Source organism: Ekhidna sp. (assembly GCF_965212185.1).
In the GTDB taxonomy this organism is placed as follows: domain Bacteria; phylum Bacteroidota; class Bacteroidia; order Cytophagales; family Cyclobacteriaceae; genus Ekhidna.
This window is the reverse complement of sequence record NZ_OZ243102.1, coordinates 519,044-576,714: the sequence shown is the minus strand read 5'-3', so window position 1 is coordinate 576,714 and position 57,671 is coordinate 519,044. Positions and strand designations below refer to the sequence as shown.

The 57,671-nt window shown below is 38.0% G+C and carries 49 protein-coding genes and 1 riboswitch (1 of these 50 cut by a window edge); of the genes, 30 read left to right on the top strand and 19 right to left on the bottom strand.

Going from position 1 to position 57,671, the window contains the following annotated elements; translation table 11 throughout:
- The first annotated feature begins 67 nt into the window (after positions 1–67).
- Positions 68–2,065, top strand: a complete 1,998-nt coding sequence (locus ACOMC3_RS02555; RefSeq protein WP_420317960.1) for an OmpA family protein — start codon at positions 68–70, stop codon at positions 2,063–2,065.
- Here the strand turns inward: ACOMC3_RS02555 and rseP are convergent.
- A complete protein-coding gene (gene rseP, locus ACOMC3_RS02550; RefSeq protein ID WP_420317959.1) occupies positions 2,062–3,375 on the bottom strand; it encodes an RIP metalloprotease RseP in 1,314 nt (437 codons plus the stop codon). The two genes, ACOMC3_RS02555 and rseP, sit on opposite strands and share 4 nt — an antisense overlap.
- Positions 3,375–4,529 (bottom strand): 1-deoxy-D-xylulose-5-phosphate reductoisomerase, encoded by a 1,155-nt coding sequence (locus ACOMC3_RS02545; protein WP_420317958.1) that lies wholly within the window; start codon positions 4,527–4,529, stop codon positions 3,375–3,377. The genes rseP and ACOMC3_RS02545 overlap by 1 nt, the downstream gene beginning before the upstream one ends.
- A gap of 125 nt (positions 4,530–4,654) precedes the next feature.
- On the opposite strand from ACOMC3_RS02545, the gene ACOMC3_RS02540 reads away from it, so the two are divergent.
- A complete protein-coding gene (locus ACOMC3_RS02540) occupies positions 4,655–6,103 on the top strand; it encodes a trypsin-like peptidase domain-containing protein (protein WP_420317957.1) in 1,449 nt (482 codons plus the stop codon).
- Here ACOMC3_RS02540 and dnaA read toward each other — a convergent pair.
- The gene (dnaA, locus tag ACOMC3_RS02535) at positions 6,100–7,488 is read right to left on the bottom strand and encodes a chromosomal replication initiator protein DnaA (RefSeq protein ID WP_420317956.1); all 1,389 of its coding nucleotides are present in this window, start codon (positions 7,486–7,488) and stop codon (positions 6,100–6,102) included. The two genes, ACOMC3_RS02540 and dnaA, sit on opposite strands and share 4 nt — an antisense overlap.
- Before the next feature lie 244 nt (positions 7,489–7,732).
- Between dnaA and ACOMC3_RS02530 the strand changes: the two genes are divergently transcribed.
- The 3 genes from ACOMC3_RS02530 to ACOMC3_RS02520 are packed head-to-tail and all read left to right on the top strand — an operon-like array spanning position 7,733 to position 14,860.
- The gene (locus tag ACOMC3_RS02530) at positions 7,733–8,608 is read left to right on the top strand and encodes a methylmalonyl-CoA mutase family protein (RefSeq protein WP_420317955.1); all 876 of its coding nucleotides are present in this window, start codon (positions 7,733–7,735) and stop codon (positions 8,606–8,608) included.
- Complete coding sequence (gene scpA / locus ACOMC3_RS02525; RefSeq protein WP_420317954.1) at positions 8,608–10,611, top strand: methylmalonyl-CoA mutase; 2,004 nt, start codon at positions 8,608–8,610, stop codon at positions 10,609–10,611. Before ACOMC3_RS02530 ends, scpA begins: the two co-directional genes overlap by 1 nt.
- A 46-nt stretch (positions 10,612–10,657) precedes the next feature.
- The gene (locus ACOMC3_RS02520; protein ID WP_420317953.1) at positions 10,658–14,860 is read left to right on the top strand and encodes a CHAT domain-containing protein; all 4,203 of its coding nucleotides are present in this window, start codon (positions 10,658–10,660) and stop codon (positions 14,858–14,860) included.
- Between the two features lie 56 nt (positions 14,861–14,916).
- Here ACOMC3_RS02520 and ACOMC3_RS02515 read toward each other — a convergent pair whose 3' ends face one another.
- From ACOMC3_RS02515 to ACOMC3_RS02505, 3 genes are all read right to left on the bottom strand, one after another.
- Positions 14,917–15,663, bottom strand: a complete 747-nt coding sequence (locus ACOMC3_RS02515; protein WP_420317952.1) for an SOS response-associated peptidase — start codon at positions 15,661–15,663, stop codon at positions 14,917–14,919.
- Between the two features lie 112 nt (positions 15,664–15,775).
- Positions 15,776–16,711 (bottom strand): hypothetical protein, encoded by a 936-nt coding sequence (locus ACOMC3_RS02510; protein ID WP_420317951.1) that lies wholly within the window; start codon positions 16,709–16,711, stop codon positions 15,776–15,778.
- A gap of 37 nt (positions 16,712–16,748) precedes the next feature.
- Positions 16,749–17,996, bottom strand: a complete 1,248-nt coding sequence (locus ACOMC3_RS02505) for a CHASE2 domain-containing protein (protein ID WP_420317950.1) — start codon at positions 17,994–17,996, stop codon at positions 16,749–16,751.
- A 137-nt stretch (positions 17,997–18,133) separates the two neighbouring features.
- Here ACOMC3_RS02505 and meaB point away from each other — a divergent pair, with 137 nt between their 5' ends.
- Entirely contained in the window at positions 18,134–19,123 is a 990-nt protein-coding gene (gene meaB, locus ACOMC3_RS02500) for a methylmalonyl Co-A mutase-associated GTPase MeaB (protein WP_420317949.1), read from the top strand.
- On the opposite strand, the gene ACOMC3_RS02495 is transcribed toward meaB, so the two are convergent.
- Complete coding sequence (locus tag ACOMC3_RS02495; RefSeq protein WP_420317948.1) at positions 19,116–20,957, bottom strand: TonB-dependent receptor plug domain-containing protein; 1,842 nt, start codon at positions 20,955–20,957, stop codon at positions 19,116–19,118. The genes meaB and ACOMC3_RS02495 overlap by 8 nt on opposite strands.
- A 71-nt stretch (positions 20,958–21,028) precedes the next feature.
- Positions 21,029–21,251, bottom strand: a riboswitch (cobalamin riboswitch).
- A 36-nt stretch (positions 21,252–21,287) separates the two neighbouring features.
- Between ACOMC3_RS02495 and ACOMC3_RS02490 the strand changes: the two genes are divergently transcribed.
- The 9 genes from ACOMC3_RS02490 (at position 21,288) to ACOMC3_RS02450 (ending at position 31,039) form a co-directional block, all read left to right on the top strand.
- The gene (locus ACOMC3_RS02490) at positions 21,288–22,361 is read left to right on the top strand and encodes an ABC transporter substrate-binding protein (protein ID WP_420317947.1); all 1,074 of its coding nucleotides are present in this window, start codon (positions 21,288–21,290) and stop codon (positions 22,359–22,361) included.
- Positions 22,358–23,413, top strand: coding sequence for an iron chelate uptake ABC transporter family permease subunit (locus ACOMC3_RS02485; RefSeq protein ID WP_420317946.1), 1,056 nt, complete (start codon positions 22,358–22,360; stop codon positions 23,411–23,413). Before ACOMC3_RS02490 ends, ACOMC3_RS02485 begins: the two co-directional genes overlap by 4 nt.
- The gene (locus tag ACOMC3_RS02480; RefSeq protein ID WP_420317945.1) at positions 23,413–24,150 is read left to right on the top strand and encodes an ABC transporter ATP-binding protein; all 738 of its coding nucleotides are present in this window, start codon (positions 23,413–23,415) and stop codon (positions 24,148–24,150) included. Before ACOMC3_RS02485 ends, ACOMC3_RS02480 begins: the two co-directional genes overlap by 1 nt.
- A gap of 259 nt (positions 24,151–24,409) precedes the next feature.
- On the top strand, positions 24,410–25,741 hold the full coding sequence (locus ACOMC3_RS02475; RefSeq protein ID WP_420317944.1) for an NAD(P)/FAD-dependent oxidoreductase: 1,332 nt from the start codon (positions 24,410–24,412) through the stop codon (positions 25,739–25,741).
- A gap of 46 nt (positions 25,742–25,787) precedes the next feature.
- Entirely contained in the window at positions 25,788–27,539 is a 1,752-nt protein-coding gene (locus ACOMC3_RS02470) for a 4Fe-4S binding protein (protein ID WP_420317943.1), read from the top strand.
- 1 nt (position 27,540) lies between these two features.
- Positions 27,541–28,209, top strand: coding sequence for a DM13 domain-containing protein (locus ACOMC3_RS02465; protein ID WP_420317942.1), 669 nt, complete (start codon positions 27,541–27,543; stop codon positions 28,207–28,209).
- On the top strand, positions 28,193–29,074 hold the full coding sequence (locus tag ACOMC3_RS02460) for a hypothetical protein (protein ID WP_420317941.1): 882 nt from the start codon (positions 28,193–28,195) through the stop codon (positions 29,072–29,074). Before ACOMC3_RS02465 ends, ACOMC3_RS02460 begins: the two co-directional genes overlap by 17 nt.
- 41 nt (positions 29,075–29,115) lie before the next feature.
- A complete protein-coding gene (locus ACOMC3_RS02455) occupies positions 29,116–29,433 on the top strand; it encodes a TfoX/Sxy family protein (RefSeq protein ID WP_420317940.1) in 318 nt (105 codons plus the stop codon).
- Positions 29,434–29,509: 76 nt separating this feature from the next.
- Positions 29,510–31,039: an alkaline phosphatase D family protein gene (locus ACOMC3_RS02450; RefSeq protein ID WP_420317939.1), complete on the top strand. Its 1,530-nt coding sequence runs from the start codon at positions 29,510–29,512 to the stop codon at positions 31,037–31,039.
- Here ACOMC3_RS02450 and ACOMC3_RS02445 read toward each other — a convergent pair whose 3' ends face one another.
- Positions 31,040–31,822, bottom strand: coding sequence for a J domain-containing protein (locus ACOMC3_RS02445; protein WP_420317938.1), 783 nt, complete (start codon positions 31,820–31,822; stop codon positions 31,040–31,042).
- Between the two features lie 102 nt (positions 31,823–31,924).
- Here ACOMC3_RS02445 and ACOMC3_RS02440 point away from each other — a divergent pair, with 102 nt between their 5' ends.
- The 7 genes from ACOMC3_RS02440 to ACOMC3_RS02410 all read left to right on the top strand — a co-directional run bounded on the left by ACOMC3_RS02440 (position 31,925) and on the right by ACOMC3_RS02410 (position 37,287).
- Positions 31,925–32,617: a glycosyltransferase family 2 protein gene (locus tag ACOMC3_RS02440; RefSeq protein ID WP_420317937.1), complete on the top strand. Its 693-nt coding sequence runs from the start codon at positions 31,925–31,927 to the stop codon at positions 32,615–32,617.
- A 3-nt stretch (positions 32,618–32,620) separates the two neighbouring features.
- A complete protein-coding gene (locus ACOMC3_RS02435; RefSeq protein ID WP_420317936.1) occupies positions 32,621–34,078 on the top strand; it encodes a cellulose synthase family protein in 1,458 nt (485 codons plus the stop codon).
- A gap of 84 nt (positions 34,079–34,162) precedes the next feature.
- Entirely contained in the window at positions 34,163–35,458 is a 1,296-nt protein-coding gene (locus ACOMC3_RS02430) for a hypothetical protein (protein ID WP_420317935.1), read from the top strand.
- Positions 35,455–35,685 carry a hypothetical protein gene (locus ACOMC3_RS02425; RefSeq protein ID WP_420317934.1) on the top strand — a complete coding sequence of 77 codons (231 nt, stop codon included), beginning with the start codon at positions 35,455–35,457 and terminating at the stop codon, positions 35,683–35,685. Before ACOMC3_RS02430 ends, ACOMC3_RS02425 begins: the two co-directional genes overlap by 4 nt.
- Positions 35,670–35,981: a type II toxin-antitoxin system RelE/ParE family toxin gene (locus ACOMC3_RS02420; RefSeq protein ID WP_420317933.1), complete on the top strand. Its 312-nt coding sequence runs from the start codon at positions 35,670–35,672 to the stop codon at positions 35,979–35,981. Before ACOMC3_RS02425 ends, ACOMC3_RS02420 begins: the two co-directional genes overlap by 16 nt.
- Positions 35,978–36,469: a rhodanese-like domain-containing protein gene (locus ACOMC3_RS02415; protein ID WP_420317932.1), complete on the top strand. Its 492-nt coding sequence runs from the start codon at positions 35,978–35,980 to the stop codon at positions 36,467–36,469. Before ACOMC3_RS02420 ends, ACOMC3_RS02415 begins: the two co-directional genes overlap by 4 nt.
- A gap of 170 nt (positions 36,470–36,639) precedes the next feature.
- Positions 36,640–37,287 (top strand): TIGR04282 family arsenosugar biosynthesis glycosyltransferase, encoded by a 648-nt coding sequence (locus tag ACOMC3_RS02410; protein ID WP_420317931.1) that lies wholly within the window; start codon positions 36,640–36,642, stop codon positions 37,285–37,287.
- Here ACOMC3_RS02410 and ACOMC3_RS02405 read toward each other — a convergent pair.
- The 3 genes from ACOMC3_RS02405 to ACOMC3_RS02395 all read right to left on the bottom strand — a co-directional run bounded on the left by ACOMC3_RS02405 (position 37,284) and on the right by ACOMC3_RS02395 (position 40,122).
- Positions 37,284–38,528, bottom strand: coding sequence for a POTRA domain-containing protein (locus tag ACOMC3_RS02405; RefSeq protein ID WP_420317930.1), 1,245 nt, complete (start codon positions 38,526–38,528; stop codon positions 37,284–37,286). The two genes, ACOMC3_RS02410 and ACOMC3_RS02405, sit on opposite strands and share 4 nt — an antisense overlap.
- Positions 38,525–39,376, bottom strand: a complete 852-nt coding sequence (locus ACOMC3_RS02400; protein WP_420317929.1) for a hypothetical protein — start codon at positions 39,374–39,376, stop codon at positions 38,525–38,527. Before ACOMC3_RS02400 ends, ACOMC3_RS02405 begins: the two co-directional genes overlap by 4 nt.
- A gap of 65 nt (positions 39,377–39,441) precedes the next feature.
- A complete protein-coding gene (locus ACOMC3_RS02395) occupies positions 39,442–40,122 on the bottom strand; it encodes a Crp/Fnr family transcriptional regulator (protein ID WP_420317928.1) in 681 nt (226 codons plus the stop codon).
- 79 nt (positions 40,123–40,201) lie between these two features.
- On the opposite strand from ACOMC3_RS02395, the gene ACOMC3_RS02390 reads away from it, so the two are divergent.
- From ACOMC3_RS02390 to ACOMC3_RS02380, 3 genes are read left to right on the top strand one after another with little or no spacing between them, the layout of a single operon-like run.
- Complete coding sequence (locus ACOMC3_RS02390; protein ID WP_420317927.1) at positions 40,202–40,735, top strand: CopD family protein; 534 nt, start codon at positions 40,202–40,204, stop codon at positions 40,733–40,735.
- Positions 40,735–41,364, top strand: coding sequence for an SCO family protein (locus tag ACOMC3_RS02385; RefSeq protein ID WP_420317926.1), 630 nt, complete (start codon positions 40,735–40,737; stop codon positions 41,362–41,364). The genes ACOMC3_RS02390 and ACOMC3_RS02385 overlap by 1 nt, the downstream gene beginning before the upstream one ends.
- 1 nt (position 41,365) lies before the next feature.
- Entirely contained in the window at positions 41,366–41,821 is a 456-nt protein-coding gene (locus tag ACOMC3_RS02380) for a c-type cytochrome (protein ID WP_420317925.1), read from the top strand.
- Here the strand turns inward: ACOMC3_RS02380 and ACOMC3_RS02375 are convergent.
- Genes ACOMC3_RS02375 through ACOMC3_RS02355 form a run of 5 tightly spaced genes read right to left on the bottom strand, consistent with a single transcriptional unit; the run spans position 41,818 to position 45,106 of the window.
- A complete protein-coding gene (locus ACOMC3_RS02375; protein WP_420317924.1) occupies positions 41,818–42,222 on the bottom strand; it encodes a hypothetical protein in 405 nt (134 codons plus the stop codon). The two genes, ACOMC3_RS02380 and ACOMC3_RS02375, sit on opposite strands and share 4 nt — an antisense overlap.
- Positions 42,223–42,274: 52 nt before the next feature.
- Complete coding sequence (locus ACOMC3_RS02370; RefSeq protein ID WP_420317923.1) at positions 42,275–42,712, bottom strand: hypothetical protein; 438 nt, start codon at positions 42,710–42,712, stop codon at positions 42,275–42,277.
- Between the two features lie 2 nt (positions 42,713–42,714).
- Entirely contained in the window at positions 42,715–43,959 is a 1,245-nt protein-coding gene (locus tag ACOMC3_RS02365) for an ABC transporter permease (protein ID WP_420317922.1), read from the bottom strand.
- Positions 43,956–44,582, bottom strand: coding sequence for an ABC transporter ATP-binding protein (locus ACOMC3_RS02360; protein WP_420317921.1), 627 nt, complete (start codon positions 44,580–44,582; stop codon positions 43,956–43,958). The genes ACOMC3_RS02365 and ACOMC3_RS02360 overlap by 4 nt, the downstream gene beginning before the upstream one ends.
- On the bottom strand, positions 44,582–45,106 hold the full coding sequence (locus tag ACOMC3_RS02355; RefSeq protein ID WP_420317920.1) for a DinB family protein: 525 nt from the start codon (positions 45,104–45,106) through the stop codon (positions 44,582–44,584). Before ACOMC3_RS02355 ends, ACOMC3_RS02360 begins: the two co-directional genes overlap by 1 nt.
- Positions 45,107–45,374: 268 nt before the next feature.
- Here ACOMC3_RS02355 and ACOMC3_RS02350 point away from each other — a divergent pair, with 268 nt between their 5' ends.
- The 3 genes from ACOMC3_RS02350 to ACOMC3_RS02340 are packed head-to-tail and all read left to right on the top strand — an operon-like array spanning position 45,375 to position 48,027.
- A complete protein-coding gene (locus tag ACOMC3_RS02350) occupies positions 45,375–46,631 on the top strand; it encodes a cation:proton antiporter (protein WP_420317919.1) in 1,257 nt (418 codons plus the stop codon).
- A 31-nt stretch (positions 46,632–46,662) separates the two neighbouring features.
- Positions 46,663–47,727, top strand: a complete 1,065-nt coding sequence (locus ACOMC3_RS02345; protein WP_420317918.1) for a glutaminyl-peptide cyclotransferase — start codon at positions 46,663–46,665, stop codon at positions 47,725–47,727.
- Between the two features lie 3 nt (positions 47,728–47,730).
- Complete coding sequence (locus ACOMC3_RS02340; RefSeq protein ID WP_348282633.1) at positions 47,731–48,027, top strand: SCP2 sterol-binding domain-containing protein; 297 nt, start codon at positions 47,731–47,733, stop codon at positions 48,025–48,027.
- Positions 48,028–48,051: 24 nt separating this feature from the next.
- Here ACOMC3_RS02340 and ACOMC3_RS02335 read toward each other — a convergent pair whose 3' ends face one another.
- From ACOMC3_RS02335 to ACOMC3_RS02325, 3 genes are read right to left on the bottom strand one after another with little or no spacing between them, the layout of a single operon-like run.
- Positions 48,052–48,735 carry a phosphatase PAP2 family protein gene (locus tag ACOMC3_RS02335; RefSeq protein ID WP_420317917.1) on the bottom strand — a complete coding sequence of 228 codons (684 nt, stop codon included), beginning with the start codon at positions 48,733–48,735 and terminating at the stop codon, positions 48,052–48,054.
- Between the two features lie 5 nt (positions 48,736–48,740).
- On the bottom strand, positions 48,741–53,711 hold the full coding sequence (locus ACOMC3_RS02330) for a C25 family cysteine peptidase (RefSeq protein ID WP_420317916.1): 4,971 nt from the start codon (positions 53,709–53,711) through the stop codon (positions 48,741–48,743).
- On the bottom strand, positions 53,698–54,792 hold the full coding sequence (locus tag ACOMC3_RS02325; protein ID WP_420317915.1) for a PorV/PorQ family protein: 1,095 nt from the start codon (positions 54,790–54,792) through the stop codon (positions 53,698–53,700). The genes ACOMC3_RS02330 and ACOMC3_RS02325 overlap by 14 nt, the downstream gene beginning before the upstream one ends.
- Before the next feature lie 324 nt (positions 54,793–55,116).
- On the opposite strand from ACOMC3_RS02325, the gene ACOMC3_RS02320 reads away from it, so the two are divergent.
- Positions 55,117–55,464 carry a PadR family transcriptional regulator gene (locus tag ACOMC3_RS02320; RefSeq protein WP_420317914.1) on the top strand — a complete coding sequence of 116 codons (348 nt, stop codon included), beginning with the start codon at positions 55,117–55,119 and terminating at the stop codon, positions 55,462–55,464.
- A gap of 49 nt (positions 55,465–55,513) precedes the next feature.
- Positions 55,514–57,671: the 5' portion of a PspC domain-containing protein gene (locus ACOMC3_RS02315; RefSeq protein ID WP_420317913.1), read on the top strand. Its footprint extends 275 nt past the window's final position; only the first 2,158 of its 2,433 coding nucleotides appear in the window; it begins with the start codon at positions 55,514–55,516; its stop codon lies off the right edge, out of view.

Below are 57,671 nucleotides of genomic sequence, written 5' to 3'. Positions count from 1 at the left end.
AGTAGTAGCTGAGGGCAAATAGTGCTAACTTTAATTTAATTTTAGTTTTTACTGACGAATCGACAGCATGCGCCGTATTTTTCATCGCCATATTGGACTTTTTTTAGTTCTTGTTTGCTTTTCTGCGAGTGCCCAGAAGGGTCGTAAGGAAGTCCAGCTACTTACTGATTCAGTTCCTCAAGATGTGGTTTTCAATGTTTACAACTTCAAAGGCATTAATAAATATCCTGAGTACTTTAATAAGCAAAAACTTCAAAGGATCATTCAATTAGATAAAGAGGAGAAATGGGAAGAACTATATGACGCATTAAAAGACTATGTAAGTCGATTTGGAATTCGAAATTTTTATAGAGATACAAAGCTTATTTGGAAACTTGCAAAACTGACAGAATTATTTGGTGATCCAGATGAAGCCATGACCCTTTATCGGATGGTACTGAGACACCATTATCAAGGCATTAATATTGAAGAAATTGAATTGTATTATGATTCATTAAACAGGAAAGCTGCCGAGCAATTTGTCCCCATTGATTATTACTACGAGCTAGTTGAACATAGAAAATTAATTGACACGCTTCGACCACCAAGAGGAGTTCTTTTGAATATGGGCATGCTAGTGAATAGTGCAAGTGCTGATTATGGACCATCTTTAAATATCCATAATGACATATTAGTCTTTACCTCCAAAAGAAAAAAGATTGATGAGACCATAAGATTCAGGGAAGATGAAGATCTATTTTACAGCAGAAAGGATCTATACGGAACATGGTCCAAGGCAAAACCAATTCCTAAATTAAACTCCCATTACAATGAAGGATCTCCATGTCTTAGTGGCGATGGAAAAACTTTGGTATTCTCTAGATGTGATTCACCGGATTCCTTTGGTGACTGTGACTTATTCATTGCTAAACTTCAGGAAGACAGTACATGGACCAGGCCTCAAAATTTAGGAGTAACTATTAATTCTCTTGCGTGGGATTCTCATCCAGCGTTATCTCACTCTGGAGATACCTTATTTTTTGCATCTGATAGACTAGGGGGATTTGGTTTAGCGGATATTTATTACACCGTGAAAGATGATAAAGGACGATGGTCACCTGCGATGAATATGGGTCCGGTTATCAATACCAGACAAAATGATGTCAGTCCATTTTATCATCCGGTTTATGATGTTCTTTATTTCAGCTCAAATGGCCAGCTCTACAACTTTGGTGAGTTTGATATTTATAAAGCCTACCATATTGATGGATATTGGACTGAGCCACAAAATATTGGCCCGCTTGTAAATGGTAGAGGTAGTGAATTTTATTTCACAATAGATTCTGATTCAGAACTACTATTTTATGCACGATCATCTACCAGAGACCTGAATAAACAGGATATTTATTCATTCCCATTACCTATGGGAGCCCAACCGGAAGCAACTACTACAGTAACCGGAACTCTTACCGATTCGCTTACAGGGGCTGCTTTTCAAGGAATAGTCTCGATTATAGACTTAGACAATGGAAGAGAAGTGGCTCCACGATTCTTAAAACCTGACGGATCCTTTGAGTTTGAACTCATTAACCAAACGAATTATTTGCTGGTTTTACAAGGTGACGACTTTTTTAGGATTGAAGAAGTTTTTTATCTGGATGGGCCAATGGAATTAAATACCGTTACAGAGCCACTCGCTTCAAAAATGAAGTTTGAATCCATCGAATTTGATGTTGGAAAGTCTGAGCTAAAAACAGAGATGTACGCTGACCTTAATAAAGTGGTCAACTTTCTTTACGATAATCCAGAGTTTAAACTTAGAATAGCCGGACATACAGATTCAGTTGGTGATCCCGAAAGAAATTTACAGCTATCGAAAGAAAGGGCACAGAATATCCGAGACTACATTGTGATTTTCGCAGGAATTATCCGAGAGCGAGTAGAAGCAGAAGGCTATGGAGACACCCAACCGATAGTTGAAAATGAAGTCACCGAGGATGACAGAAAACTCAACCGAAGAGTAGAATTTGAAATATATAGAGAAGCTCCTCCAACATCAGATGGAGGAACTTCGAATGATTTTTAAAATAAGCTTATTGTATCATTGATGATGACAAATGCCATCAATGACAATAAAATTACCATTCCAACTTTCTGGGCATTTTCCAAAAATCTGTCCGAAGGTTTTCTACCTGTTACGATTTCCCATGTAAGGAACATTACGTGTCCTCCATCTAAAGCGGGTATGGGTAAAAAGTTCATGAAGGCAAGAACCATAGAAAGAAGGCCAACAATCCTCCAGAAATTGTTCCAATCCCATGTTCCCCCAAAAAAGGTGGCAATCTTAATTGGTCCCGATAAAGATTTTCTAACGTCAACATCTCCTGCGATCATCTTCTGGAAACCTTTGATGTTTAACCATACAACTGCAAATGCATTGTATGTACCCTCTTGCAAGGATTCACCAAATGTGAAGTCACGAATCACATAATCCAATTCATCTTTTATTAAAAAACCTATAGTACCATCTGATTCGACTAATGCTCTTGTTTCGATAGTTTCGCCATTTCGGGCAATTTGAAGAGCTACTCTTTGATCTTTTAATGAATCTAGAATGTCAACTAATTGGTCAAAATATATGGTTTCAAAACCATTGACGCTAAGAATCCTATCACCAGTTTGAAGGCCAGCATCATCAGCATTTGAGCCTGGTACGACTTCCTCGACAGAATAAACACGACGAGGTGCAATTACTCTGACTTGATTTCTTTTATCTGCAAACTTATCTATGAAATCATTGGGCATATCAACCCTGATTTCTTGACCTTCTCTAAGAACTGTATAATAATTATCTGAGCCCAGTAATAGATCTGGACTTAGTATATCTCCAAATCTTTCATAATCCTGACCATTAATCGATAGGATTTTGTCACCTGTTTTGAACCCTAATTGCTCACCAAGGTCGTAAGCTACTATGCCATGCTCTGCTACCTCCTCTTTGGGAATATATGATTCACCATTAACCATGGCGAGACCAATGAAAATGATGATCCCTGTAACAACATTGACGATAATTCCTCCCATCATCACAATGAGTCTTTGCCAGGCTGGTTTTGCTCTGAATTCGTACGGTTCAGGCTCTGCATTTAATGTCTTGGTATCCAAGGATTCATCGATCATTCCCGTAATCTTTACAAATCCGCCTAAGGGAATAGCACCGATTGAATATTCAGTCTCTCCTATTTGCTTACCCCAAATCTTAGGAGGAAATCCAATTGAAAATTTTTCAACTCGCATTCCAAAAGATTTGGCCGCAACCATATGTCCCCACTCATGCACCCCCACTAAAATTGACAGCCCAAGAAGTAGCTGTCCAACCATTATTAAAGTCTCCATTATTTGATCAATTCGAGCGCTTTGGCTCTTGTTTCTTTATCTGTTTGTATAAAATCTTCTAATTCAGGGTTGCGAATATAACTCACCTTTTGTAGGCAATTTTCAATCACATCCGAAATTTCAAGAAAGCCTACTTTATCTTCCAGGAATCCCTGAACAGCAATTTCATTCGCTGCGTTCAAAATGCATGGTTGATTACCTCCTTCTTTAGCCACATCAAATGCTAACCTTAGATTACGAAAAGTTTCTACATCCGGTTTTTCAAATGTCAACTGCGGGTAGTCCAGAAAATCAAATCTGGGATAATCAGCTTTTAATCTAGCCGGATATGTCATGGCAAACTGAATAGGCACCCTCATGTCAGGAAGCCCCATTTGTGCCTTCATTGAGCCATCCTCAAATTGCACAATTGAATGAATAATTGATTGGGGATGAACCACAACTTCAATCTGATCCAAATCAACTCCAAACAACCATTTGGCCTCAATTACTTCTAATCCCTTATTCATCATCGTTGCAGAATCAATGGTAATCTTAGCACCCATGTCCCAATTTGGGTGTTTCAATGCCTGCTCTTTGGTTACGGATGATAATAATTCTCGATTCTTTCCCCTGAATGGACCTCCGGATGCTGTCAAGATTAACTTTTCTATAGGATTGTGAAATTCTCCAACAATGCATTGAAATATTGCAGAATGTTCAGAGTCAACCGGCAGAATATTCACACCTTTTTCTTTAGCCAATTTTGTAATAAGCTCTCCAGCTACAACCAATGTTTCCTTGTTTGCAAGTGCTATTGTCTTTCCAGCATTAATGGCCCTCATCGTTGGCAAAAGGCCAGCATAACCAACCAAAGCAGTTAAAACCATATCAATTGATTCCATTTCAACAACCGATGAAAGCGCATTCTCGCCAGCATAAACTTTGATATCAAGTGAATCCAAAGCATCAAAAACCTTTTTATAATGATTCTCATTGACGATAACTACAGCATTGGGCTTAAATTCAATTGCTTGTTTAATCAGCAAGTCCGCACTGCTTTGAGCGGTAAGCACCTCTATTTCAAAGCTTTCCGGGTGTCTTTTGATGACATCTAATGCTTGTGTTCCTATGGAACCTGTTGAGCCTAGAATGGCTATATTTCGTTTCTTCATGTAATTCGAGACCTGCCTTTAGGAAAGAACAGTTGGCAAAGGTAAGAGTTTGCAATTTTTAACAATCTAATGGAATAATTTTTGATTCAAAGTGGTTTATTTCAAAGCATCGAAAGAAAAAATATATGAAAACGATAAAGACAATTGCGGTTGGTTTGATTGCTGGTATGGCAGGATCTTTAATAATCACCAGCCAGTACAGTAATGAAAGATCACAAAATCCAGAAGTATCTGTCATTGAAAAAAAGGGGGAAACCCAAAGCCATGAACCTACAACTCAAATCAGCAGGGTTTCCTACGGCAATATGATTCCCAATGAGAACTTTATCGAAGCTTCAGAAAAAAGTACAGGGAGTGTTGTTTTTATTCAAACTTTGAGTGAAGTCGAGTATCGGACCGGTGGATGGATGGATTGGTTCTTCGAGCCAAGATCATCACAACGCATTGGGAGTGGATCCGGAGTAGTTTTTTCTGATGATGGCCACATTGTCACCAATAATCATGTAATTATGGATGCGGATGAGATTACCGTCATCGCTGGAAAAAGAAGTTATTCTGCAGAACTAGTTGGAAGAGATCCAAGCACTGATCTTGCTGTTGTAAAAATAAAAGCAAACGAGCTCCCAACAATAGAGAAAGGTGATTCTGAAAACGTAAAGGTTGGAGAATGGGTGCTCGCAGTTGGTAATCCTTTCAATCTCACCTCAACAGTCACCGCGGGTATCGTAAGTGCAAAAGGTAGAAACATTAATATTCTAAAAGATAAATTTCCAATTGAGAGTTTTATTCAAACTGACGCTGCAATTAATCCGGGGAATAGCGGAGGGGCATTGGTCAATTCTCAAGGTCAATTAATTGGTATTAATACTGCCATTCTATCCAGAACTGGGTCCTATGCTGGTTATGGTTTTGCAATTCCAGTGAATATTGTAAAAAAAGTATTTAATGATTTGGTACAGTATGGAGAGGTTCAAAAAGCATTTACAGGCGCAGAATTCATTGATATTGATAGTGAATTAGCTACTCGAATTGGGATTGAAGATTTAGATGGTGTCATTATTACAGATGTGAAGGATGGAAGTGCTGCTGATAAAGCTGGATTGAAAAAAAGAGATGTCATTCGGAAGATCAATGGTGAACAGCTCACCAATAAAGCAAAACTTGAAGAATTAATTGCAAAGAGCTACCCTGGCGACAAACTCAATATCATAGCAGAAAGGGACAATGAAATGATTTCAAAGCAGCTAGTTCTTACCAACAGGGAAGGAACGACAAGTATTATAACCAGAGATATTTATTACGCAGAGGATTTAGATGCAAGCTTTGAAAGTGTTTCTAAAGTTGAGAGAGACCTTCTTGGAATTAAAAGTGGTGTCAAAGTAATTGACTTTAAAAGCAATGGATTCTTCTCCAGCTTAGGAATTCCTAAGGGTTTTATCATTACTCAGATAAATAACCGAGCAATTGATACTCCAGAAGAACTATCGAAGATTCTTGAAAATATCAGAGGAAGGTTTGACATAATAGGGATAAATGAAAGAGGAAGAAAGGTGTACTACCCGTTTAGACGTTAGGCAGTACGCATTTTCAATTTCTTCTTGAGTTCATCTACTGAGTATCTGAACTTCGCATCAGTATCCATCATGTCATTAACAGACTGAAGGGCGTGAATGACAGTGCTATGATCTCTTCCTCCAAAATGGTATCCAATAGACTTTAAGGAATGATTGGTATAATCTTTTGAAAAGTACATGGCTACCTGACGAGCTATCACAATTTCCTTTTTGCGAGTTTTAGCTTTGAGATCATCCTGACCAACATGGAAGTATTCAGATACAGTTTTTTGGATATAATCAATACCTACTTCTGAATCTATTTCTTTCACTATGTTCTTTAAAACCTTCTTTGCTAGCTCAAGATCAACCTCAACTCTCATCAAAGATGCATGGGCAATAAGTGATACAACCACCCCTTCCAATTCTCGAATATTTGTATCAACTGTATAAGCTATGTATTCAATAACATCCTCTGGTATATGAATACCGTCCTCTTGAATTTTTCTTTGGATGATTGCCATCCGGGTTTCAAAGGCAGGTTGTTGAAGATCAGCAGTAAGTCCCCATTTAAATCTGGAAACCAATCTTTCCTGCAAACCTTTAAGGTCTTTAGGAGCACAATCACTGGTCATTACGATTTGCTTACCTGACTGATGTAGGTGATTGAAAATATGAAAGAAAATTTCTTGCGTCTTTTCCTTATCTCTTAAGAACTGAACATCATCTAGAATCAAAATATCAACCTCCCGATAATACGAGATGAAGCTCTGAACATTGTTATTCTTCAAGGAATCAATGAATTGATTGGTGAATTTCTCAGAGGCTACATAAATGATCTTCTTCGTAGCGTCTTCATTCTTTATATGATTCCCAATGGCCTGCACGAGGTGAGTCTTACCAAGACCTACTCCACCATATATCATCAACGGGTTAAAAGATGTAACTCCCGGTTTTTTTGCTACCGCATATCCTGCCGAACGTCCAAGTCTGTTACAATCACCTTCTATAAAATTGTCAAATACATACGTAGGATTTAAATTGTTTTCACTCTTTAAATCATCGATAAATGCAGTATTGATTCCCTTAGCATTACTTCCATTACGATCAGCTAGGTTGTTGATTTTCAGGGATGTGGAAGAATTTTTAGGGCTTTTTTCATTTTCAACGACAACAGAATATTCCAATCTTGCGCCATCTCCCATTTCCTTAGCAATTGCCTCTTTAAGAATATGCACATAATGCTCTTCAAGCCATTCATAAAAAAACTGACTCGGAACTTGAATAGTTAGAACGTTACCCTCTGTTTTTAAGGGGTTTATAGGCTCAAACCATGTACTATAGCTCTGGTTTGGAATACGCTCTTTAATATACTCAAGGCAGTTTTTCCATATATTTTCGTGCATTTTAGATTAACGTTATAAGTGGTTTATCTTGGCTTAGGTGATCCCTTATTTTTTCGAAAGGGCATCAAATATGTCTTAAATATTTTTCTAAAAAAAATGAATTTTTCACTTGATTTTTTCAAATAGTTTCCTATGTTCTCATAAACGCATTTTCAATTGAAAATTCTTTAAAAAATACAATTTTTCTTAACATCCCTATTCTGGTCTAATTTCGTGAAATATTCAACATATACACTTAAAAATTTTGAAAGATTTAAATCTGAATATTTTCCCGCCAACCACTAAAGATCAGTGGGTTAAACTAGCTGAAAAGCAGTTGAAAGGTGCTAATCCAGATGATCAACTTCGCTGGAAAAACGGTTCCAATATTGAGCTCCAGGGATATTATGATGATTCAGATTTGGAATCATTATCGTATCTCGATGACTTTTTTTCTAATATCCCCCATCATAAATGGAAACTTTATGAAGAGGTGACTGTAGAGAACGCTGAATTAGCCAATAACCAGGTTCTGAAAGCCTTAATGGGGGGTTGCGACGGTGTAATATTGAGGTTGAATGATCACGAGAAATTGGACGTTGTATTAAAAGACGTAGACCGATCCATCTGCGATATATCAATTAGATCTTCCAGTAAAATTGAATCGTCGACACTTTCTGGAATGATGATGATGAAAGATGGAAATTGTATTGTTGAGGAGTCAACTTTAAACCCGATTGAACAGATTACTCAAATCTTACTTCAAAAGCACAAACCTTTTATTTATCGCCTATCAAACCCAGACTTCTTTTTAGAAATTGCCACAGTTCGGGCTCTCAGATATCATCTGGATCAAGTGGGGCGAAAAAATGTACACATTCATTCTCATGTCCCGCTACATCAATCTCCCGAGCATCAATGGTTCTTAAATACGACTTCTGGACTAGCGAGTGTATTGGGCGGAAGTCATTCGATTGATTTTACAACCGCAACTGGGGATCCCAGAATAAGTAGAAATACTGGCAATCTAATAAGAGAGGAAAGTGGACTTGAAGAATATACGGATCAATGCAGAGGCTCATTCTACATTGAAGTATTGACAGACAAAATTATAAATGCAGTTAAGCAGGGAATGAAATAATGGGAAAGAACAAGTTTTTACACGAAGGGTTTTCAGCTGGCACACCTCCTTTTCTAAGAGGTCCCTATGCTACAATGTATGCATCTAGACCATGGACGATCCGCCAATATGCTGGATTTAGTACTGCTGAAGAATCAAATGCATTTTATAGAAGAAACCTGGAAGCTGGTCAAAAAGGGTTATCTGTGGCTTTTGATTTAGCAACCCATAGAGGGTATGATAGTGATAACCCGCGTGTCAAAGGTGATGTAGGTAAAGCTGGGGTAGCAATTGACTCAGTGGAAGATATGAAGATTCTCTTTGATCAAATTCCATTGGATAAAATGTCGGTTTCTATGACCATGAATGGAGCTGTAATCCCAATTATGGCTTTTTTCATCGTTGCTGCTGAGGAACAGGGCGTAACCCCCGAGAAACTTACAGGAACTATTCAAAATGACATTCTTAAGGAATTCATGGTTCGAAACACATATATCTATCCCCCTGCCCAGTCTATGAGGATCATTGCAGATATATTCAAGTTTACCTCTCAAAATATGCCGAAATTCAATTCCATCAGCATCAGTGGATATCATATGCATGAGGCTGGAGCCACTGCAGAATTAGAAATGGCATTTACTCTTGCCGATGGTTTGGAGTACGTAAGAACAGGAATTGAAGCCGGAATTAATATTGATTCGTTTGCTCCCAGACTTTCCTTTTTCTGGGGGATAGGAATGAATTTCTTTACTGAAATTGCTAAAATGAGAGCTGCAAGAGTGCTTTGGTCAAGAATTATTAAAGAGTTTGATCCTAAGAATGAAAAATCAATGGCATTAAGAACCCATAGCCAGACATCTGGATATAGTCTTACAGCTCAGGATCCATATAATAACGTCGCACGGACCACCATAGAAGCATTAGCTGCTGTTCTTGGTCACACTCAATCACTTCATACAAATGCTCTTGATGAAGCAATTGCACTTCCTACCGACTACTCAGCTAAAATTGCGAGGAATACTCAGATTTACCTTCAAGAAGAAACCAATGTCACTAAGGTAGTAGATCCGATGGGAGGCTCTCACTATGTTGAGCAATTGACCAATGATTTAATTCAGAAAGGCTGGGAGATCATTCAGGAAGTAGAGGAAATGGGTGGGATGTCTAAAGCCATAGAGGCAGGATATCCTAAAATGAAAATTGAGGAAGCTGCGGCTCAGAAGCAGGCACGGATAGACTCAGGTACTGAATCAATCATTGGGGTAAATAAGTTTATTACGGAAGACAAAACTGAGATTGAACTTCTAGAGGTAGACAATAATGAAGTAAGGCGCAAGCAAATAGAGCAGATCAATCAAATCAAAACTTCTCGAAACGAGGAAAAGGTGCAGGAGTGCTTGAAAAATATTCTGGAAGGTTCAGAAAAAGATGGAAACCTACTTGAACTAGCAATTGATGCTGCGAGAGAAAGAGCTACCTTAGGAGAGATATCTCTAGCAATGGAAAAAGTTTTTGGTAGATTTCAGGCAACAAATAGAACCATTTCAGGCGTGTACTCATCGGCAATTAAAGACAATGAAGATTTTAGAAAAGCACTTGAGCTTTCAGATAAATTTGAAGAATTAGATGGAAGGCGTCCGCGAATTATGATTGCTAAAATGGGCCAAGACGGGCATGATAGAGGCGCTAAAGTGATTGCCACATCATTTGCCGATTTAGGATTTGATGTGGATATAGGTCCTCTTTTTCAAACGCCGGAAGAAGTAGCGAAGCAAGCCATAGAAAACGATGTTCATATTGTTGGAGCCTCTTCTCTTGCTGGTGGTCATAAAACTTTAATCCCAGAACTTATCTCAGCACTTAAGAATTTAGGAAGACCAGATATTTTAGTTGTGGCCGGTGGAATCATTCCTGAAAATGATCACGAAGAGCTTATTGACAAGGGAGTCACAGACATTTTTGGACCAGGAACTATCATTTCTGAAGCTGCACAAAGAATTCTTAATAAGCTAATGACTGAATAGTTGAGGCAATTTCGATAACTTTATTCTTGAGAAAATTCTATTCAAAATGAAATACTTCCAATCAGTTCTATTGGCGGTGTTAATGTTGTGTTTCACCACCATTAATGCTCAATATCAAAAATACATTGACAAGGCCGATGAAAAATATGAATCTGGAGACTATTCCTCAGCCAGAAAACAAATTGAAAAGCTAAAGAAAAAAGCGACCAAAAGCTTGGGCTACAGCAATCCCTACAACGCAATAGCATTGGTTAAATCTTCTAAGATAAATGTAGGATTAGGAGAGCTAGTAAGTGTGATGGAGCCATTGCAGGAGGCAGTTGCAATGAGTGCGGAAGTGAATGGCACCCAAAGCGCTGAACATGCCTATATTTTAATGGAGTCCGCTGATGTTCTAATCTCGTATGGAAATTTCCTAATGGCTAGTGAATTCATCGAAACAGCTTCCTCAGCCTTTGAATCATCTGGATCAATGATTGAAGATATCAAAGCGAAACTTGATGTTCAAAGAGCTCAAGTGCTTTCGGGAAAAGGATTCTATAGTCAGGCAATAAATCTGGTAAACAATCAGGAAGATTATTACTTACAGCGTGCGCTTTCTGGTGAAGGAGATAAAAGACAACAAGAGGATAGAAAAGAAGAATTTGCAGAAATGATGATCGTAAAAGCAAATTCACTACGGCACATGGGCAACTATCAATCTGCCGATTCTGCATTCATCTCAAACCTACAATGGGTCGATGACAATTTGAAAAAGAGTCACTTGCTATGGTCTAAAAATGCATTTTTAAATGCCAAGCTTCTTGAAGAGAATGGACTTGCTATAGAAGCACAAGCAAAACTTTATGAAGACGCTTATATCTGGGCGGTAAGAAAATACGAATTATCACACAACACAGTGATGACTATGCAAGCGAACCTCATGCGTGCGTATTATCAAAATGGACAAAAGTCCAGGCTTAAAATCACACAAACTGACTTTAAGAAGTCTCTTCGAGAATTTGACAAATCAAGCATTTTCAACCTTGCTGATGATAAAATGGATTTAGCATTTGATCTGGCCGATCAGGATATAAAAAGGATGGAGACCAACATTAATAAAATGCTTACCAGTCCAACGATACCAGAATTTCATCAGGAGCGAATAGAACTACTTGAATTAGCTAAAAAAGTAGCCTTATATGCAGGAAATCATAAAAATACTGAATCGTACGACAATGAAATTTTAAGAATTAAGGAATTTTTATTAGGAACAGAAGCGCCGGAATACCATTTAACAAGAGTGAAACTCGCAAATTATTATGTTGATTTCACTGATAAATTCACTGAAGCAAAAGAAATCTACGACCAGAGCTTCCATGCAATTGTGGAGCCAGAAATTACAAAAGGGCATGTGGATTATCTGGAGATCATGAATCACCTTGCGAAGTTCTATGAGGAAACGGATAATTATGAAAAAGCATCTGAAATATTAGATGAGGCATTGCTTACCGCTCGCGTCAAGTATGATAATGAAGACATAGAATATGGTCGAGAACTTGAGAAAATAGCTAACCTTCAAATTAATATTGGTGAGTATGAGAAAGCAAGTGAAAACTTAGAAAATGCGATTCGCATTATAGGCAACACCAAGACTGATGAAGCTAAAAGTTATCTCGCCTCTGCATACATCACCAAAGCAAAACTTCTGACTATTGAAGGAGAATATGATGAAGCTGAAGATCATATTTATGACTCTGAAGATTTGCGAGCGGCTGGTGCTTTAACAACCGATGTTACAGGCCTAAGTTTTCAGGACGACTTAGGAGCGCTTTACACAAGCATTGGACGATACTCTGATGCCTCTGTATTACTCTCAGAATCACTCAAAGAAAAAAACAGTCAATTTGGCCCTTCAAGTCGCCACTTGAACAGAACCCTCGTGCTTAACGCTCGACTTAATCTTATTAAGGGAGATTATACAGAGGCTGAACAACAAGCAAGAAGAGCAAACACCATTGCAACCACCACATTTGGTGAAAACTCGTCCAAAGTTGTTCCTTCAATGCTCCAACTAGCTGATGTATATACTACAATTGGAGACTATGATAAAGCCGAAGCTTTACTTAAAAATTCAATTCGTATTCAAAAAGAGAAGTTTGGATCTGAGCACGTAGATGTGGGTAACTCAACATCTAAACTCGCACTGGTCTATTTTTATCAAGACAAACCGCTCCCTCAAATTCAATCACTTTTCCAAGAGGCAGAAAGAATCATTGGTAAAAAACTAGGGTCCAATAACCCAACATATGCCGAAATTCTTAAAAACATGGCCATTGCCAATATTGCAGCTTCAAATTATACACTTGCATTCACCTACCTGAATCAGGCAGAAAGTATTTGGAAAGCCAAAATTGGCAAAAGAAATAACATCAATGCGGCAATTTCTTTGGTGCTAAAGGGGGATATTTTCTATAAGCAAAAGAATTATACCGAAGCAGAAAAGTACTATGAGGATGCTCGGAAGCAATATCAAAGAGTATTTAATGATACACACCCAGAGTACGTGAAAGTGCAATCCAAGCTTAGTAAAACTTATTTCATGCAAGCACGCTTTAAGGATTCGCAGGATGAAATGGAAGAAGTGCTAGCAAACTATAAAAACTTTATCCAGGATTATTTTCCAGCTCTTAGTGAAAGGGAAAAAGCCAAATTTTGGAATACTATCAAAGGTGATTATGAATTCTACAACACACTAATAATTAGTAGAAACAGAAGTACAAGATATATTGGTGAGCTTTATAACAACGCGCTTTTAACAAAGGCTTTACTCTTAAACTCATCCATCAAAGTTCGTCAGCGAATCATGAATAGTAATGATGAGGAGCTGATTAGTATGTATTCCAAATGGATTGAAGATAAAGAACTTTTAACCGCCGCACTGTCCATGAGTGTGCAGGATTTATCAGATAATGGAATAGACCCTGCAAAATTGGCGAATGATGTAGAGCTTCTTGAAAAGAATATAAGCTTGAAATCAGAATTATTTTCTCAGAGCGCGGATAGCCGCACAATCATATGGGAAGATGTAAAGAGTGCACTGGGTGAGAATGAAGTTGCTATTGAAATGGTTCGATTCCGTGTATTTGATCATGTATTTACAGATTCAGTTATGTACGCACTCTTATATGTTAAAGGAGATAAACGATCTGAGCCCAAAATGATACTATTGGAGAATGGTGAAGAATTGGAAAATAAATACCTTAAGACTTATAGAAATAGTATCAAGTTTAAAATTCAGGATAACTATTCCTATGAGCAGTATTGGCAACCTATTGAGCAAGAAGTAGGTGCGGTTTCCACCTTGTATTTATCACCTGATGGGGTGTATAATCAAATCAATTTGGAAGCAATACCAACACCTGATGGAAAATATGTCCTTGACAATTCAAATATATTGCTCATTAGCAATACCAAAGATCTGTTTTTGAATAAGATAAGGACGAAAGTTGTTGCTGAAAAAGAGTACGCAATGATGTTTGGTAATCCTGAGTTTTATATTCAAACCCAACCTGGCAGACCCCTTGCAAGCTCTGGTTTGACACGATCTACTGCAGAAGTTGTTAGTCCGCTTCCTGGAACAAAAGCAGAAATTGAAGAACTAAATGATTTGCTAGACCGAAAAGGATGGAGTACGGATAAATATACAGAGAGTGAGGCATCAGAAGCGACAATCAAACTAGTAACCAATCCGAAGGTATTTCATGTAGCAACTCATGGATTCTTTAAGGCTGATCCTCCAAAAGTGTCAGCTTTAGATCAAGAATATAATGAAACCGCAGCGTATGAAAATCCACTTCTAAAAACAGGTCTTTTACTTGCTGGCGCAGGGGATATTCTAAATCAGACTCAATATAACTACAACGTTGACAATGGGATTTTGACAGCCTATGAAGCAATGAATCTTAACCTAGACCAAACTGATTTGGTAGTTCTATCAGCATGTGAAACAGGTCTTGGTGAATTACAAGCGGGTGAAGGTGTATATGGTTTACAACGAGCATTTCTTGTGGCTGGTGCTAGAACGATTGTGATGTCACTCTTTAAAGTAAGTGATGAGGCTACTCAGCAATTAATGATCAAGTTTTACCGTAAATGGATCGAGACAGGAAACAAGCGTCAGGCATTCATAGATGCAAAGAAAGAAATCAGAAATGAATACAGAGATCCTATTTATTGGGGACCATTCGTGATGATCGGATTGGATTGATAATTATTAAACAAAGACATTAAAAGGGGTACCAAAATTGGTACTGCTTTTTTAATTCAAAATAAACCTCCCTGAATTTCTTCTAATTCAGGATAGTATTTTTTTTTCTTGATTTCAGGAACATTCCCCAGGTAGACTCTATTAAGTTTTTTGTTAGGTTTAATTGGATTACATGGATAATAATCCAAAGCTCCGTCGGATAATGGTTTGATAATAGCTTTTGCCTGCTCTACAGATCCATTGAGCCATGTATCATCATCCCTAGGATCAACAATATAAATCATTCGAGATTCTGCAGAATATGCCGGTTCATTATGAATCCATGCCATTTCTTTATTTGCTCGGCCTGTAACCAACGTTACTGTATTAATAGGTATACCATCCGTCCTATCTTGAAAGGTCTGCCATAAACCTGCTACTAAAAACGGTTCGTCAGATTTTTGATGAACATAATATGGATATGCCACTCCATTTTTCTTGTGATGATCAAAGAATCCATCCAACATCACCAAGCATCTTTTTGATTCGGCAGCATCTTTATAAATGCTTCTATCAGAAAATATCTTGTCATCTCTAGCATTCAGTGTATTCATCGGCCTGCCACTTATTTGAGGAGCATATACAAAAGGTACAAATGCCCAATGATGAAAATTTACAATATCTGGTTGCTCATTGGTTATGACAGGCAAGTCAGGTTCATCAAAACCATTTAAATGGTGCATAGCAGGAAACTTAATCATTACTTGTTCCCACATTTTAGCATCACCATATCTCTTAGCGTAATGCTGAGCTTTCTTTGTCATGGTAGATACATCGTAACACATACCTTAAAGATAAGATTGATTAGATAACAAAAAACCCTGACTGCAACTTAGCAGTCAGGGTTTAGAGATTTGTTTCTATGTAAGAGGAGTATTATTCCTCGTTGTAGACTTTAATTCCATTTCTCTCGATGATATCCTTTTTAAGGATTTTAAAATCATCAACATCAGGATTCATTTTAATAGCTTCTTCTATCGCAGTTAAGGCATCTACAATCAATCCATTCTCTTCATAGAATGAAGCATAGATGACTTTATTAAGCGGGCTGCTTTCGTCAACCTCAGCTTTTAGACTATTCAACCCTTCAGCATATTGGCTTGGGTTTTCAGGTCTTTTGATTGCGATATCTCCAGAAGAAACATCTTGGTTTTCTTTTGCTTTTACGTTGATGATCCAAAGACCTTCTTCGGTTTGCATTTGCTCCTGAGTAAAATCAAGCTCGATCGTGTTTCCAGCTACTTCTTCTTTCATGATTTCTTCATCAAAGATATTTTTCACTGTAACGATGAATGTATTTTCTTCCATTCCTTCCGGAGTATCCCAGTTTAGGATAGCATTGTCTCCAAGAACGCTAGCGTCCTCAGCTGGAATCAATACCTGGATTTGCTCATCACCAGCTAAAGCTCTTGAAACTGCACCAGTTGCATTCAGTCTAGCTCTGTAGTTTGGCTTTTCTTTCTCATTCATCTTATTTGCTAAGAAATTGGCATATCTACTTGAAACACTAGATGCTTTAGTATTAACCATTTTAGCAAGATCAGAAACTTTCTTCGTACCAGGAGTTCTAACCTCTAGGGTTTTACCAGACTTGTGCATCAATCCGATATAAGCCCCTTGCGATGCGATTAACTCATCACCGTCGCTAAGTGTAGCTCCTGTTTTTAGTGCAACAGCAGTGGATGCACCTTCTTTTTTAACTTGATTCTGACCCTTATTGGCCAAAACTCTAAATGTATATCCTTGCCCGTTAGCTACTCCAACGGCGAAAACAAGCATAGTGGTAATTGCGATAGAAACAAACTTTCTCATAATAATTCCAATAATAATTTGGCGTTTTCTAAATAATTTATAATCGTGATACTTTAAATAATTCTTTTCTTCCTTCTTTGGATAGTGAATTTTTCACCACCCCGTAAAATACTTCCAATCCGTCACCCGATAGGGCAACAGCAAATAATAATAATGTAAGATCCAATTTGAAACTAAATATATCCATGAAGTAAATCATGATATAAATAATTCCTACAAACTCTACCAGCTGGATGACTTTAGTTATACCATCATACCATTTTGGCAGTTTTTTGTATATCCAGGAGAAGGCCATGATATTCAAGAATAGCATAATAAATGCCACAGCAATCTTCTGCCATTCTTCCAAATAAAATATATAATTCTCATTGAGAATCATGGATACAATATTTGCATGAATAACTCCTCCATACATGTCTGGAAATGCTCGGCCAATATATTTCTCATTCAGTGGTGTAAAAAACTTGTCTTCAAAATTTTCTCTGTCTCCCAGATATTCACCCAGAAAACAGAAAATAACCACTTTTCCTTCAATGATGTCTGGTGTATAATTTGCACCAAAAACATCCCCTACATCCAAAGCATAGTATTTGTTACCGAACTTTGTCGCTCCATAATCCAGCACATTACCCCTGTAGTTAATGACTTCTTCCTCATTACCCCTATCTATAAAAGTTTGCGCATTTTCAGGAGCTAAATAGGAAGCCAATTTTACTGCAAATGCTGTATGCGTTACCGAATCAATCGATGTAAGTGTAGGATTAAATGTTCTACACATTTTTAAATCCTCCTGTACTTCAGCATCAGTTATCAAATTAGCAAATGCGGGTTCAGCGTTGAAGGTAAACCATGGCCAAGAGGTATGTACAGAGTCAATTGCATCAATTTCAGGATTATAAAGAACTTTAGTAACCATAATCAAGTTCTCAACCCTGCTAAGTGCATCCATTAGCATCATATCACCCAGTGTATCTTCCTTCGGATAATCAAAAAATGAATCTACTCCGATCACGGCCGGGTTATGCTGACTGATTGAATCAATCATCATGGCAATACCGGCTCGGGATTCCAACCCCATGTTTACAAGCACCACATTTTCATCTGCTATTGGATCATCCAATAATTGTGAAAAGTAGATGTCGGTAAACTCCATGTCTCCAAAAGCATCTCCAATTGGATCAAATATGTCAAAGACCTTAAATGCGGATACCGATCTAAACATCAGCATCAGCGATATAATAAAAAGTGTTCCCAGGATTACATCCCGCCAGAATCTTCTAAACATTGTCTATTCGTTGGTGAGTTAGTTAGTTAAGATTATATATGCAATTAAAACATTTATCATCAACGTTCATAATCACCTTATTAGAAGAATTCAATTTTATCTTCAAATTACGCAATAAAAACATTAATAATCGGCCTATGGATTCAACTTTTCGGCGAACACCTAATATTCATCTACAAGACTTAATAGATGGCCTGACGAGCGGAAATAGGGTTTTTCTAAGTAAATCAATCACTTTAGTTGAAAGTAAAAGAGAAGATGACAAAAAACTCGGCGCTGAGTTAATAGATCAGATCATCGGAAACACTGGAAAAAGTCTTCGAATCGGTATTACTGGAGTGCCTGGTGTTGGGAAAAGTACCTTTATTGAAGCTTTTGGAAAAAAATTGACTGCAGCTGGCAAGGAAGTGGCCGTTTTATCAGTCGATCCAAGTAGTAATCGTACCCGAGGTAGCATATTAGGTGATAAAACAAGGATGGATGAATTATCTAAGGATCCGAATGCATTCATCAGGCCGTCTGCCGCAGGATCAAGTCTTGGTGGAGTAGCATCAAACACCCGGGAAGCTATTTTACTATGTGAGGCAGCAGGTTTTGATATTATAATAGTTGAAACCGTAGGAGTAGGACAAAGCGAAACAGTAGTAAAAGATATGGTTGATTATTTCTTACTGCTTATGCTGGCAGGCGGAGGAGATGAACTTCAAGGAATTAAACGAGGAATCATGGAAATGGCCGACCACATTGTCATAAACAAGGCAGATGGATCTAATATAAAGGCAGCCAAAAAAGCCAGAGAAGATTATAAAAATGCTGTTCATCTATTTCCCCCAAATGAATCCGATTGGATTATTCCTGTAGGAGTTTGCTCAGCAATTGAAAAAACGGGGATAGATGAGGTTTGGATTGAAATTGAAAAATACGAAAGTCATATTCATGGGAATGGATGGTTTGAGGAAAATAGAAAACGACAATCCATTCGATGGTTTCATGAACGAATTCAAGCAAAGCTTGAGGAAACATTTTATGCTAAACCCAACATTAAAAAAGAAATAAAAAAAAGGGAGGAGCTAATCTCCTCCCAAAAGCTTTCTGTTCGTAAAGCCGTTGATGAACTGTTTAGTTGAATGAATATTTTACCCCAATTCTATAGTTTCGACCTACGCTGTTAAATCCTGCAATTGCCTGATAATCAGCGTCAAAAATATTCCTAACCGAACCGGTTAAAGTAAAATTATTCCAATCGTAGGTTGCTGTAAAATCAAACAGATCAAACGACTTACCATTTACCTCCTGAGTAACGAACGAGGAGTTATCAAAATACCGTAGCGGCCTCTCTCCCGTGTGTAAATAACTAATCGAAGTAGTCAAATTAGCTGAAGCTTTAAATGACAAATTAGCACCATATTTATGAGCTGGTATTCGATATAATACCTCATCGTTTAGCCTTCTGGTAAAAGTATAATTTCCACTTATTGAAAACTTACTTGACACATCAAATGATGAAACGATTTCAAGTCCATCCGTTTCAATTTCCTCTCCTGAATTTTCATACTGTGCAGTATAGATGATCATATTTTCATCGTTACGATAAAAATAAACAGCATCAAATTGAATTCTATTGAGGTATGCAGTTGCACCAAACTCGGCTGATTGGGACTCTTCTGGCTTCAATTCAGGATTAGGTCCGAATGGTCCGAATAATTGAAATAAACTAGGTGAAATAAATGCTGTGGCATAGGATCCAAAGACTTTTACTTCAAAATCATTTAATTCGAAGAGATAAGAAGGGTTTAGATTGTATACAAAGTTGGATCCATAATCACTATGAACATTCAATCGGCCACCAATCTGCATATTGAAGTTATTTTGATCGTAGATGAATGTGACGTAAGGATCAATCATATTAAAACTTTCTTGTTCTGTGCCAGGCTGTGAGTATGAAAGTTTTTGATAGTTAAGACCACCAATAAGCTTAACCTGATCACCTAAATTTTGATTGATCAGAAGGTCTATCTGATAATTTTCTGCATCATATTCTGACAGTGTTCCAAATGATTCGAATATTCTATCAAGATTGTTCATAAAGAGATTTCCCTTGATACCACCACTGTTCCATTTATACGATGGTCTTATGCCCAATCGAACTTGCTTATACTCTGAAAAGTTAGTTTCTGAGTCAGTAAATGCTCCCACATCAAATTCATTTTCGAATTGATCATATCCTCCTGTAAAACCAACAGAAAAAGCATTATTAAATTGGTAGTCTGCCTTTCCTAGAAAATTAAAACCCTCAAATCCATCTTCATCAAAATTATTTGATCCCGACTCATCTTTTGCAGCTGAAAATCCATTTGATTTATTGTAGCCTCCATTCAGCAGGTAAGAAACTTTATTTTTGCTACCATATACTCCAACATTCCCCTTGAATGTGTTAAAACTTCCATATTCAGCATTTGCCTGTCCTGCTAAACGATCCGTATTTGCTTTTTTAAGTTGAATGTTAATTACACCAGCTGCTGCTCCAGTTCCATATAATGTACTAAGTCCACCTTTCAATACTTCAATTGATTCGACTTGATCCAGATTCAATAATCTCAAATCATATGTTTGATCAATTCCAGAGGCATCATTGAAGGGCACCCCATCAATTAACACTAAAGTTCGTTTGCTGGACGCCCCACGAACGAAATAATCGATATTGGTACCAGGTGTGCCAAAATTCCCATCCATTTGAACACCAGGCACTTGATTAAGCACATCTGCCACTGTACTAGCGCCGCTAGCCTCAATCTCCTTTCGCGTTACTTTAAAAATAGATTTACCTGACTTCTCAACAGGAACTTCACTTTTGGTGCCTGTTACCACCACTTCGTCCAGTTGGACGGATTTGAGGGAGTCCTGTGCCTTGACAGTCCAGCCCAAACATGCTAATGCGATGAATAATTGTAGTTTCCTCATAGAATTTTTACTATGAGCCTCGTTAAGAAAGAATGGAGTTAACCCCTTCCTCTGCTTTCACCCGAAGCTTCGAATTAATAAATAACAGTGGCAGGTCTCCTGGCTTTTCTGATTTTGGCTTCCTTCCCATAGTGACAATTTCGTCTCTACAGTGGCTTTCATTAGACCAAAACTTTCTTCAGAACTACAGTTGCGGGGACAGCTCTCGATTTTTAACCTTCGCTAATCACGAGATTCCCATTTTAATCCAAAATCAAGTCAAATGATTTCAGAACCATTGTCAGTGGCAAACTTAAGCAACATAATAGGTTGATACGCTACTTTTGAGATATGAAAAGAATCATTTTCGGAATAATTATTCTTCAGATGGCATGTTCAGTCCCTAAAAGCGAAAAATCTATCGTTTTTGAATCTAGCGAATTGAAATACGCTAAAGGATTTCATTTTGAAAAGGATATGGAGGGTTCAGAATATTTGATCGTAGATGAACCATGGCCAAAAGCCAGTGAATCAATAAGGTATCAATTAGATCAACCTCTGAAGAGAATCGTATGCACTTCCACCTCCCATTTACCATTTTTTGAAATGCTAGAGGTAGCGGATTTAGTGATTGGGTTTCCAAACCTAAGCTACATTTCGTCTCAAACTTTTATCGATTTGGCGGAAAAAGGTAAACTCACAGATTTGGGACCAGATGGAACCATGAATATGGAATTACTACTTGGCATTAATCCTGATGCTGTTATTGCTTTTGATAGGGGTGGTGAATCACAAACATTAGATAAGATCAGAGAGGCAGGCATTCCGGTCTATTACAACTCAGATTTTTTAGAGCAATCACCTCTTGGTAGGGCCGAATGGATAAAGTTTTTTGGAGCGCTAACCGGAAAACGAGATATGGCCGATTCAATATTTCTAGAAATTGAACGGGAATTCCTAAGGTTGAAAAATCTGGCTTCAAACACTCAAGAAAAACCAACCATTTTAAGTGGAGTGGTATATGGGGATACCTGGTTTCTTCCTGGTGGGAAGAACTGGGCGGCTACCTTTTTTAGTAATGCAGGAGGACAATATTTATGGCAGAGTGATACAACATCCGGTTGGTTAGAATTAAGCTTTGAGGCGGTATATGATAAAGGAAATGATGCTGATCTTTGGATAGGCACATCAACCTTAAACACACGCAAAGAAATGCTAAGTCAAGATAGTAGATATGGATCGTTCAGGGCATTTGAAAAAGATGAAGTATATAATTACAATAAAAGGATTGGTCCTAATGGAGGTTATGATTTCTTTGAGTCTGGATACTCCAGACCAGATATTGTGCTTTCTGATTTAATTAAAATCATTCATCCGGACTTGATGCCAGAATATGAGACTGTGTACTTCCAAAAATTGCCATGATAGAATCTCACTTAGATGAATCTAAAAAGAAATGGAGGCTAATATTTATAGCACTGATTTTGGTGCTAGGTGTGGCTTTTATTCTCAGCATTTCATTAGGCTCTGTTAATATTCCTTTTGGATCAATCATCGATTACTTTATTGGCCAATCAGAAAATCAAATTTGGACAAATATTATTGAGAACTTTCGAATACCTAAGGCATTGACGGCCCTACTGGCTGGCAGTGCTTTAGCAGTCAGTGGTTTGCAAATGCAAACATTGTTTAGAAATCCACTGGCTGGTCCTTTCATCTTGGGAATAAGTTCAGGTGCTGGTCTTGGTGTTGCACTGGTCATATTTCTTGGAGTGTGGCTTGGTGGTTTTATTGAAATGACCGGTATTGGTAGAAGTTGGCTCCTTGTGGGAGCATCCGGATTAGGTTCATTTATTGTTTTGTCCATTGTACTGATAGCTTCATTTAGGATAAGATCCGGTGTTTCCTTGTTAATCATTGGCTTAATGTTTGGTTCGGCTGTCAGCGCCCTGGTAAGTATTCTCCAATATTTTAGTCAGGCGGAAAATATTCAAGCTTACGTCATTTGGAGTTTTGGGAGTTTGGGAAGTCTTTCCTGGGAGGAACTTCGAATTTTAATGCCAGTTATAGTACTCTCATTGGCTGCATCATTTTTACTTTCTAAGCCACTTAACGCATTGCTATTAGGAGAAAATTATGCCGAATCTTTAGGTTTGAATTTAAAAAGTGCCCGCATGTTGATAATTATCAACACGAGTTTACTAGCTGGCTCGGTCACCGCTTTCTGTGGGCCGATTGCTTTCATTGGATTAGCCGTTCCGCACATCTCAAGAATGTTATTTAATACAGGTAATCACCTTCTTCTCACACCATTAGTGATTCTGGTTGGAGGCATTCTGCTTTTATTATTTGATACCTTGGCGCAACTACCAGGATTACAGGAGACCCTACCAATAAACGCTGTAACATCATTATTTGGAGCACCATTTGTCATCTGGCTGATTCTCAGAAAAGCCAACCTAAACTACCGATTTTGATGGCACTTCTTGAAACAAAAGATCTGACAATTGGGTATGGTGCTAATAAAGTGCTGATGAGGGATATCAATCTTGAAATCAGTCCCGGTCAATTAATTGGCTTGGTAGGACAAAATGGAGTTGGCAAGTCAACTTTTATTCGCACCATTTGCGGATTACACACAAAACTGGCCGGTAATATTTCATTGAGTGGGTCATCAATAGAAGAGCTAAATCCAAAAGATATTGCCAAAAAAATTAGCGTTGTTTTAACTGGCAAACCAGACTCACTGAACCTCTCAGTATTGGAGTTAATAGCTCTTGGCAGGCATCCCTATTCTGGTTGGTTGGGAAATTTAAAGAAATACGATAAGGAGAAAATCGAAGAATCTATTTCTGCAATGGAAATTAACTACCTGGCAGAAAAGCGACTTTATGAATTAAGTGATGGGCAAATACAAAAAGTGATGATCGCAAGGGCTCTTGCACAAGAAACTGATTTAATCATATTAGATGAGCCTACATCTCATTTGGACTTGAAAAACAAAATTGATGTATTGGATTTGCTAAAAAAGATTACTAATTCGGGTAAAAGTGTCTTGATCTCAACCCATGAAATTCAGCTATCTGCGCAGGTCTGCGACTCTTTTTGGTGCATGGATTTTGGACAAAAAATGCTGATTGGAGAGCCTAGAGAGCTGATTTTAACTGGAAAGCTTCAAAAATATTTGCATATTCCGAAAGAAACGTTATTGTAAAAAAGAAGGGGCCCTGGCGGGCCCCTATATATGGGTGAGAATAATCGTAACCTAACCTAACCGAATAGAAACGTGCCTTTGCACGCTAAACCCACCCATTTCACCTAATCACCAATATGTGGTACGTAAATAACAGAAAAATGATTGGGAAGGTTTAAATATTTTTTTGTCAAGTGATTGACAAACGGATGACTATATGCCTAACTTAAAGAATCAACACACCAATATCCTCGTATTATTGGCTTTATAACAATTCTCAATGCAGAAAATAGTAATCATTGGTAATGGCATAGCCGGCATAACGGCTGCCCGACATATAAGAAAACTTTCTGATCATCACATTACTGTTATCTCCGGTGAGACCGATCATTTTTTCTCTAGAACAGCATTGATGTATATCTACATGGGTCATATGACCTATGAACATACCAAACCCTATGAGGATTGGTTTTGGGATAAAAATAAAATCAATCTGAAACGAGTATGGGTGAAATCGATTGATTTTACTCAGAAAGAAATAAAATTTGAAAACGGAAATTCTCAGGAGTATGATAAGCTCATTCTGGCGACAGGGAGCCAGTCAAATAAATTCGGTTGGCCAGGTCAGGATTTAGAGGGGGTGCAAGGGCTTTATTCGTATCAAGACCTGGAATTGATGGAGAAAAATACACACAACATTGATCGTGCTGTCATCCTAGGAGGTGGACTAATTGGAGTGGAAATGGCAGAAATGCTTCACTCCAGACATATTCCTGTTACCTATCTCATTAGAGAAAAACATTTTTGGGACAATATGCTTCCGAAAGAAGAAGCCACATTAATTGATGGTCATTTATACAAGCACGGCATTGATCTCCGACAAGAAACCGAACTGGAAGAGATTTTGGATGATGGCAATGGAAAGGTAAAAGCAATTAAAACGAAATCTGGAGATGTAATTGAATGTCAGTTTGTGGGTCTGACAGTAGGTGTCCACCCAAACATAGATCTGGTCAAAGAATCAAAAGTAGAAACTGATAGAGGCATTTTAGTTGATGAGTACCTCCAAACGAACATTCCTGATGTCTATGCAATAGGCGATTGTGCGCAATTAAGAAATCCACCTAATCACAGAAGAGCTATTGAGGCTGTTTGGTATGCGGGGAGAATGATGGGTGAGACAGTGGCAAGAACGGTTGCCGATAAAAAGACAGAATACAAACCAGGTATATGGTTCAATTCTGCAAAGTTTTTTGATATTGAATATCAAAATTATGGCACTGTGCTTCCAAAATGTCCTGATGATTCCTCCTCTTTTTACTGGGAGTGTGATGATCATGAAAAGTGCATGAAAATCATTTACAAAAAGGATTCACTCGAAGTACAAGGTGTAAATCTTTTTGGAATCAGAAACAGACATGAAGTATGGGATAAATGGCTCAATGAAAAGCGGCCCTTAGAATACATTATTGCCAATTTGCCAAAAGCGAACTTTGATCCCGAATTCTATAAACATTGGGAAGGTGAGATACAGGAGCAGTTTAATGAGGAATTCCCGGATAAGAGTGTTGGAGTGAGGAAGAAAGGGTTTTTGGAAAAGATTTTTGGCTAAAAGACCTTTCAGGTTTTTAAAACCTAAAAGGTCTAAAATTAAAAATATGAAAGCAATTAGATATACCGGACTTATTTTATTTCTGTTCTCACTGGGACTATTCCTGGGAAGTTTTTTTCTGTCAAGCTTCTCTCTAAGTGAAGAGACATTTGAGTCTATTGTCAAGGAAGAGCATAAAGGGAAATTAAAGCCTGAAATTGAACCTTTATTTGGAAAAGAATACAGCCTCAGTATCCCCTTTGTGAAGGCCATAAATGATGCTGTAGAAACGGTTAATAAAGAAGCCAGAGCAAATCAGGAATGGGATAAAGTCATCTACGATGATTATGCAGGATCGTTAGCTAGATCATCGGCAAAAGGTGCTGTTCCAAATAACAAACTACTGTTTCTAATTCTGATTTATGTAGTGGGAGCTATCGGAGCACTCATGTTTATTGTACCACAGGCACAGTTAAATGGCCCCCCTGGAATTAAAAACAATCACATTTTTCAACACGCTCTTAACAATAGAGGCTGGATGGGGATTCTTACCGGAGCATTACTAATTGGCTTCTATATTTTACTTTATTTCTTCCCTGCCTACATAACCAACTGGATCATTATTGTTGACCCACTCCAGAAATTGATCAATCCATCAGCTTCCTCTAGTCAATGGTTCTTGTATGGATTCCTTTACACGTTTGCCGTAGTTGTGATGGGGGTTCGAATGATCATCAAATATCGGCATAGCAAATACCAGGTGTTCAGAACTTGCTCCGTCATGTTCTTTCAGCTTGCATTTGCATTTTTAATCCCTGAAATACTCGTAAGACTAAATCAGCCCTATTTCGATTTCAAAAACATGTGGCCTTTGGATTACGATTTCTTTGATGCCTGGCATATCAATACACTCACTTCTTCAGGCGGATTAGGAATATTCATGTTCGTATGGGGAATCACATTATTTGTAGTTGGCGTGCCTGTATTTGTTTATTTCTTTGGGAAAAGATGGTACTGCAGCTGGGTATGCGGATGTGGTGGACTTGCCGAAACAGCAGGCGACCCTTTCAGACAACTTTCTGATAAGTCCACTGAGGCTTGGCAAATCGAGCGATACCTGGTACATGGAGTATTGGTATTTGCTGTAATTATGACCGGGCTTGTTCTCTATAATTTTTTTGGTGGAGATTTTTACCTGGCATTCAATAAGTGGATTGTACTTGAAGCAGTAGCTATTATAGGTGCCTCGCTTTTCATTCTTCATAGAAAGTACTACCCATCAATGTCAGGCAAAAAAGTGAGAAATGTGGTTGCTGGGATCGCTGGATTTTTTGCAATTGGCATCATCCTCAGTGAGGTTTCAGTTTTTGCTAAATATATGCCTGTGGATGGTGATAACTTTGGATTTTCTAGTGGGAATATCCGAACAGTTTATGGATTCATGATTGGTTCCATTTTCTCAGGAGTGGTGGGTACCGGATTTTATCCATTGATGGGTAACCGGGTTTGGTGCAGGTTTGGGTGTCCGCTTGCCGCATACCTTGGACTGGTTCAACGATTTAAATCAAAATTCAGAATCACCACTAATGGTGGTCAATGCATTTCATGTGGTAACTGTTCCACTTATTGTGAAATGGGGATAGACGTTCGATGGTATGCACAAAGAGGGCAAAATATTATTCGATCATCTTGTGTAGGGTGCGGTGTTTGCTCCGCGGTTTGTCCGCGAGGCGTCCTTAACCTCGAAAATCGTGATGAAGAAGGACGATTTAACCAACCTATTTTGCTTGGAAACAATAGTATCTCCGTAAATAATTAGTATGAAGAAGATTATTCCATTTGCCTTGATAATAGCCGGATGTGTTGGCCAAGACATTTTAATAGATGAAGTAACCCCGGAGGTTCGTATAACCAACCCAATCAGCACAATGGAGGTGAATACGAGTTATCAGTTTGAATACATGTTCCTGGATAATGTAGGAATGGAAACAGAACCATCATCTGTTTTGTGGACAACCTCTGACATGTTGAAACTAACCATTGACAATGCTGGCTTGGCACAGGCTATAGACAATGGAATGGTGACTGTTTCAATTTTTGTATCCACAGGAGAATTGGAAGCTGATACCTCTATCACATTTGAAATTACCGGTGATCCTACCATGATGTTGGAGGGTGATCGCTCCGGAACGATTACTACAACCAGTAGCTATGTTTTGGAAGGGGATTTCGTTCTTTCTGAAGATGGAGAAGATCTGATTATTGACATTGATGAGAACTATCGAGCGGATGATAATCTACCTGGCCTGTATGTCTATTTAACAAATAACCCTAATTCCCCCAGTGGAGGATATGAAATTGGACCGGTGCAGGTTTTTTCAGGAGCTCATCAATATGTGATTCCCGAAGTAGACATCTTTGAATATGATTACCTATTCTACTATTGTAAACCATTTAAAGTCAAAGTTGGACATGGAGAAATTGAATAGTTTAAAAGTCTTTCTGATTGCGCTGCTCGCTTTACCAATGCTTGCATATGCTGGAGGTGGATGGACAAAGCCAAAAGGTGAAGCCTATTACAAAGTTTCGCAATGGTGGGTGGTCGCTGCAAAACATTACACGGGAACCGGAAGTACAGACCCTAATATTACTACAGGTATATTCAATAGCTCTATTTACGGAGAGTATGGAATCACAGATCGCATTACTGGTATTGTCTACTTTCCCTTTTTCTCAAGAACTTATCGGAATGAACAAGTTTCAGGGACAAATGGAATGGTAACATCACCAGGAGAATCAGTGAACTCAATTGGTGATACCGACATAGCAATTAAGTATGGAATAAGTAAACCAGGCAGCAAATTCGTTTTTGCTGGTACATTGCTGTTTGGACTTCCCTTGGGAAATGATTCAGGGGGTAGCGATGGATCATTGCAGACAGGTGATGGAGAATTCAATCAAATGCTTCGGCTTGACCTTAGCAAGTCATTTTCAGTTGGAAAAATAAATGCCTATGCGAACATTTACAGTGGCTTTAACAATCGAACAAAAAACTTCTCTGATGAATTTAGAGCCGGTGGAGAAGTGGGAGGTGCTTTTCTAAACAACAAGCTCTGGGGCATTTTTAGAGTAGATATGGTTGAGTCATTACAAAACGGATTGAGTTCCGCTGAGGGGAGCAGTGGGGCAACCATTTTCTCGAATAACACGGAATTTGTGGCTTATACTTATGAAGCGGCATATTATGCTACTGAAAAACTGGGGTTCTCCGCATCTTACAGTGGAGCATTTAGCGCCAAGCTCATTTTTGCTGCTCCTTCATATTCTGTTGGAGTGTTTCTCGATTTAAAATAGCTGTCCATTTAATAATTATCTTCTCATCTTAAACAAAAAAAATGGGACAAAAAGGAGACAAACACACCAATGAAGCACAACTTTCGGCAGAACTTATTGTCGAAAAATTATCGGGGATTGGTGGAATTACATCAAAGAAAATGTTTGGTGGTCATGGCATTTTCCATGATGGGAAAATGTTCGGAATGGTTGATCCAAAAGGAAAGGCAGCACTTAAAGTAGATGAAAAACTTGAGAAAGAATACCTTGAGATGGGGAGTACTAAACATGGAAAAATGCCTTACTATTCCATTCCAGATAATATTTTGAACTCCGACGAGTTTGTCGAATGGGCAAGAAAGTCTATTGCTATTTCTTAACGTTTAATAATTGAATAACATCCAGAATTAAGAATTTCAATAAGCTTCTAATATCTTCGTGATAATTGAAATGCTTATGAAATACCTTCATCTCATTGCTTTACTATTCTTAATATTCAATTGTAGTCAGTCAATTGAATATCCTCCTTTAGTAGAAGAGACCGTTCATTTGAGAGACAGCTCAATGGCTCCATTCTATCATGGGGTAGCCTCTGGAGATCCGCTGTATGATCAAGTGATCATTTGGACTCGGGTTACTCCGCGAGATTCTTTGCCTGATATCGATGTGGTATGGGAAGTTGCATCAGAGAGAAATTTTCAGGACATTATCAAAAACGGAACCATAACAACAAACCCAGAGAAGGATTATACGGTCAAGGTAGATGTGGATGGGCTTGAAGCCGGAACCAGTTATTACTATCGATTTCATGCCCTGGGCAGCAGCTCCATGATTGGAAGAACAAAAACAGCATCAATGGAGGCTGATGAACTCAAATTTGGTGTTGTCAGCTGCAGCAATTACGAATGGGGATACTTTAACGCATATGGTGCTCTTGCGAATGAAGAATTAGATGCTGTGATACACCTTGGTGACTATATATATGAATACGGTCCCGGAGGATATGGCGATACTTCGATAAACAGGAAACACATTCCTGCAAAAGAGATCATTACCCTTCAGGATTATCGTTCGAGATACTCTCAATATAGATTAGATAAAGATTTGATTGCCGCTCATGCCCGCCATCCATTCATCAACATTTGGGACGATCATGAGATAGCCAATAATTCCTATAAAGATGGAGCTCAGAATCATCAAGCTGATGAGGGTAGTTATGAAGAGAGAAAGCAAACAGCTCGCCAGGTATTTTATGAATGGATTCCGATTCGTGAAGGGGAATCGCATTATCGAAAATTTGAATATGGCGATCTTGTAGATTTATTTATGCTTGATGAAAGACTAGAGGGAAGGACCTATATCGCGGATAGTTTAGGAGATCCTTCACTAATGGATTCATCACGAACCATGTTAGGAGAAGATCAGCGCAACTGGCTAATTACAAATCTTCGCAGCTCAGAATCTAAATGGAAGATGATCGGAAATCAGGTGATTTTTTCTTATTTGAATTGGGGACTTGAGTCATTTAATATCAATTTGGATTCATGGGATGGCTATCCCTTCGAACAGCAACTTATATCTGATGTATTGAAAGAGCTTAATAACGTTGTTTTTATTACTGGCGACACACATACTGCTTGGGCTTTTGAAGCAACGAATAAGCCCTTTAATGAATATGATCAGAAAACAAGTGAGGGTGCCTTTGCAGTAGAGTTTGGCGCCACTTCAATTAATTCTTCTAATTCCAATGAATCATATTCAGACAGTCTTGTCTTACTGCATGAAAAGAAAATTATTGATTCCGACATCAATCCTCACCTAAAGTGGGGCAATATGAGGGATCATGGATATATGATCTTGACCTTAAACGCAGGAGAAGCTAGTTCAACATGGAAGTTCATGAAGACTTTGAAAGAACCAAATCTTGATATCAAAGAAACCAAAACTATTTATGTGAATAGTGGGGAGGTGAAGTTGAGAGAATAGCTAAATCTCTGTCAAAATAAATAGTAACATAAATAGCACAAAAAATGCCGGTACAAGACCACATGATAACCGGAAATCAGTGTATTCTTTGTTTTTGACAACTATTGCTGAGAATAAAAGAATAATGATTGAAAATACATTTCTGTAGGTATAGATAGATCCATTGATGATATAATCTTGAGACGTCCCCACCAGCTTCACTCTTGCTGGTAAATCAAATAGTGCAGAGTATTTGATAAGAATCTTATTGCGATCATTAATTGAATAGCCAGTCATAAAGTCAGAAGAAGTAGATATTCCAGTACCCTTATCAGTAAGAATCGTAGTTTCAAATGGTTTTTGTCTGATTTCTACAATATTTTCAACTTGTTGATGTGGTTGAAAATAGTAATCCACTGTCAACAAAATTCCAAATACAAAAAACATCATATTGGCCACACGTTCATATCTATAAAAACGAGTCTTCAGTTTAACCAGATAAATGATTCGATCCCTCTCCTGTTTAACTCTTTTTGCCCGATATTCTTCTCTATGCTTCTGATATGATGTTACTTCTTCAATATTTGTTTTAACAGGAACACCACTTAAAAACAAGTCATAGAGACTTCTAGAAGTAGGATTAGACAAAATTTCATACGCTTCATTGATCAAGATCATCCGATCAGCTGCATCAGCAGCAGGATTTATGTCTGGATGATACAATTTGACTAACCTACGATAGGCTCTCTTAATTTCTGTTTGACTGACAGAATTTCCGACTTCAAGGATTTGGTAATGATTCATGAGCGCTTAAATCTATAAAGAGAATTTATTGTCACTGTCATGATAAAGTCATTTTTAGTGCTTCCATAAACATACCTTTGCGCTTCACAAAAAAAGTGCATCTTGAGTAAGCCAGACATACGAGTAATTATCCCTGCTTTTAATGAGCAAAACGCCGTTGGTTTAGTCATTGATGAAATTCCCAAAGATTGGGTTTCTGAAATCATTGTGGTCGATAATGGCTCTACAGATGACACTTTTGAGCAAGCAAAAACGAGAAGTGCAACCGCTCTTAAGGAACCTAATCGAGGGTATGGTAATGCTTGCTTAAAAGGAATGTCGCACATTGCTTCATCTCCTACTAAGCCGGATATTGTTGTTTTCCTTGATGGAGATCATTCTGATTATCCAGAGCAATTATTAGATCTGGTTAAACCTATTATTGAGGAGGAAGTTGACTTGGTGATTGGATCAAGAGCCCTTGGTGAAAAAGAAAAAGGAAGCATGACTCCACAACAAGTATTTGGAAATTGGCTAGCAACTGCATTGATAAAACTTTTCTATCAGAAAAAATATACTGATTTGGGTCCATTTCGTGCCATTAGATATGAAAGTCTGATAGAAATTGGCATGAATGATCGAACGTATGGCTGGACTGTCGAGATGCAATTAAAGGCTGCTAAACTAAATTTGCAGACGAAAGACGTACCTGTGAACTACAGACAAAGAATTGGGGTTTCGAAAGTGAGTGGAACGATCAGAGGCACACTTGGTGCAGGCTATAAAATCATCTATACAATCTTTAAATATCTATAAAAGATGGAGTGGTTAGTAATTACACTATACGGGCTCACATTGATGATTATTTGCCTTTTCAGTTTAGGCCAATTCAATCTGACATGGCATTATCTAAAATCAAGAAAACTTAGAGAAGAAGAAAATCAGGAGTTAGGGGAATATCCAAATGTGACTATTCAGCTTCCGGTATATAATGAGAAATATGTAGTGGAGCGGCTCATTGATACTGTCTGTCAACTTCAATATCCAAAAGAGAAATTGGAGATTCAGGTACTGGATGATTCTTCCGATGAGACGATCCAGATCATAGCAAGCAAAGTGCAGGAACATGCTTCAAATGGCTTGGACATTCAGCATGTTAGAAGGCCTGAACGAGTAGGTTACAAAGCTGGTGCATTAGCTTATGGCCTTGAAATGGCTAAAGGTGAATATATAGCCATTTTTGATGCGGATTTTGTCCCGAATCCTGAATTCTTACTTCGTACCTTACCAAAGTTCAAGCACGATAAAGTCGGCATGGTGCAGACCAAGTGGAGTCACCTGAATACGGACTATGGCTGGCTAACAAAAATTCAGGCATTTTGGTTAGATGCTCATTTTACTGTAGAGCAAAAAGGAAGAGAGCATGCAGGGAGTTTCATCAACTTTAATGGAACAGCAGGTGTGTGGCGAAAAACATGCATTGAAGATGCTGGTGGCTGGCAATATGATACCATTACTGAGGATCTTGATCTGAGTTATAGAGCACAGCTTAAAGGCTGGAAATTTGTTTACCGAGAGGAGATCGAATCTCCGGCAGAACTGCCTGTAGTTATTCCAGCGGTAAAGTCTCAGCAATACCGATGGAATAAAGGGGCTGCCGAAACTGCTAGAAAAACGCTGGGTAAGGTACTTACCTCTAATATTGGCTGGAAACATAAAATAAGAGCCGTTATGCATTTGCTTAATAGCTCCGTCTTTCTGTTGCTTCTCATTGCAGCTGTATTAAGTATCCCAATGCTTTATATCAAGGAATATAATCCGGATTTAGCACTCGTTTTTGATTTAGGAAGCATATTCATCATAGGTTTTTTAGCCATGGGATTCTTCTACTGGGTTGCCGCCAAAGCAACTCATCCTGAATATACTTTTCGCTATTTCATTAAAAACTTCCCTATTTTCCTGGCTTTCTCGATGGGCATGGCTTTGCACAATTCCATTGCGGTTGTTGAAGGATATTTAGGAATTAAAACTCCTTTTGTCCGTACTCCAAAATTCAATGTTCAGGCCAAGGGTGATTCCTGGAAAGGCAATATCTATTTGAATAATGTCCTAACTCCTGTGACTCTAATGGAGGGCTTACTTTCTGTTTATTTCATATATGGAATTTTCTCAGGTTTCAAATTGGAAGACTATGGTTTAATGCTTTTTCATGCCATGCTTGCCATTGGTTTTGCTTACGTTTTTATCTTGTCGGTGAAACCGATGAATAATGCCTGACCTGAATAAATCAGGTGATATTTATTGAGAAAATAAGATTTCCAAAATTATCTTGGTCGCAAATGAACCGTGGGAGTTAAATAAGTGAGAACAGGCTATTATACTTTTCTGGCAATCTTTCTATTGGCAATTTTCTCCATTGGCAGCTGGATTGAAAGGTACCAATCATTACCATTGATTTTGGCATATACCAGTGCATTTATGGCATACATTTTTTTGCTTCAACGGCAAGAAGATCAAAAAACGCTTTTCAACGCAGGTATAATTATTCGAATCCTTTTATTCTTCAGCTTGCCAACACTCTCTGATGATATTTATCGATTTATCTGGGATGGGACATTGATTAAAAATAGCATTCATCCTTTTGCTGAACTACCCGGATACTATCTGGAGAAAAACATTGATGGAATTTCAGAAGAGCTTTTCTCTGTGCTAAACTCACCTAGTTATTTCACCATTTATCCACCACTCAATCAAGCGATCTTTTGGTTGAGTGCAATAATCGGCAATGGGGATTGGCTAGTATCAGCGAATGTTATTCGTTTGATTTTGTATGGAGCGGACTTTGGCTCTTTCTTCCTTTTGAAAGCCATTCTTAAAAGGAACAATAAGTCGTCATTCCTGGCTTATTGGTATTGGCTTAACCCCTTGATCATTCTTGAGATAGTGGGGAATCTTCATTTTGAAGGGCTAGTAATTTTCTTTGTTTTGCTAGGAATCTATGGTTTCCAAAAGGGAAAGAGTATTGCTTCAGCATCTGGTTTTGGTTTAGCAATTGGAGCCAAACTGCTCCCTCTTATTTACCTCCCGTTTCTATTTTTGAAAGGCCTGAAAAATCGAACATGGTGGATTTCAATTCTAGCAGGAATCATTTCAATTGCTACCCTACTTCCAATGCTAAATCAATCGTTCATAGCTGGGATGACTGAAAGCCTGGACCTCTACTTTCGTTCATTTGAATTTAATGCTAGTATTTACTTCATTGCTCGTCGAATCGGATTTTGGATATACGGTTACAATAATATTGCGGTAATTGGACCACTTCTATCCGTACTTTCTTTGCTATCGATTCTTTTCATATCGATTGCAGGTTATTTCAAAAACTGGAGTCTTCCTAAGACATTCCTGTTCATATTGACCGCATACTTACTTTTTGCAACTACCGTACATCCATGGTACATTTTACCGCTCATCGCTTTTGGAATCTTATCCGGATATTGGTATCCAATCATTTGGTCATTTCTGATTTTCTTTACTTATCTCGGATATGATCAAAATGGATTTGAACTTCCATTGTATCTCGTTGTTGTGGAATATGTAGTCTTGCTCACTACTATTGTTTTAGAGCTTAGATTGAGAATGACTAATTTTAAAAAATGAACTCAGAGATTAAACTTAATCTGATCAATAAAATAGCCAATACCAACGATGCGATCTTGTTGGAAGAGGTAAAGAAACTAATTGAATTGTCAGACTCGGACGTAATCTACAATCTTTCTGACGAGCAGCTTAAAGGCATTTCTGCTGCAGAAGATGATATTAAATATGGAAGGGTGATTGATCATGAGGCTGCTAAGGATCAAACTTCGAAATGGTTGAAAAAGTAGTCTGGACCCAGACAGCTTATACTCAAAAGCTTGAAATTTTTGAGTATTGGAATCAAAGAAATGCATCAACGGATTTTAGTCAAAGGCTCGAGAACCATATCAATTCTACCATTGATCTTATGAAGAAATTCCCAAGACTTGGAATCAAAACTCAACTGAAGGATGTTCGAGTAAAAATTATCAAAAACTATCTTTTGATTTATAAAGTAACGAAGAACACCCTCTATATTCTGCTATTTTGGGATTCGAGACAAAACCCTAAGGATTTAGAACGATTACTAGCTTTGTATCAATGAAAAAATACCTTCCACCATTTATACTAATCATCCTTTCGACTTTTACATCCTGTGGTCAAAAAACATTTGATGAGAAAATGCAAAGTCTTTACAAGAACACTGTGCCATTAATCAAGGCTGATTCTTTAAAGCCTAAACTTTCTGAAGTAGTGTTACTCGATACTCGATCTGAAGAGGAATTTCAGGTAAGCCACATCAAGGATGCCCGTTTTATCGACTATGACGATTTTGAGGTAGAACAGGTAAATGATATACCGAAAGATCAAGAGGTCATTGTCTACTGTTCGGTCGGATACAGAAGTGAGCGAGTGGGTGAAAAATTGCAAAAGGCAGGATATGTCAATGTTAAAAACCTCTATGGAGGTATTTTTGGCTGGAAAAATGAGGGTTTTGAAGTGTATGGACCACAAAATCAGCCTACTGATAGTGTCCATGCCTATAATAGGTTGTGGGGTAAGTGGTTATATAAGGGAACTAAAGTTTATTAGAAAAAAACTAGTGTGATTATCAAATCTGTCATATCGAATGAATTTAGATATCGATCCTTTTCGATAGTTCGAGCTTTCAATTACACCCATATTGTAACTTGACATAGATTTCTCCATCGTCGAAAAAACAGGTTTGATAAAAAAATGTTACCAAGATTAAAAGAATAATAATGAGCGATAGTTTATTGATGATTTTCGTGAAGAATTTAATTCCGGGCATGGTAAAAACACGTCTGGCCGAAGATATAGGAATCGATAAAGCTTTGGATGTATATCAGGAGTTGATTCATCATACGCATAAGATTACAAAAAAACTAGAAGTAGATAAATCCGTCTTTTATTCAGAATATGTAGAGATAGAAGACATCTGGGACAATGGTGATTTTAAGCTCGCGTCACAAAAAGGATTTACTCTGGGAGAAAAAATGTCAAACGCATTTGACGAGGGGTTTGATTCTTACAACAAAGTCATAGTCATCGGCAGTGATTGTTACGACCTTTCTTCAAAGCACATCAAACTTGCTTTCGAAATGTTGGAAGAAAATGATGTAGTTGTTGGTCCAGCAAAAGATGGTGGGTACTACCTGCTTGGTATGAGTGAGTATTTTCCACAGCTTTTTCAAGATAAAGAATACAGTACGGATAAAGTGCTCAAAGAGCTTTTAGAAGAAGCTGAGGAGCTAGAATTATCCGTTTATAAGCTACCAGTGCTTAATGATATTGATACGTTAGAGGATCTCAAAGAAACGAACATCGACTGGACAAAGCTTGGTGCTGATGCCGATGTGGATACGGATGATGAAGAAAGTGCTTATTAAAAATACTGCCCTATTCCTAATACAAACCCGTTGATACTCGGTTCTTGAAGATTGAAACCATAGTCTACTCTTAAGATGGCATTGTAGATTTTCTTATGAATAAACCGAAAGCCGCCACCTGCAAAAAGCACAAAGTTTTCATCATCAGAAAAGTCAGAAAAATCGCCACCCGGATTCCTCCAGGATCCCGAATCAGAAAAAATCACTCCCTGAACAGCTATCTTATTTTTATCAATGAAAGCATGCCTGTATTCTGCATTTAAAATGATGGCTCCCGTACCTCTATCTACACGATTCCCAATTCCTCGTATGTTTAAATAGCTGTCGAGCACAAAAGGAGCAAAAGGACTGTCATGGTTGCTACTGAGTCCTAATCGTATCCTTGCTGCAAGATTACCTCTCAAACCCATGGCAATGAATCGTTTTACATCATTGAACATGATATAGAAATTAGGATCATCATCAAATGAATAAACTGACTCCAGATTGATTTGATTATGCCACCCATCCAAATAGTAGTAGTGATAGTTAATGCGATTGTGGATAAGAATTGCTTTTCCAAGCATCTTCAGTTTGCTTAACTCATCTGGTGCTCCAGCAAATGATCCTTCGGTAAACTTTCTATAATCTTCAGTAAAAAGGGCACCTCCCACAAGAAGACGATCAGTAAAGTTTAAATGACGAATGACATCAAGTCCTAATGTATAATTGTCATACTCATACTCTACCGTATTACTATCAAAAAAAAGTGGTTCAAGTGTTGACCATTTGATCAGATTGATATTTACACCCCAATTACTTTTTTTTATTCGATCGAAGGTAAGGTGAGCAGCATAGGAACTGCGGTCGTAATACTGATAATAGGTCGTTATTTTATTTCCTCTACCTCCTAAATTGACTTCCGAGGCACCAACCTGAATCCAAAAATTTTCTTCAATACCTCCAAAGCTGAAGATTGGAAGCAGGGTATATACCTCCTCACATTCAAAAATAACTTCTACTCCTTTGTTTAATCGATTGACTTTGAAATCTACATCTGCGAACATCTCTAAGTTGGCGAGTCGCTGCTTATTTAGGTAGAGAATTGAAGAATCAAGTTGATCGCCTTTTGAGATAGTAAGAAATTGCTCTACGAAACTTTCTTTCGTTTTTGAAAGTCCTTCAAATGACACAGACTCAATTTGCTGACTGTAACAGTCAATTGAAAAAAGAAATAGAATGACAAAACTTAAACCCTTCATTTTTGGCGTATCACTCGGATACCCAAATTTATGGTTTCTCCCGCTCCTTTGAATTCACTACCATTCCAGAAGTTGGTATAGAGGGCCTCCAATTCGATCAAATTGGGCAAAAGCTGATATTTAACACCCAATCCAGATTGAAGGAAATATGCAAAGAATGCCTCCGACCGGTCGCCACCAAAATCATAATGTGTTGGGAAGTACTCTGTCATGCCATAAATGGTCCAACGGGTAGAGGGGAAATAGCTATAAAAAACGCTCGTCTGGGTCTCAAGAAAGTTATTATCTACAGAGGAACCCTCTTTTGTCATTCGATACCAAAAAGCCTGCTGAAAGAAGAGTTGAGATTTTTCATTCAGGGGAAGATCAAAATAGATTTGATTCAACCATAAATTGGCATCCCACTCCAAAAAATATCGTGTATTATTCGCACCTTCCGGATCATCAACAGTGTTAAAAAGAAACGTACTTTGAATTGAAAGTCGGGGAATGTCCTTAAATGGTGCAATCTTAATTTTTGGGCCTATTCCAGTAAGGCCTGAAGATCTACTGAAATTATCTACTGAGTTATTGGACGCTTTTACCCAAACATCCAGCCCAACATTTATTTGGTCATTGAGTCCAAATAGCAATTGATTAATTGATGTAAAAAACGTTTCTCTTCGTCCCGTTTCAACTTTGCCTCCCTCTGCATCAAACTGCTTTTTTTGAGTATACAGGTTTTGAAAAGTTTTGTACTCCCAATCACCCTTCTTAAAAAGGATGGATGGAGTGTAATTTTGAAGATTGTTTTGGCTAAATCCGAGAAAGGATATTATGAAAAAAAATGACAATAGGTTGATTCGCATATTCTAAAATTATACAAATCAAATAACGGGGAAATCAACAAATTGAAGGGTCAATTGAATGACACTTAAGTCAGCTTTTCTAAATCCCTGATCAGAATCCTTCTCCTATCAAAAGTGATGAGGTTTTTGTCTCGAAGTTCATTCATGACGGTAGTCACTGTTTGCCGAGATGTACCTGTGAGACTTGCAATGTCTTTATGGGTTAGATGGTTTTTAATCATGACCTCAAAGCCCACCTTCTGTCCTTTTTCCACAGCCATTTCCTTCAAAAATTCTACGATTCGTGTTCTGGCATCTTTAAATACCAAAGACTCTATTTTTTTTTCCATTTTCCTTAAACGGAAACCTACAATCTTCAATATTTTAAAACTCAACTCCTTATTATCCACCATCAAGTTCTGAAGATCTTCAATAGTCATAGAGCACACTCGAGTCTCATTGTCCATGGCTTGAGCAAAATCTTGTCGCTTTTCCTCACCAGCCAATGCCATTTCTCCAAAAATCTCACCTCTTGTTAAAATAGCTTTTACAATCTCTTTTCCATCCGGACCATAGGTTCCAATCTTCACACGTCCATTAGATACCATGTAAATATTTTCCGAGGACTGATCCTTGAAGTAAACAAAATCATCTTTGCCATAGACACCTGGAATGTGTTTTTCTTCCATGTATGGCGTTTTCTTGGGACACAGAACCTCAAACAAGTCTGTGTCTTCAAAATACCAAAGATTTCTTTCAGCGCTCATGATATTGTGATGTCAGGAATTGAAAGCAAATTTGCAAACATCCACGTCCAACAACAATTATAAATAAAAAGGTTCCAGTATGGATTACTTGTATCTAAAAGCTTTGCATATCATTTTCGTTGTGACATGGTTTGCTGGTCTGTTTTATATCGTAAGGTTGTTCATCTATCACACAGAGGCTTTGTTAGAAGAGGAACCAAAACGTACCATTCTTGCAGATCAATTAGCATTAATGAGTAAAAAACTCTGGTACATCATCACCTGGCCTTCTGCAGTGATCACTGTACTACTTGGAATCATGCTTTTGATCTCTCAACCATCATGGCTTCAAATGCCATTTATGCATGTGAAACTGGGATTTGTTGTACTTCTCTTGCTATATCATCTGGGATGTCATAGAATCTACAATCAGCTTCAAAATGGAAAAAGTAAATATTCATCTACTCAACTTCGAATTTTTAATGAGGCTGCAACATTGATTTTATTCGCAGTAGTTTTTCTGATTGTTCTTAAAAATGAAATCAGCTGGATCTATGGTACGTTAGGACTTGTTAGCTTCGCAATTGTGTTGATGATAGCTGTAAAACTTTACAAACGATTTCGCAATAACTGATGAAAAAAATAGCATACATTTTAATTACAATTTCTCTGATTTCAGCTTGCAGTCAGCAATCGAACAATCAAAAACTTCCGATTCTTGGAAATAAAATTTATGAGAAGAATGACACCATCTATCATACGGTTCAGGATTTTCAATTAGTAGATCAGGATAGTTCGATGGTTACGAATGAGACCTTTTCAGATAAAATCTATGTAGCTGATTTTTTCTTTACCTCCTGCCCAACCATTTGCCCCAAAATGAAAGCACAAATGCTACGTGTGTATGAAACCTATGAAAACAATGATCAAGTAGCTATTCTTTCCCACACAATAGATCCAACCTATGATACGGTGGCCTTACTCAAAGATTTTGCTGATCGTCTTGGTGTGCTGTCCTCAAAGTGGAAATTTGTGACCGGAGATCAGGACTATATTTATGATTTGGCAGAGGGAAGTTATATGTCTATAGCTGATGAAGATCCGGATGCCCCAGGAGGATATATTCATTCTGGTGCATTCTTATTGGTAGACAAAGATCGAAGAATCAGAGGTGTTTACGATGGGACAGTGCCTGAACAAGTAGATGTTTTAATGAATGATATTGATCGACTAATTAAGGAGTACAATCCGGAAAAGAAATAATATGAAAAATCTATTTATATCCATACTGACTATTTTCCTACTTGCATCATGTGGTTCAGGTTCGTCTGAACAAAAAGAAGAGGAGAAAAAGATTTCTTCCAGGGATGAAATCCGTCTTAAGCAGTATCAGGTTCAAGGTGCTAAAGTTTATACTGCTTATTGCGCCAATTGTCATCAACAAGATGGAAAAGGGCTTGCCTCTTTATATCCGCCATTGGCAGGTTCGGATTATCTGTTGGAAAATTTACCACGTGCTGCCTGCATCATTAAAAATGGCCAAAGCAAAGAGATTGTTGTAAACGGGGTAACCTACAATCAAATGATGCCAGGAAACCCAATTACTAACCTGGAAGTAGCTGAGGTACTCACCTTTATTGGTAATGCCTGGGGCAATGAGATTGGTTTAGTCGGTGTAAAAGATGTAGATAAATGGATAGATGAATGTGAGGGTTATTAACTCCCTAAAACCTCTTTCCCTTTAGCTAATGAGCTATTCATTCGTTCCTTTACTTCCTGAATGGCCTTTTTCTGATCTTTAAAATATTGCCGGATTTCTTCCTCAGACCCTTCGAAATCTGGCTCATAAGCTCTCATCCATTGCATCATGCCTTCACTAGCATCGGCTATATCATCGGCCACAGTTGTGAGCATAGCCGCACGATCTGGATTTGATTCCATCAGCGAATCTGCCTGAAGTAATAAATCTTTTCTTGCTCGTCTTAGGTCACCAATTTTGGGCATTACCTCATCATGTATTGACATTACCTCATCCTTTAAAGACGAAATTTCCTCTTTGCTGTTGGATGAATTACATGAAATAAGAATTAATAGTGAAGTAAGAATAAACAGGTTCTTCATAGTTAAATTATATATATCCAAGTATCATTTCTTGAAGCAGGATGATTTGACATTAATCGATTTTAACTTCTGCGTCTTTCAGAATGTACATGAGCTGATCATAATCAGTATCATTCAGTTCTAATCGGCCGGTTACCGTTACAGGCTTTGCTGTGTATTTTACTTCCTCTTTGAGGTAGGCTTCAGCGACCGTTTCTGGCCCACTACCTCCACAAAAAAAACAAGCTGCAATCGGAAGTGAAGAAATGATGATATGATCCGGCTCAAACATGCCTTCAAATGGAATGATAAAGCCCTTTAAAGAGACCATTCTTCCATTCATTTTTTTAACATCCTCACCAAACTTGGGCACATAAATCTCGCCGTACTCATCCTGAGACTTCTCATATTTAACGTCCGCCATAGTCTCCCAATTTTTACCAGAATCAGTAAACTGGGCGTTGAGAACGAAAACAAAAAGTAGAGCTATTGTAAAAAATATTTGTTTCATAATTAAGCTTTTGAGAGCGTTTCCGAAATATCAGATTTATACGCAAGAAATGCCGGAATGATCGAGGCAAAAATACCAACTGTTAAACTTCCTAACATGACTTTATATTCCTCAGCTACAAAAAACATTCCACCTGCTTGAATTTGTTCCATCGAATTGGCAAGAACAATAAAACCAAGGTGTGCTAAACCAAAACCAAAAGCACTTCCAATTAACGTTAATGTAATCCCCTCCATTAGAATCAGTACAAAAACTTTCATTTGGCTGGCTCCCATGGATCGCATAATGGCCAGCTCATACTTGCGCTCTTTAAGAGAATTGATCAATGCAATAAAAACACTTGTCGCACTTAAAATAATAATCACAAGGCCTAAGACATTCACAACATCTACGCCAACGCCAATAATATTGAATAGTCGTGCCGTTTCATATGGTGGAGAGGCAGCTTGAAGATTACTGGTCCCATTAACGATTCGTGGGAGCTGTACAGCTGCCATTGGAGATCGGTATTTTATAAGTAATGAAGTAATGTCTTCATTTTCAAGTTGTTCCTTCGTCACCTCTACTCCTATTCGTTCCAAAGAAATGATTTCATGATGGTCACTGCCTTCCTCATGATCATGTTCTTCATGGTCCCCATGTACCTCCCACACGCTTTGCATAGAAACCAAAATCAGCTGATCAAGGACCGATCCCGTTGATTCCATAATTCCAACGACGGTAAACGGATGTTCTTCATGACCTCCAGCGCCTTCTGCCAACCCATGAGCACTCGCCAGTTTATCTCCCATTTGAATACCCAAATTCTTGGCTATCGATGCACCAACTGTAGCGGTCATTCCTTCACCAAACCATTCCCCTTTTTCTATAGACGCGTCATACAACTCAGCGTATGCCTTTGTGGTCCCAACAATCCTATACCCTAGATAACTATCACCTAATGAAAGTGGCACTGCAGAAGCCACCAGCCGGTTTCTCGTCAGGTTATTTGCATCCCGCAATGAGATATTGCCTGTTGGGTAATCAATGTGAAAAATACTAGCCAGAATGATTTGAAGTGGACTCCCCTTGGCGCCAACTACTAAATCAATTCCTTGTGCATTTTTATTAATTTCATTTTTAAGGAATGAACTAGTAAGCAAAATGGAAACAATTATCGCTACTCCAAATCCAAAAAGAAGCACACTTAGAATTGAACTGAGAGGTTTTGCAATTACATTCTTTACACTTAGTGAAAATAAATTCATAGCACTAGCTGATTTTTAAATTCACTTTTTACTCGATGATCATGCGTTGCAACAATCAACGTTGCGCCAGTCTCTTCTGCCTGTGACTTTAAAAGATTAATCACCTTCTCGCAGTTTTCATCATCCAGACTTGCAGTTGGTTCATCTGCTAATAAAAGTTTCGGATGATTAATTACCGCTCTCCCTATTGCCACTCGCTGTGCCTGGCCTTGACTTATTTGATGGATTTTTCTATTAGCGAGCTCACTAATCCCAAGCTTTTCGAGAACTTGATTCACTTGATTACTATTCGTTTTTTTAATCCCTAAATACTGAGCTAAAGTCAAATTTTCTTTCACCGTAAGCGATCTCACCAAATGAGGTTTTTGGAAAACGATCCCAATATTTTCACCTCTGAACTGATCCAGACTGGCATTTGATCTCTTGGACAAATCTTCACCCGCTACTTTTAGAAGTCCTTCTTTTGGTGGCATCAATCCACCAATCAAATGTAAAAGAGTGGTTTTTCCACAACCGGAATACCCCAAAATAATGGCGTGATTCCCTTCTTCAACAATCCAATCAGGATAGTTTATCAGGGCACTTCCATCATAGGTATGATTAAGTCCTTTGATTTCTAGCATTAAAGTCCTAATTGCTTTTTGATTCGATTGATCTGATGCATGTGATGAATTTGATGGTAAATGAATGATTCAACTGCACGATCTAAATTTTGTCTTCCTCCCATCGGGTGTTTATAAACCAATTTATTGATCCATTCATCCGGATACTCATTTACAAACTCTTCAATGGCTTTTCTGGTTTCCATCCATTTTGATTTCATTTCTTCCAGAGGATATGATGGTGGATTCGAGATATATGAAGGTGCTTTCCATTTCAAAGAGCTTTTTAATGCCTGATTTGTGAGCCACATACGCAATGAATTTCCAGCTCCTGATGACTTCATCTTATCTCCTGCTTGCATTTTCTTCTGCATATATTTTAATGAAGCCGATTCTGCATCATTTAAGTGAGACAGGACCTGAATGATACTCCACCCATAACTCCCATCAAGCAATTTATCTTGTGGTATATCATCGATTAACTGATAAATTTTATCAGTATCTGAGTTTAACCTTTGCAGCTTATTTTTTATTACTTCTTTCACCAATATTCATTTTTTGCTAAAAAATATAAAAAAAGTTATCTTCGTTCCTGTAAATCAGCCTTTTATAAGGTATAACCCACCAAAATAAGCCCTAAATGACAGGGCTGGTACTAAAAGATGTACCAAATTATAAAGTATTTAATCAATACATGATTTATTCATGCAAGGTGCAAATACTAAAAATCTGCTCTCAAACGCTTGTATTATTGTTCGTACTGTTAGTTTTAAAAATTAATATTGCGTTGAATCACCTTTAAATTACACGGAAGTGAGTATTCTCGACATAATCGCCTTGTTTATCTTCCTTTCGGGAGCGTTTATTTTCATAAACACCTTCTACCTGAAGCTGCCATCATCTATTGGATTGATGATTATGGCATTGGTTCTATCGTTTTTTGTATTAATCATTGGGAATGTTTTTCCAGAACTACATCTGGCAGAACATGTCAAAGAGTACGAATTTGAAGAAGTACTCTATCAAATCGTTTTGAGTTTTATGCTCTTTTCAGGAGCACTAAACATAGATTTTAGAAAATTAAGTAGCCAAAGGGGCTCTGTTCTTGTCCTGGCGATCGTTGGTGTACTTATTTCAACCTTAGTCATTGGATCAGGCGTTTATTTCATGCTTGATGCGATGAATATCCACCTGGATTATTTGTATTGCCTTGTTTTCGGAGCACTGATCTCCCCAACAGACCCTATTGCGGTTACCAAAACCATTAAAAGATTTAATCTCTCGAAAGAATTAGAAATTAAGATTGCTGGTGAGTCATTATTTAATGATGGAATTGCGGTAGTGTTAGCGCTTACATTGTTGGATATTGCTCACGCGGGTGAAGATCATGCATTATCCTTTTTTGAGACAACTTATATTGTCATTGCTGATGTTGGAGGTGGTATTTTTATTGGTTTATTACTAGGCTATATTGGCTATAGACTTCTAAAATATGTGGATAATGATGCTGTGGAAGTCGAGGTACTAATTACGCTAGCCTTAGTCCTTGTAGGATCTCAATTAGCCGACTTTATTCACGTCTCTGCGAAGCAGGCAGCTGTCGTCATGGGTCTAGTCCTAGGAAATGAAGGAAAAAGTACGCACGTCGCAAGTGCTGTAGGTGATTATGTTTTTAAGTTTTGGAAATTACTGGAAGAAACATTTAGCGCCATGCTTTTTGTGCTTATAGGCCTTGAAATGCTCGTATTGGATCTCAGATTGGACTTTATTGCTGCCGGATTCTTTGCAATATGTATCGTATTGTTTGGGAGATGGACCAGTGTATTTATACCTATCAAAATGATGTCGGTAAAAAATCACTTTGCACCCAATACCATTTCAGTACTCACATGGGGTGCCCTACGAGGGGGTCTACCCATCGCACTTTCACTCTCACTTACAGAATTCCACGGGAAAGACGTAATTGTAACAATGACTTACATTGTGGTTGTTTGTTCAGTGCTTTATCAAGGACTAACCGTTCCTACATTGATGCGATCTGCTGGAGGAAAGCCAAGCACAAATTCCTAGACATCTAATGGGTTCTTGCTAATTTTAAGTCATGATCAGACTTAGCTATGTGATACTTGCATCATTGATTCTATTTGCAAGTTGTAAGGAGGGAAAGGAAGATACGGAAAAGCCATCTTCACCGCGAATTAGAAAAAATACGAGTATTGAGCTCCCTACTCAAAATCAGACATTTACAAGAGGAGATGTGATTAATGTCTCAATATCCTCAAATGATGATTTCCCAATTGATTCCGTTGAAATCACAATTGGAGATCTGGTAAAAAAATTCTACCAACCTGAATTTATGGTTGAAGTTCCAAGTCAGAAAGTTGGAACTTGGAGATTACTCATAAAAGCATATAATGGTCAAGCCTCGGAAACACATTATCGAAAGGTGATCGTATTACCTGAAAATGCTCCAGAAGAACTGACTTATACCATTGAAAATACCTATCCACATGACACAGATGATTATACTCAAGGATTGTTGATTAAAGATGGGATCCTTTATGAGAGCACAGGGCAAAAGGGTGAATCAACATTTAAAAAGAAAGAATTAACGACAGGAGAAACATTGAATGTTGTTAATCTCTCATCCGACTATTTTGGTGAAGGGCTTGCTATAATCAATGATGAATTTTATCAATTAACCTGGACGGCCGGGGTAGGCTTTGTTTATAATTTGAACATGGAGCAGGTAAGAACCTTTAATTATCAGGTTCAAGGCTGGGGGTTGACGACATTAGAAAATGAGTTGATTCTTACCGATGAAACTGAAAAAATATTCTTTATCGAGCCTCAAAGCTTTACGATACAACGAGAAATCGAAGCTTACGATAATAATGGAAAAATAGATTCTCTTAATGAGCTTGAAATCATTGATGGGCTCATTTATGCCAATGTATACCAAGAAGATTTCATTGTAGCCATTGATCCGGAAACTGGTGAGGTTGTTAAAAGAATTGATTGCTCTGGTCTGCTAACAGATGAGGAAGCAAGCAGTGCTGATGTATTGAATGGAATCGCATATGATGCAGACACGGGTAAAATTTATATCACTGGTAAATGGTGGCCTAAACTATTCGAAGTAACTTTTCAACCAAAATCAATTTAAGTAATGACGTTAGAAGAAATAACAGGTAAAATAAAAAAGCTTGCAGACAAGCATAGTGGGCAATTTCAAGGTAAGGCTAATTTCAAATTTGATGAAGGGGTGGTTCATCTCGATGATACGGTTTCTCCTACTCTAGTAGTGAATGAAGAAAGAGAAGCTCCTTTTGCAATCAAAATGTCGGCAGATAACTTCAACAAAATATTGACTGGTGATTTAAATGTTATGATGGCGTTTATGTCAGGGAAATTGAAAATTGAAGGCGATAAAGGTGCGGCAATGAAACTCACAGCTCTTTTTTAAAGCTTTTAGCCTCTTAAAAGGAGGCTATTTCATATCTTCATCATCGAGATTCATTTCTGCCAGATCCTCGTCGGGCGTATTCAAACTACCTATTTGCTCATGATTCAGGTATTTTTCAAATCCTATGTAAAAGCCTGTAGAAATAATTACGCCTAGCAGAGAGCCCGCCATTATATCAATTAAAAAATGCTGCGCTAGATAAACTCTAGAAATAGCAGTCAAAGTAGCTCCTAATATCAAAAGCATTGAATAGTTGTTACTCTTCAACATGAAGGCTAGCAAAGTTGCTATCCCGAAAGCGGCCATCGCATGACCAGATGGAAAAGAATGAGTACTTAAAATGTCCACACCATCAATAAAGTCGAGTATTTTGTGATCTTGAAAATAGATTTTTGGTCGTGGAGCCGAATTGAACAATACCTGCTTAAATAAATAGGAAACACCACCAATGGTGATTCCAGACATTGCCAAAACAAATCCATAGCGTTTGTTTATAACAATTAGAAATATTGCAAAAAGTGCAAAGAAAAATCCATTCCCAGTGAATGTCCAGTATTTAAAAAAGATGTTCCAAACTGGATTGTGTAGTCCGTTTAACCAAAGAACAAAATCTCCATGCTCCTGGTAGAAATAAAAGATGACCCCAATACCAAGAAGAATGAAGTAAGGGTAGAAAAATGAGCGTGTATTTCTTAGATGGTTAATCATTAAGATTAACGCAAGATATACAGTTTACCAAATCCATTTTTAAAGGCTTTATCTGCACTAGTAGCCCTCCTTTGAATAGAATTACCTCCAGCATTAACCAAGACCTTATAAAAATAAACACCGTTGGCTAATTGGTCGCCGTATTCATCTCTACCATCCCATGCATAACTGGTGATATTGTTACCAACTCTTAAAGGTCCTATTTCATCTTGAGTAATCTCTCTGACAACACGCCCGGAAACAGTCAAAATTTGAATTTTTATTTCGTCTGGAATTACAGTTCCCGTTAATGTAAAAACAAATCTGCAACTTGTAGAGAATGGATTAGGATACGGGTAAAAGTGAGTTATTGTCGATTCATTAATCACTTCGAATGACACCTCGTAAGGGTCTTTTCCAATCTGATTGCCTGCTTCGTCTTCAGCCTGAACTTGAATGGCATGCAAACCATCATTTAGTGGACCAGGATTGAATTCTATCTGGAAATCTTGATTTTCACTTGCCAGTGAATAGGTCAATCTTGGATCTGAAAAATTGATTCGTTGAAATTGCGATTCCTCCCCCGGAAGTTTCAATGATATATTTATTCCTGAAGTGTCAGACTTAGAAATGAAGGGATTATCATCCCTCATTTTTATCACTATTCTTGGATTAGGTGAAACTACATCCCCATTAAGAATATGATATCCATCAAAAGTCACGTCCAGTACAGGATTGGTTTCATCCTCTACAACTTCAATGGTATTTACCATTGTTAATCGATTATTGGAAGAGTACGCTTCGTTTTCAGATGGATCAACCTCAACAATCAAACTATTGAAACCTCCTCTATCAAAAGAAACAAAAGAAGTACTGAAAACGGTGGTATCATCTGCAGCAGCAGGAGCGATTCTAAAACTAGTCTGCACAACCTCTCCAGAATTCTGATTTAATAAGGACGCCATCACGCTCAATGAGTCAGTGAATGCTGAATTACTTGGATTATAGAAATAAAAATCTTTGGTGATTTCCTCTCCCTCCTGTATTGTAGAAACATTCTTATCTGCCGGTAGTAAAATCCCTTCCGGAGGATAATCATAATTTATCTCCCAAAAATTTAGTTGTGCTGGAGTTTGGTCAGTTTCATCATCAAAAGAAAATGATAATTCCAATTGAGGATAAACTACAGCATCTACAGATGCAATATCGATGGTCTCAGCTCTGGCCCTCGATTCTAAAGTGGTCAAATTTCCTTCTGGATCAACTCCAAATACATCTACTTGTACATTGTCATTGACCTCTTCATTGATATTATATGAGAAAGAATTCCAGTTTTTTGCAGGACCTATCCTTTTGGATTTTATTTCTCCGCTTACAAATTTTCCGACTACCTCATCTTGATATTCCAGACTTTGTTCTGGTTTTGGATTACCAGAGCCATCGTCAATTATTGCAATGGCAGATCCAGGTGGATCTCCTTTTCTTCCCAAAATGATGACAGGCTGTCCATCAGACAATGAGCTAATAGTAGCAGAACCTACACCCAAAGAATTCAATGTACCAATAACTTCACTATCCCAATTAGAATAGTCGACGTTTCCAATATTGAACAGGACGATCATATCCCCATCTCTCATGTTATCGACTAAAACTTGCAATCTTCTTTCTGTCCCGATCATATCCTCCTCCCTGAATTGATAGATTCTTTGAGGAGCCCTGCCACACACCTCACGGTTAAACACATCAATTTGTGTAGTCTCAATTGGACGATAAGGGTCTGAGCTCTCCTTATCAAAAGCGATTGCATTGAATGTATTGACTTCACAAAATGGATCAATATCACTAGAAGTCACGAAAAAATCTACTCCACCGACAATTGCCTGCAAGTCGTTATAAGTGAAGGTTGTATTATTCGCCCCATAGGTGAAAATATCTATTGAAGTGGTGTTCTCGGTAAACTCCCATCTATTCGCCACATCATTGTATTGGATGCCTCTTATTATTTGCGTATTGATTTGATCATCTGTGTATTGGCCCCATCCTTCCTCAATGCCATTTACTAAAGTGAAAGATGATTCTACCCATTCATTGGTCTCATCAGGCGTAGGATTCGCGTACCTTGTTCGCCAGTAAATGGTAGAAGAGTCTGGTAATGAAAATGAAGAAAAATCAAACACATGATTGAGTAACACCTCTCCCTCTATAGTGACTTTTCTATTATTGGGTCCATTAAAATCTGATTGCGTGTCTATCTCCAATTCATATCCTCTATTATCCTCAAGGAGGTTGCTGGATTGCCATTTGAAAGTGACTTCATTATTGGATGTAACACCATTATCCAATGGGTAAAGATTAACAGTATTGCCCCTAAAAATAGTTAATTCAAGTGTGGCTGAATTATTCGATTCGTTTAATTCCTCAATTTGATTTTCCGGATCTAGAATCACGGTTATCAGATTTGATCCATCATTATTTTTAAGCGGATCATTATATATAAAGATCGTTAAGGTGTCTTGTCTCAATGGCCTTTCAAATTCTTCAACATATACCTCTTGCTGACCGTCTGGTAGCGTGCGGTTTATTTGAACAATGAGTGAATCAAGGACAGTACGTCCAAAATTTTTGACAACCACATCAATTTTAAAAGAATCCTGAGATGCCAAAATCTCTTCCGTATCAATTCCAGATGCTAAAATTGAATTAGTGTCTACGTTATAATCAGGAAAATCAGCACCAAATAGGCGGTATGCTGGATCGCCCTGTAGCGTCATTTGCTGAATCTGAGTCAGGTTTAAATTACTCTCACCATATAAATTCAGGTATTGCCTGGATACCTCCACTATTATATTGCCAATTGATTCACCAATGAACTGATCATCTCCAAATCCTATTCCGTAGAATAAATCAGACCATCGCTTTAAAGTCGTTGAAATAGCTACACTTGAATGTGCCATAAATCCAATGGCTCCAAGGTCTGGTGTCAGCATCCAATCTTCACCAAATGTGAAATTATTGCCAAAAATTTCTCCTGCCTGACATCCATTGACAAGAAATACAGGATATTTCCCTTTGTTTGAAAACCCAAATGCAGGATCCCCGACTCTACCAATTTCAATGTCTGTAACCGTTCCGCTTGAATGACCAAAGAATGTTATATATCCGACACCCTTATTGACTCGGTCAGTTACATCTACATATTCTACTGCTTCACTCGTTTCCTTACCTGTATTGAAAGCTCTTCCACCAACAAAGTCTTGCTCCAGAATATCAGTAAACCCTTGAACGATCTCAATAAAAGAATCTATTTCGGACTTAGAGATTCCTCCACTGAGTTGTAAAAAATCTTTTCTAAAAAGATCATTGTAAGGGAGTGCTTCCATTTCAATAACCTTACCCAAATAGGCCGTAATATCCGCCGGGCTAGTAGCATTGAGCCTACCAATGGCAATTCCAGGAAGATTGGGGTCAGTGTCAATACCTAAAGTGTACAGTAAGTCGCTACCAGGCAAACCAAAAGTCGGAACATTTACAGACGATTGATCCCCCCTGTAATAATTAAAGTTTGGGGTAAACCCTTTGCCGATAAGAAGTACATTCTCTATGTTGTTTTGATTGTTCGCATCTATAATGAAGTTCTTTATGGCAATTGGAGAGGGGTCTCCATAATTATAAATATTATAAATATCATTAATATTTCCGATCAAAATCGAATGACTACCCCCTACTACCGATTCTCTATAATTCTTATAATCTGTCACAGGATCACCTGAATTACGTAATTGGTCATGTGTAACTATTAAGTAATCCGTGCTGGAAAAGTCGTATTGAGGTAGCGATATTGCTTCAATGGAACCCACCGATAATGGATTTGTAATTGCTATAATTTTTTGGCCGTCATTGACATCTGGCACAACTACCTCCACTCGGTCTGAGAAATTAGTGGTTGCCAGCCTTTTTACGTTGTAAAAATCTGTGATGTCAAATACACTGGTACCTGCTGCTTCTGTTGTTCCAATTTGTAGCCAGGATTTAGCATTCGATGGATTATTGATTGTAAAGATCTTCTCTTCATTATTACCCATTTCAATGGATTGAGGGTAGTAAAGTCTAACATAGGAAACCGCAATACGTTCTGCTGATTCTGGAAATCCCTCAGCAGTAACACGCACTACAACTTCACCTCCTGCTCCAATATGAGAGCTATTAAGTGTAGCAATAAATGTTTGTTTTCCCCATCCCGTAAATGCTACATTGGCCACAGATTGCAAAGACCCTACATCAGGGCCCACAAGAATAGAAACATTGTGACTTTGGCTATTGCCACCAATCAAAACCATTTCAATGATTGGATCTACACCACTTACATCATAATTCTCAAATAAAAAGTTAAAATCCTTAGATGCATTCTTGGATTGAAATGATCCTGTCCATCCCTCTCCATTGTCATATTTACTTAAACTAAAAGCAGCACCACTACCAAATCGAAACCCAGAAGAATAGCTATTAGTGAATAATTGAGTCGTGTCTTCAATATGGAAGGCTTCAGGTGTAAGGCCTGTGGTATTTTTATCAGTAGAAAACACCATTCTTTTACCATTTTCATTACCCAACTTATAGGTTAGAAAATAGCTTGCCGTATCAGAAAACAGATTATATAGCGTATGTGGTTGATCTCCGGAATCATAAAGGTCGGAATCTGATGTTCCATCATTCTTAAGTCCGTAAAACTCAAAATAATTTAAGGTGCCGTCACCATTTACATTCATATTGATGGCAACTTCATTTCCTCTCCTGAATAGCTGCACCCTGTCTGCAGGAACTGTTGATATTGGAAAGCCAATAGATTCTAATTCAGTTGCGGTGATTCTATAGAATCCGTCCTCTCCAATTTTGATCTTATAATAGGATTGAGAGAAATCAATCCATTCATTCCCAACCTGAGCAAAACTGCCAAGTGTAGACAGAAATAAAAGGAGTATGATACTATTCTTCCACATTGAAATTTACTTTTATAGAAAAAACATGTGAAAAAAGACCTGGGGCGAGGTTTCCAATATCTGTAAGTGCATAGTCTATTGCCAAATCTTTAAACTGTATTCCCAAACCCATATTGGGTTGAAATGTCCATGAAGTAGAACCATTAAAATCTTTTATTTTTTGGAACTGATTAACCCCAAAACGTAAAAAAGCCATCTCTTTATAATCTGCTTCGATTCCAAACTTTGGATCCAGAGACATCAGATCAGAGCTTACCAATGTATTACGTTTACCATCAAATGTGAGATCAACATCCACGGAAGCCAATAAACCAAAATTATTGGCCAGTTGCATAGATCTTGAAGCCCCTAAAATCATTCGGGGCAAAGTTACCTCGACTGAATTGACAGGTACCTCGTTTCCGGTTAAGGCATAAGTTTCTTCAACTTCTGATGTGGTGTGCGACCATGCATTAAATGTTCCAAATACATCTCTAACAACCACCCCTACATTCCATCTATTTATTTGTTTTTGCGCACCAAAATCAAGTCCAAAACCCCATGCTTTTGAAAAACTCCCTACTGTCCGATGTATTATTTTGACATTTCCACCAAAATCTAATCCACCCAAAATAGGCAGTTTTCTAGCATATGAAGCTAAGAATCCATAGTCTGCAGAGGAGAAAAATTGGATATTATCGTAGTTTATTGATCCATTGACATCCACTAAAAAGCGAGTGTCAGGGATATCGTCAACAGCAAACCTTATAATGGACAGGGCGATTTTACTTTGATCATCTATTGACGTAGCAAAAGCTGCGTAATCATAGTTGGCAAGGCCTCCAAAATATGATGAATGCATAAGCGACAATTGATGATCAGATGATAGATTGTTTAATCCCGCAGGATTCCAATAACCAGCAGTAACATCGTCGATAAACGAAACTCCCGTAAATCCCATTGCAAAGGCTCGGGCACTCACCCCAATATTCATGTATTCATTGCTATACTTAGGAGTATTATCCTTAGCACTCACATCGCCTTGAGCAAGTAAAATCTGCCTCAGGCATAAACACAATATTCCAACCAGTAGATACCTCATATAAGAAAAGTCATCGGCAATTTAGTGATAGCGTATGGATTGGTATAACGATGATTCGTTGAATAATGACATTCATACGACAAAGTGAGAAAATGACTTTTTATATAACTTTTTAAAGTTTTTATATAATCAATTAAAGTTTTTTTGTCCGATTTGATATTTTTTTACAAAGTACTTGGCCATACATAGTACCTTTCCGTATACAAGACCGAAACCTATCCAAATTGAAATAAAGTTGTAACAAAAGATGAGAATAAAAAGACTATGTAAATGGCATGATCTAGTATCAAAAAATTCATAGGCTTCTCGATAAATAAATGACTAATGAATATTGAAAACACACAAGTTCAAATGAGGAAGGGGATACTGGAATTTTGCATCCTGCATATTATTGCCAGAGGGGAAGTGTATGCGTCAGATATGCTGGAAGAACTTACCTCTGCCAAGATAATGGTCGTGGAGGGTACATTATATCCCCTTCTCACTCGATTAAGAAAGGCTGGATTGGTAGATTATAAGTGGGTTGAATCCAGTTCTGGTCCTCCGAGAAAGTATTATACTTTGACCGAAGAAGGCAAAAATTTTCTGGGTGGTCTTAATCAAACCTGGAGTGAGCTGGTGAACTCAACTAAAAAAATCATCGCTAACAAAAACTCAAAGAAGAAAGCATGAATGAAGCCATAGGCTAATTACATGTAACTCGACAATAAAGACAATACAAATGAAAAAGAATATAAGTATCAACATTGGCGGCATCATATTCCATATCGAAGAAGATGGATATGACAAACTGAAAAATTATCTCGATTCAGTCAATAAATACTTTTCCTCTTTCGAAGACAGCAAGGAAATCATTGAGGACATTGAAGGGAGAATAGCTGAAATTTTCTTATCAAAACTTGATGATGGTAAGCAGATTATCACCAGCGAAGATGTAAATGATCTCATCGCTACAATGGGAACCACCAAAGACTTTGAAGCGTCCATTGAGGTAGATCCTGAGCCTAAAAAAGAAGCAGGCAAGGAAGAACAACAATCGAAAGATGAACCGAAAGAAAAAGAAACCTACGAGAAAACTAAGAGACTATACAGAGACTCTAAAAGAAAAGTAATCGGTGGAGTAGCAGCAGGTATTGCAAACTACTTTGGAATCGATCCAATTTGGATGAGACTCCTGATGCTAGCCTTCCTTTTCAACATCTTCTTCTGGGGGTTGAGTGGGTTTGTATTTCTAGCGTACATCATTCTTTGGATTGCTGTTCCAGGTAATGAATCACTTGAAGATGACAAGGCTGTTAAAAAACTTTTTCGAAGTACGGACGATCGGGTACTGGGAGGAGTATCTGGTGGGATTGCATCCTATTTCGGTACAGATCCTGTTGTGATTCGTGTGCTGTTCGTGATCTCCATCTTCCTCGGTGGAGCTGGCCTTTTGGTTTATCTAATTCTTTGGATAATCACCCCGGAGGCTAGGTCAATAACAGAAAAAATGCAGATGCAGGGTGAACCTGTAACTATTTCAAACATTGAGGAAAATGTGAAAAAGAGCCTCAATGTAAAAGAGGGTGAAGAGAATGTTTTTGTAAAGATTCTTCTCTTCCCATTTAGATTGATCGCCATGGTTTTTAAGGCTTTGGGAGAAATTCTAGGCCCACTACTAAAATTTGGAGTTGAGGCCTTGAGAATTGCCATAGGCGTATTCCTTGTATTTCTTGGCTTTGTCCTTATGATCTCTTTCACCATTTGTATGGCGGTCTTATTCGGTGTAGGTGGTACAATGGAATCCTGGGTTCATTTCGGTGAATTCCCGGCTAGAGAACTTTTTAGTTCCATGAGCACAATAGCAATTGTATCCTCATATCTCACATCCATGATACCATCACTGGCAATCTTGTTGCTTGGTTTAGTGATCATCATTAAGAAAAAAGTAACGAACGCATTTGTTGTATGGAGCATGTTCGGACTTTGGTTGCTTGGGTTAATTGGATTAGCTGTTTCGGTTCCAACCATGATCAGAAACTACAGTGTTGAAAGCACATTTAAGGAGGAGCGATCGTATCCTGTGAATGAAGGGATTACAGAACTTAAGCTTAACGATCTGGACTGGGATAATTATAACAGTGTAGATCTTAAGATCAGAGGTCATGAAGATACAACAGCATTTTTGTTGGAATTGGAATTTGATGCAAGAGGCTACTCAAGAACAAATGCCAAAGAAAATGGAGAGGCAGTTGACTATGTGGTCTCTCAGGAAGGCAACAGAATCTATTTTGATTCTGAAATCACATTCGGTGATGCTCCATTCAGGTTCCAGGATGTTTCGGCGATCTTTTATGTGCCGTATGGTAAGGTTTTTAAAATGGACGATAATCTTCAGGAAATTTTAAGAAATACCCTTTGGATCCATGATTATGATGCACGTGATCTTGGAGATAATGAGTGGGTTTTTGATAAGGGAGGTTTAACATGCATTACATGTGATGATTCAAACCGAAGCTCTTACCAAAGAAGAAATTACGGTTCTGATAGTCAGGCCTATCAGTTCAGTGATTTTGATGAAATCAAATTCATCTCATTATTTGATTTTGAAATTATGCAAGGGGATGACTTCTCCGTAAGGCTTGAAGGTGACGATAGGGATTTAGATGAAGTGTATTTAAGTCAAAATGGGGATGAACTTGAAATCAGGTATGGAAGAAACACTGACTGGTGGAAAAACAGAAGAAATAAAGATAAGATTAGGGTATTTATTGAAATGCCGAGCCTTGAATACATCAAGGCTACTGGTGCTTGTGATGGTGAGATCAGAAACTTCACAGAAGCAGACATGGCATTTGACATTGAAGGGGCCTCTAAAATTTGGGCCGATATTGATGTTG

What these genes read in the sequence shown, in the direction of transcription:
- ACOMC3_RS02555 (WP_420317960.1), top strand. Translation starts at nt 68, where the DNA reads ATGCGCCGTATTTTTCATCGCCATATTGGACTTTTTTTAGTTCTTGTT.
- rseP (WP_420317959.1), bottom strand. Translation starts at nt 3,375, where the DNA reads ATGGAGACTTTAATAATGGTTGGACAGCTACTTCTTGGGCTGTCAATT.
- ACOMC3_RS02545 (WP_420317958.1), bottom strand. Translation starts at nt 4,529, where the DNA reads ATGAAGAAACGAAATATAGCCATTCTAGGCTCAACAGGTTCCATAGGA.
- ACOMC3_RS02540 (WP_420317957.1), top strand. Translation starts at nt 4,655, where the DNA reads ATGAAAACGATAAAGACAATTGCGGTTGGTTTGATTGCTGGTATGGCA.
- dnaA (WP_420317956.1), bottom strand. Translation starts at nt 7,488, where the DNA reads ATGCACGAAAATATATGGAAAAACTGCCTTGAGTATATTAAAGAGCGT.
- scpA (WP_420317954.1), top strand. Translation starts at nt 8,608, where the DNA reads ATGGGAAAGAACAAGTTTTTACACGAAGGGTTTTCAGCTGGCACACCT.
- ACOMC3_RS02520 (WP_420317953.1), top strand. Translation starts at nt 10,658, where the DNA reads ATGAAATACTTCCAATCAGTTCTATTGGCGGTGTTAATGTTGTGTTTC.
- ACOMC3_RS02515 (WP_420317952.1), bottom strand. Translation starts at nt 15,663, where the DNA reads ATGACAAAGAAAGCTCAGCATTACGCTAAGAGATATGGTGATGCTAAA.
- ACOMC3_RS02510 (WP_420317951.1), bottom strand. Translation starts at nt 16,711, where the DNA reads ATGAGAAAGTTTGTTTCTATCGCAATTACCACTATGCTTGTTTTCGCC.
- ACOMC3_RS02505 (WP_420317950.1), bottom strand. Translation starts at nt 17,996, where the DNA reads ATGTTTAGAAGATTCTGGCGGGATGTAATCCTGGGAACACTTTTTATT.
- meaB (WP_420317949.1), top strand. Translation starts at nt 18,134, where the DNA reads ATGGATTCAACTTTTCGGCGAACACCTAATATTCATCTACAAGACTTA.
- ACOMC3_RS02495 (WP_420317948.1), bottom strand. Translation starts at nt 20,957, where the DNA reads ATGAGGAAACTACAATTATTCATCGCATTAGCATGTTTGGGCTGGACT.
- ACOMC3_RS02490 (WP_420317947.1), top strand. Translation starts at nt 21,288, where the DNA reads ATGAAAAGAATCATTTTCGGAATAATTATTCTTCAGATGGCATGTTCA.
- ACOMC3_RS02485 (WP_420317946.1), top strand. Translation starts at nt 22,358, where the DNA reads ATGATAGAATCTCACTTAGATGAATCTAAAAAGAAATGGAGGCTAATA.
- ACOMC3_RS02480 (WP_420317945.1), top strand. Translation starts at nt 23,413, where the DNA reads ATGGCACTTCTTGAAACAAAAGATCTGACAATTGGGTATGGTGCTAAT.
- ACOMC3_RS02475 (WP_420317944.1), top strand. Translation starts at nt 24,410, where the DNA reads ATGCAGAAAATAGTAATCATTGGTAATGGCATAGCCGGCATAACGGCT.
- ACOMC3_RS02470 (WP_420317943.1), top strand. Translation starts at nt 25,788, where the DNA reads ATGAAAGCAATTAGATATACCGGACTTATTTTATTTCTGTTCTCACTG.
- ACOMC3_RS02465 (WP_420317942.1), top strand. Translation starts at nt 27,541, where the DNA reads ATGAAGAAGATTATTCCATTTGCCTTGATAATAGCCGGATGTGTTGGC.
- ACOMC3_RS02460 (WP_420317941.1), top strand. Translation starts at nt 28,193, where the DNA reads ATGGAGAAATTGAATAGTTTAAAAGTCTTTCTGATTGCGCTGCTCGCT.
- ACOMC3_RS02455 (WP_420317940.1), top strand. Translation starts at nt 29,116, where the DNA reads ATGGGACAAAAAGGAGACAAACACACCAATGAAGCACAACTTTCGGCA.
- ACOMC3_RS02450 (WP_420317939.1), top strand. Translation starts at nt 29,510, where the DNA reads ATGAAATACCTTCATCTCATTGCTTTACTATTCTTAATATTCAATTGT.
- ACOMC3_RS02445 (WP_420317938.1), bottom strand. Translation starts at nt 31,822, where the DNA reads ATGAATCATTACCAAATCCTTGAAGTCGGAAATTCTGTCAGTCAAACA.
- ACOMC3_RS02435 (WP_420317936.1), top strand. Translation starts at nt 32,621, where the DNA reads ATGGAGTGGTTAGTAATTACACTATACGGGCTCACATTGATGATTATT.
- ACOMC3_RS02425 (WP_420317934.1), top strand. Translation starts at nt 35,455, where the DNA reads ATGAACTCAGAGATTAAACTTAATCTGATCAATAAAATAGCCAATACC.
- ACOMC3_RS02420 (WP_420317933.1), top strand. Translation starts at nt 35,670, where the DNA reads ATGGTTGAAAAAGTAGTCTGGACCCAGACAGCTTATACTCAAAAGCTT.
- ACOMC3_RS02415 (WP_420317932.1), top strand. Translation starts at nt 35,978, where the DNA reads ATGAAAAAATACCTTCCACCATTTATACTAATCATCCTTTCGACTTTT.
- ACOMC3_RS02410 (WP_420317931.1), top strand. Translation starts at nt 36,640, where the DNA reads ATGAGCGATAGTTTATTGATGATTTTCGTGAAGAATTTAATTCCGGGC.
- ACOMC3_RS02405 (WP_420317930.1), bottom strand. Translation starts at nt 38,528, where the DNA reads ATGAAGGGTTTAAGTTTTGTCATTCTATTTCTTTTTTCAATTGACTGT.
- ACOMC3_RS02400 (WP_420317929.1), bottom strand. Translation starts at nt 39,376, where the DNA reads ATGCGAATCAACCTATTGTCATTTTTTTTCATAATATCCTTTCTCGGA.
- ACOMC3_RS02395 (WP_420317928.1), bottom strand. Translation starts at nt 40,122, where the DNA reads ATGAGCGCTGAAAGAAATCTTTGGTATTTTGAAGACACAGACTTGTTT.
- ACOMC3_RS02390 (WP_420317927.1), top strand. Translation starts at nt 40,202, where the DNA reads ATGGATTACTTGTATCTAAAAGCTTTGCATATCATTTTCGTTGTGACA.
- ACOMC3_RS02385 (WP_420317926.1), top strand. Translation starts at nt 40,735, where the DNA reads ATGAAAAAAATAGCATACATTTTAATTACAATTTCTCTGATTTCAGCT.
- ACOMC3_RS02380 (WP_420317925.1), top strand. Translation starts at nt 41,366, where the DNA reads ATGAAAAATCTATTTATATCCATACTGACTATTTTCCTACTTGCATCA.
- ACOMC3_RS02375 (WP_420317924.1), bottom strand. Translation starts at nt 42,222, where the DNA reads ATGAAGAACCTGTTTATTCTTACTTCACTATTAATTCTTATTTCATGT.
- ACOMC3_RS02370 (WP_420317923.1), bottom strand. Translation starts at nt 42,712, where the DNA reads ATGAAACAAATATTTTTTACAATAGCTCTACTTTTTGTTTTCGTTCTC.
- ACOMC3_RS02365 (WP_420317922.1), bottom strand. Translation starts at nt 43,959, where the DNA reads ATGAATTTATTTTCACTAAGTGTAAAGAATGTAATTGCAAAACCTCTC.
- ACOMC3_RS02360 (WP_420317921.1), bottom strand. Translation starts at nt 44,582, where the DNA reads ATGCTAGAAATCAAAGGACTTAATCATACCTATGATGGAAGTGCCCTG.
- ACOMC3_RS02345 (WP_420317918.1), top strand. Translation starts at nt 46,663, where the DNA reads ATGATCAGACTTAGCTATGTGATACTTGCATCATTGATTCTATTTGCA.
- ACOMC3_RS02340 (WP_348282633.1), top strand. Translation starts at nt 47,731, where the DNA reads ATGACGTTAGAAGAAATAACAGGTAAAATAAAAAAGCTTGCAGACAAG.
- ACOMC3_RS02335 (WP_420317917.1), bottom strand. Translation starts at nt 48,735, where the DNA reads ATGATTAACCATCTAAGAAATACACGCTCATTTTTCTACCCTTACTTC.
- ACOMC3_RS02330 (WP_420317916.1), bottom strand. Translation starts at nt 53,711, where the DNA reads ATGTGGAAGAATAGTATCATACTCCTTTTATTTCTGTCTACACTTGGC.
- ACOMC3_RS02325 (WP_420317915.1), bottom strand. Translation starts at nt 54,792, where the DNA reads ATGAGGTATCTACTGGTTGGAATATTGTGTTTATGCCTGAGGCAGATT.
- ACOMC3_RS02320 (WP_420317914.1), top strand. Translation starts at nt 55,117, where the DNA reads ATGAATATTGAAAACACACAAGTTCAAATGAGGAAGGGGATACTGGAA.